The sequence below is a fragment of the Pseudactinotalea sp. Z1739 genome (assembly GCF_049725055.1).
Classification (GTDB): Bacteria; Actinomycetota; Actinomycetes; order Actinomycetales; family Beutenbergiaceae; genus CALKWS01.
Map to the genome: position 1 here is coordinate 228,327 of NZ_JBMPQA010000003.1, position 56,874 is coordinate 285,200.

Below are 56,874 nucleotides of genomic sequence, written 5' to 3' on the forward strand. Positions count from 1 at the left end.
CAGAGCCTGCCGTCGGGGCCGTGCTGTGGTCCTCGGCTACGGTGCTCATCGTTCCCCCTGCCGCCGGCGCCTCATCGATCACCTCACCGTCCGGGGTGACCACCAGCCGCCACCCCGTACCGTCCGGGTCCGTCAGTGCAACCTGTACCGGTCCACCGACGATCTGTGCCGCCAGCCCCGTGATGTAGTGCAGTGCCTGCGCCCGGGTATCGGTGAGGTCACGGCCGCTCAATTCGTATGTGCCGCCGTTGAACACCACCACCGCAGTGCGCTCGGAACGCAACTGCGCCAAGACCTCGGGAAGCACACTGTGCTCTCCGATCCCCATCGCTTACTCCTCAGTAGATCGGGTCACGTGCGGATTCCCAGCACTCTATCGACAACCGGCATCCGCACGCGCTTCGAAGGCGGCCGGCCGGACCCGTGCCGGCATCGAATCGGCCCGATGCCGGGCCCGCCGCCAGGGTGCGCAAGACCACACCGGGCTGTTTTGCCCTGCGGCAGTTGGGTACCGTATGCTTTCGGAGGTCTTGGGGCGCCGAAGTGCGTCACGGGCGTCCTGTAGGAACAGACCGGGCCCCCATCGTCTAGCGGCCTAGGACCCCGCCCTTTCACGGCGGTAGCACGGGTTCGAATCCCGTTGGGGGTGCGAATCGCAACAAGAGAATGTCCAGTATCATCAGTATCTGCAAGGCCCCGTAGCTCAGTTGGTTAGAGCGCCGCCCTGTCACGGCGGAGGCCGCCGGTTCAAGTCCGGTCGGGGTCGCGAGACACAAAATGCCCGGCTCACTCAGTGTGGTGGCCGGGCGTTCGTCTCGGGGCTCTGTAGCTCAGTTGGTAGAGCGTTCGACTGAAAATCGAAAGGTCACCGGATCGACGCCGGTCGGAGCCACCTCGCAAGACTGCGGCTTCACCCTCCGGGGTGGAGCCGCAGTTGCGTACCCGGGCCCACGTGCCGGGTCGGCCCCGTTCAGTAGCCCGCACCGGCCGGCGTTTCGTCCTGCTCGACGCCGAGGACCACGGGTGTGGACCGGTAGCCGATGCCCATCCTGTCGATTCCTGCGTCGATCAACCGCAAGAAGTGCCCGCGGTCCCGGATCGAACCCGAGCCCTTGACCTTGCAGCGGCCCGCCGCTACGGAGAGCATCGTGGCGATCATCGACTCCGACGCGCCGGTCTGCTCGTGCTGCGTCGTACCGGTGTAGAAGCCGGTGGAGGTCTTGATGAAATCGGCCCCGGCGGCAATCGCCGCCTCGGCCCCGGCCCGCACCTCGTCCACGGTGAGCGCGTCAGTCTCCAGGATGACCTTGAGTTCCACGCCGGCCTCATGGCACACCTCGGCGACAGCTCGCAGATCCTGCTCCACCCGATCGACCCTCCCGCTGCGCAACCAGCCATAGTTCGCGACGATGTCGACCTCCGTGACACCGGGGGCGAGGACGTCCCGGGTCTGCGCGAGCCGTGAGGAGGTACTGGACAGGCCGAACGGAAAGTCGACGACGACGCACAGCCCGGTCTCCGTCCCCTCACACAACGGCGCGGCGGTCTCGATGGCGGTGGGATTGATGCACACCGTGCGGCACCCGAAGTGGACGCCGTTGCTGACCTCACGCGCTATGTCCTGCACCGTGAACTCGGGCTTGAGCACCGAGTGGTCGATGTAAGCCGCCAGTTCAGCGACGGACATCTGCTCGGCGGGCTGATCGGGACTCATCGGAACTCCTGGGTCGTGACATCGATATGCCGGCTGCGGCTGGATCCCGGGCCAGGGAACGCTCCCGGTAGTTGTCTATACTTGCCGGGTTGAGCGGTTCAGTCAAGACGATGGTCACTGCGTAGCGGTGACCTTGGCCAGCCCGAAGGCGACGTCGGGATCACACCCGAGCGCCACGGCCATCCGTTCGGCGAGCATCTGGGCCCGGACCATGCCCGCGAGCAGCCCGGAGAGTTCATCCTGCGGCAATGCGATCGCACCTCCTGGTGCGACGAGCAGCGTCTCGGCGCCGCGCGCCTCGGCCCGCCCCAGCACGTCGCCCACGGTGCGTCGGGCCGCTGCGTCGACGGCGAAACCGACCACGCTGCGCCCGGGTGCCGCGATGGCGACCGGCCCGTGCGCCAGTTCCGCGGCGCTGGCGGCGAAGATGGGCAGACCCGAGGTCTCCATGACCTTGTGCGCCCATTCCGCCGCCAGACCCGACGTGACCCCCCTCCCTGTCCCGGCAACCGGTGGCGCTGACACGAGCCGCCCGACCGCCCTGTCGACCGGCTCGGTATCGGCCAGCGCCTCGGCGACCGCATCGACCAACGACTCAACCTCCACCTGCCTCCGCACGCCGTCACCGTCCCCGGGCCGCGACGCGGCCTCAATTCCCAGCAGCCACAGCAGTGCCACCTGGGCGAGCACCGTCTTGGTCGCCGGGATCGCGCGCTCGGCACCGATGCCCAGTTCCAGCACATGCGAAGCCTCCGAGGCCAGTGCGCCGCGCTCATTGACCAGAGCGACCACATGGCATCCGGCGGTGCGGAGCCGTCGCGCCGCCTCGACCACATCCGGTGTCCGTCCCGATTGGCTGATCGCGATCACGACGGACCCCGGAGGCGGCAGGGTCGCAGGCACCGATAGCACGGCGTCAACCCGCAGTGCGGGCACTGGGGCACCCGTCGCTCGGGCCAGCCACGGCGCCACCATGCTCGCCGCGTGCGCTGACGAGCCTCGAGCCAGTGTCCACAGCCCAGCCCCCGCGGGGCCGAGGGTCTGCGCCGGCAGGGCCTCAGCGACCTCGACCCGTCGATCGGCCAGACCACGCAGCCACCCGGGCTGACCAGCCATATCCGCGCGCATCCGCGCGCCGCTGCGTGCCACCATCGACTCCGCCTTCCTGTGTGTGAAGTCTGGTCTGACGCTACAGTCATGTCTATACTTTTGGTAGATAACTCGACGACGAGAGGTTCTCCCCGTGACTGCACATCGCATTGCCATGCTGGGCACCGGCCTGATCGGTGACTTCTACACCGCAACCCTGCATCGCGGACGCAACCGCGATCGGGTCGAACTCGTCTATTCCCGGAGCGAGGAACGCGGCGCCGCCTTCCGGGAACGCTGGGACGTGCCCCGCTCGACGACGTCGCTGGAGGCCGCCTGCTCCGATCCGGATATCGACACGGTCATCATCGGGCTCCCGAACGATATGCACGTCGAGGCGGTGCGGCTGGCCGCCGAGAACGGCAAACATGTCCTGTGCACCAAGCCTCTGGGGCGCACCGCGGCCGAGGCCAAGGAGATGCTCGACATCGTCGAGCACCACGGCGTCTTCGCCGGCTACCTGGAGGACCTGGTCTACACACCGAAGACCCTCGCGGCCGTGAAGTCGGTCCAGGAGGGCGCGCTCGGCGACATTCTCTGGGTCCGCTCCCGCGAGACCCACCCCGGCCCCCACAGCGCCTGGTTCTGGGACGAGAACCGGGCCGGCGGCGGCGCGATCGTGGACCTGGGCTGTCATTGCATCGAGATCTGCCGCAACTTCATCGGCAAGGACAACCGGCCGGTGGAGGTGTTCTGCTGGAAGGACACCCTGGTGCATCCGATCACCGCAGAGGACCACGCGGTGGCCCTGATCAAGTTCGAGTCCGGAGCGATCGGCCAGTTCGAGGTCTCCTGGGCGTTCCGGGGCGGCATGGACCTGCGCGATGAGGTGTCCGGAACCGAGGGCACCATCTGGCTCAACCACTTCCTGCGCACCGGGTTCGACATGTTCACCACCGGCGTGGGCGAGGGCTACGTCGCGGAGAAGGCCGAGAGTGACAGCGGCTGGCTCTTCCCGGTGGGCGATGAGATCAACGAGCTGGGCTACGTGGACATGTTCGTCGACATGTTCGACTCCATCGACAACGGCACCACCCCGCAGGAGACCTTCTACGACGGGTATGTGGTCAACGCGATCATGGACGCCTGCTTCGCCTCCTCCGACAGTGGTCGGTGGGAACCGGTCGAGTTGGTCGATTGGCGCGGGGGGTCGACGCCACGCATCTCCCGACAGGCCGAGTCGTTCGAGGGGCATCCGGTGATCAAGCGGGAGATCCTGCCCGACGGGCGCTCCAAGGTGCTCTACCAGCACAGCGAGAGCGGCGAGGTCATGGAGCAGGTCACCTCCTGATGCGCCGGTGCGGGGGCGGGTCGGTCCGCCCCCGCACCACTGCGCTGCCGCTCCGCGATCACCCGGGCGTCGCTACAGCAGCGGCACCAGCGGACGGATCACGTCCCGAGCCATGATGAAGCCCTTCTTCACCAGGCCGTCGCTACCTTCGAAGTCACGGTCCTCGTGCTCCACGCAGAGCACGCCGTCGTAACCCGCCCGGTACAACGCCGCGACGAACCTTGCCCAATCGACCTCACCCAGCCCGGGCAGCCGCGGCACCTGCCAACCGACGCCGGCGGACATGCTGCCGTTCTCGTACAACCCTTCGCGGTCGATCTCCAGGTCCTTGATGTGGACGTGGTAGATCCGATCGGCGAACTCGCGCACCACCCGTTGCGGATCGATCATGAGCCAGTGCAGGTGCGAGGGGTCGAGATTCAGGCCGAGGGTCCCGCCCTCGAAGTCCTCGAACATCCGGCGCCAGATGACGGGGTTGTAGGCCAGATTCTTCCCTGATGGCCACTCGTCTGCGGAGAAGATCATCGGGCAGTTCTCGATCGCGATGCGTACGTCGTGCTCGGCGGCATAGGCGACGATCTCGGGAAATACCTGGAGGGCGCGGGCGTAGTTCTCTTCCAGCGACCGGGTGTGATCGGCACCGATGAAGGTGCTGATCATTGGCACTCCCATCAGGCTCGCGGCGCGGATCACCGCCTTGGTGTGCTCATTGGCCGCGGTCCGCACACTCTCATCCGGGTGCAGGTTGTTCGGGTAGTAGCCCAGCGCCGAGATGCTGATCCCGAGGTCGGCGAGTTCGCCGACGATCTCCGTTCCGCGTTTGGCTGTCATGTCCTCGATGGGCAGATGCGCGGTACCGGCGTACCGCCGCGCTTCCGCCCCCGATTGGGGCCAGCAGGCGACCTCGAGCTGTTCGTAGCCGACCGAGGCGGCCCAGGCGGCGACCTCGGTCAACGGCGTGTTCTCGAAGGGGGCGGTCAACAGTCCGAGTTTCATCACGTGATCCTCTCCACATCGACCCATCGGTCCTGGGCCGCACTGATCCGAATCGCTTCCTCCACCGCCAAGGCCCGCACGCCGTCGGTGAAGGTGGGGTAGGCGGGCTCCGCGCCGGGGCTTCCGGCTGCGACATCCTGGTAGACCCGCTCGAACAGGCCGCGGAAGGTCTCCCCGAACCCCTCGACGTGCCCTCCGGGGTAGAAGGTGATCTCCGCGGCGGTTTCGCTCAACGTGACCGGATCGCGGTGCTGCACCTCATTGGGCCGGTCGCGGTGGCCGATCCACAACTCATCGGGATTCTGGGAAGCCCAGGAGAGCGCCGCCGTCGATCCATCGACCTCGAAGGACATCGAGTTCTTCCGTCCGGCCGAGACCTGCGACACGGTCATCGCCCCGCGCGCTCCCCCCGCATACCGCAACAGCACCTGGGCGGCGTCGTCGGTGTCGATCGGCACCGGCGTACCGGTGTGCCCGGCACCGGCAGAGAATGTCTCCCGTGAGCCCGACGGCTTGATCCGGGTGGGCACGAACGTGTGCAGTTGGGCGTAGACGGCCTCGATGGGTTCCCCGATCACCCATGAGGTCGCATCGAGCCAGTGGCTTCCGATGTCCGCTACCGCCCGGGTCTGCCCCGCCAGCGCCGTCTCCACCCGCCAGTTCCAGTCGGTTTCGTACAGCAACCAGTCCTGCAGGTAGCTTCCGGTGACAAGCCGGGGCGCTCCGATCGCGTCGGCGGCGACCATGCTGCGGGCGTGGTGGATGAGCGGATAGAAGCGCAGGTTGAAACACAGCGCATTGACGAGCCCACGCTCCTCGGCCAAGCCCCGCAGCCGGCGGGCGTCGGAGATGTTCGTGGTCAGGGGTTTCTCACAGACGACGTGCTTACCGGCCTCGAGGACGGCGGCAGCCTGCTCGGCGTGCAGGTGGTTCGGGGTGGCGACGTGCACGACGTCGACATCGGAATCGAGCAATTCGGTCATGTCCCGATAGGCCGGCACTCCCAGCAGGTCCGCCGGCGCCGCGGCGCGCTCCGGTGCCGAGCCCAGCACACCGGTCAGGTGGCCACCGGCTCGGCGCACTGCCTCTGCATGAACCGACCCGATGAATCCCGTGCCAATGACCGCTGCCTTGACCGGCTCACCGTCGTCCGCCATCGACCCTCTCCTTGTTCTGCTAGTCCGAGCGCTGGCGGGACACCGCCACGTACGCCCATGCCAACGCGAGCACGATGATCCCGTAGACCATCTGCTGCACCGCTTGGCCCGCGCCCAGCGTGAGCATCAGCCGGTTCAGCACGGTCAGCACCAACGCCCCCACGATGGTGCCTCCGTAGCCGCCGGACCCGCCCAGGATCGAGGTGCCGCCGATGACGGCGGCCGCGATGCTCGGCAGCAGCAGTGAGTTCGACTGGCTGGGACCGACCGATCCGGAGGTGCCCGAGATGATCATGCCCGCGATCGCGGCCAGAATTCCGACGAGGGCGTAGGTGACGATCAGGACCTGCCACACCTTGATCCCGGACAGGCGACAGGCGATGGCGTTGTCACCCACCGCATAGATGTTGCGGCCCAGGCCGGACCTGGCCAGCATCCAGATCAAGAACACCGAGATCCCCGCCCACACCACGGCGTTGAGCGGTATCGGGCCGATCAGAGTGCCCCCGCCGAGTTGCTGCAGGAGCCGTGGGACGACGGCGGAACCGGAGAGGAAGCCGCCGCTCGCCTGGCCCACGGAGACCACCCCGAGCAGAACGCTGGACATCCCGATCGTCATGATCAGCGGGTGCACCCTGAACACACCGACCCCGATGCCGTTGAGCAATCCGGCCCCGACTCCCACGGCGAGGCCCAGGGCCAAGGCGGTCGCAGTGCCCGCACCGCTCTGGGTCGCCACCACATACGCGGCGAAGTTCGCGATCATCGCCACCGACAGGTCGATTCCCCCGGTGAGGAAGGCGAGTGTCTGCCCGGCGGCGAACAAGGCCAGCGGACAGGCCAGCAGCAGGATCGAACGCAGGCCCCGGACGGTGAACAGGCTGGGATCCAAGGCTGCGGTGACGAGGTAGAACAGCACGAAGACCACGCTGAGCACGATGATCGGATGGTCGGTGAGGTAGTTGCGAGCGCGTTCGGTGCCCGTTGGTCCATCGCTTGCGGGGGCTGCCTGCGGGGTGGTGGCGGCGCTGGTCATAACTTCCTCCGCTTCATCTCAAGGAAGCCCCCGAGCATGACCACCACGATGATGATCAGGCCCTGGAGCAGCGTCGCGATGTTCGAGTTGACGCCCATGCTCAGCAGGATCGAGGGGATGAGGGTGAGGACGAAGGCCGCGAGCACCGGTCCCAGGAGTTGGCCGCGGCCACCGGCGAGCGCCACACCACCCAGCACGACGGCGGCCACCGAACTCAGCAGCGCCCCGAGGGCGACGGTGCCCTGGGGGCTTCCGCTACCGAGCAGGGCGGTGGTCACCAGTCCGGCGAAGCCGGCGAACACTCCGGAGATCAGGTAGGCCTTCACCCTGGCTCGCTTGACGATGACACCGGCCAGGAAAGCGGCTTGCCGGTCGCTGCCGATCGCATAGGTTGCGATCCCCGACCTGCTGTACCGGAACGGCAGCCAGATCAAGCAGAAGACCGCCGAAAGCCACAGCAACGAGGGCCAGGGGTTGGAGAATCCGCCGACGATCATGTTCGCGAAGTCCGGGTTGGCTCGCCCTCCGGGCCCGCCGAGGATGAACAGTGCCAGCCCCACGAACGTGAAGTGCAGCGCGAGGGTGACGACGATGTCGGGCATGCCCGAGACCGTGATGATCCAGCCCATCAGGCCCGACAGCAATGCTGTGCCGATGATGGTGAGGATCGCCACGACGATGCTCATCGCGAAGGAGGAGTCCTCCATCAGCAGCGCTGAGACGCAGTTCGCCAGCACCATCAGCGCACCGACCGCCAGGTTGATGCCTCCGGAGAGGACCACCACGCCCTGCGCCATCGCCAGGAAGGCGAGCATCAGGCCGCCGGCGGCCAGCGCGCGCACCTCGAATCCCCCGAAGTTCGCCACCTGGGTGGAGCGCAGGACGATCATGCCGACCAACAGGAGCGCCAACCCGACGACCCAGCCGTTGCGTTGCCGGAAGCGCGCGGCTGCACTGGAGGGTTTGGGCACTGTGGTCTGTGGCGCGACCTCGGTCATGTTCCCGCCTCCGATGCCTCGACGAAGCCGTGGGCAGCGCGCAGGAGTGCCTCTTCACCGGCGTCGGCCGGCAGTTCGGCGACGACGCGCCCGCGGTAGAGCACCAGGGCGCGATCGCAGACGAGTTCGATCTCGCGTAGTTCGCTGGTGTACATCACGATCGCCGCCCCTTCCTCGGCCAGTTCGCGAATGAGGTCATAGATCTGCCGCTTGGTCCCGATGTCGATACCCCGGGTGGGGTCGAACAGCAGCAGCGTTCGGAATCCCTCAGCAAGCCACCGACCGATGGTGAGTTTTTGTTGGTTCCCACCTGACAGGCGCCGGGCCTGGGATGCCGCCCGGGTATCGATGGACAGTCGGTCGATGGCTCCGTTGACGGCGCGGTTCTCCTTACGGCCGGAGATGGGTCCCCACCGCCAGAAGCGTGCCCGGGAGGGCAGCGCGATGTTCTCCCGGATGGAGCGCTTCGGCAGGATCGCCAGGGTCCGGTCGGCCGGGACGAGGGCGATCCCCCGACTGATCGCTGCGGCGGGGTGGCGCGCGTTGAGTTGTTGCCCGTCGACCACGATCTCCCCGGCGCGGGGGCGCCGGGCGCCGGCGAGTACGTCGAACAGCACTTCTTGGCCCTGACCCTCCAGCGCGGTGATGCCCACCACTTCACCGGGGCTGACGGAGAAGTTCACATCGTCCAGGATGTCGCCGGCGCTCAGACCGCGGACGACCAGGGCCGACTCGTCGATCTCGGGCCGTTCGGCTCGCGATCGCCGGCCCTGCTCCTGTTCGACGGCGGCGCCCTCTCCAAGCATCGAGTGGACGATGCGCTGCTCGCGTCCGTCCTTCGGGGCGAAGGACGCCACATCGCCACCGTCCCGGAAGACGGTGCACATGTCGCAGTGCTCAATCACCTCTTCCAGTCGGTGGGAGATGAACAACACCGAGCCCCCGGCGGCTGTATGACGGGCCATCACCTCGGTGACCTTCTCGCTGAGGTCGGAAGGCAGGGCCGCGGTGATCTCATCGAGGATAAGCAATCGCGGCTGGTGCGAGAGGGCCCGGGCCAGGTCGAGCATCCGCAGGAACGGCAACGGCACCTCGCTGACCCGTTCGGCCAGGTCCAGCCCTTGGATACCGAGTTGCTCGAGTTCGGCGATCACCGCGGCCGGGTCGGTACCGGTGAGTTTGAGGTTCGCCCTGACCGTCAGGTCCGGGATCATGGCGGGATCCTGGAAGACCGAGGCGATCCCCCGTTCGTAGCCCTCCGCCGGAGAGCGCAGCGCGACCGGCTGGCCTTCCATGGTGATACTCCCGGAATCCTTGTTGATGACACCGGTGAGAATCTTGACGAAGGTCGACTTCCCGGCGCCATTGGCTCCGAGCAGGGCATGCGCTTCACCCGGTCGAATCGTCAGGTCCGCCGACCGGAGCGCTCGCACCGCACCGTAGGACTTGGCCACGGCCTCGGCGTGCAGAAGCGGTTCGGCATCCATCATCGCGTGCGATCATCCTCCCCCGCGGGCGTGTGGGATCTCGCAGATGTGCCGGGAGCGAGGATGAACTCGTTCCCGGCACACCTCCGAGTCGGTGACTCGATCAGCCATCGCTGGGGCCGTCGCAGGCATACAGCTGCTCGCGCGTCATCTCCAAGGGGTAGTCGATGTCGATAGCGGCGCTGGTGTCCGGTCCACGGTCGGCGTCGAAGGCGCCTTCCATCTCCTCGGCGGCGTTCTCCATCGTCCAGAGCGCCGGGGTGAGGATGGTGGTCTGGTCGACGTCTTCGCCGTTGAGGATCCGTACCGCCACGTTGGTACCGACCGCACCGATGACCGCGGGGTTGGTCACTACGGCGCCCGGGGCGCCGTCGATGAGTTGGCCCACGAAGGCGCTGGAATCCTGTCCGGTCACGGGGACCAGGTCTTTACCGACCGACTCGATGCCGTTGACCACCGTGTAGTCCGCGCCGGTGGTCCACACGCCGTCGTAATCGCGGGCGCTGAATTCCTGGACTGCGATCTCTCCGGCCAGGGTGTAGTCCCAACTGGTCCACACGGTGTTGAGGTTGATGTCCGGGTAGTCGGCCAGCGCAGCCTCGACGCCTTCGTGGCGGTCGGTATCGGCCTGGACGCCCTCGATGCCCCGCATGTACAGGACGTCGCCCGAACCGCCGATCTCTTCAGCGAGCCACTCCATCCCGATCCGGCCCCACTCGACCTGGTCGTTGGTCACGATGTAGGCCTCCGGGGTGCTGACGGCCGAGTCCACTGCCACCACGACGATGCCCTGGCTGACGGCCTCTTCGATGATGCCGTTGAGTTGCTCGGGATCGGAGGGGTTGACCACAATGGCATCGACGCCCTCGGAGATCAGCGTCTGCAGGTGTTGCACCTGCTCGGTCGGTCCGGCGTTCTCGGAGAACACCACGACGTCGGAGACCTGCCCGCTGGCCAGGGACTCCGCCTGGATCGAGCAGATCATCTGCTCGCGCCAGCCGTTTCCGGCCAGGGTGTTACTCACTCCGATGACGTACTCGCCGCCACCGGCTTCGGCTCCCTCGTCGCCTTCGTCTGTTTCGGTGCTTTCGGGGGCCGGGTCGGTGTCACCGTTGCCGTCACCATTACCGTCGTCACCATCGCCGTTGCTACAGGCGGCCACGGTCAACGCGAGCGTCGCGGCAACCGCCGCGACCTTGATCCTTGCGGAACGCTTCATTGCGGATCCTCCCTTTCCCGGACCTTTCCGGGCAGTCGGGGTGGTTGGCTCCGGATCGCGGAACCGACCACCTTGATGTCTGACGTACTTGTCGAGAATGCTCAGTAACAGTGTAAGACCTGTATAGACATTCCGGACCTTAATCGCGCCCCAGGTGGCGGTCAAGGATCGAGACCCTTTCGTGATGTCGGGAGCGCTTGAGGGCGTCTGCAGGACCGGATCGACCGCCGTGGCCGGTGCCGGTGCACTGGCACTTTACCGGTTCAGGGCGCCGTGTCCGACGCCGCAACCGCAGCCCCCACCGCTCCGGCGAACGGGCCCAGTTCGGCCGGCAGCACCCGATAACTCTCCGGCGGCACGAGCGGGGAACTCGCTCGCAGTTGCTCGACCAAGGGCTTCATCAGCGGATCCCCGGCGAGCGCTACACCCCCACCGATGACCACCACCTCGGGCGTGAGCACGGTGACCAGGTTCGCCAGGCCGAGACCAATCCAGGCCCCTGCCTCCCGTAGCGCTGAGCGCGCCCGTTCGTCACCGTCCGCGGCTGCGGCAGCGGCGCCGGCGACCGTGGCGTGGCCGGCTGCGGCGGCGATGACATCCGCCCGCGCCAGCGCCTCCAGGCAGCCCCGGTTCCCACATCCGCACGGCGGTCCGTCGCGCACCAATACTTGATGACCGACTTCCCCGGCATTGCCCGACCTGCCGGTGAACAACCTCCCGCCGATGAGCACCCCGCCACCGACGCCGGTTCCCAGCACGATGCCCAGGACGTCATCGACGCCCCGGCCGGCACCGAGCCGGCTCTCCGCCAGTACGAATGCCCGGGCGTCGTTGATGATCGCGATCGGGCGTCCGGCTGCTGTCCGCAACGGTCCGGTCACTGGCACCCCGCGCCAATCCCCGGGGATGTTCGGAATCACCACGCCGAACCCAGTCTCGGGATCGATGTGTCCCGGAAGGGTCACACCCACCCCCCGCAGGGCGGGAATCCGCTCGACCCAGTCGCGGACCAGGTCCGCGCAGGCCGCGACCGTGCGCTCCGGCGCGGTCCTGTCGGTCGGGGCGCTCGCGCGATCGGTCACCGACCATTGCTCGTCGTCGACGACGGCGATCTTGGTCGTGGTGGCACCCACGTCCACACCGAGCCAGCGCGCCATTGCCAGATCCGATCGATCAGCGGTTGCGGTCGAGGTTCGACGGCGCTGCCGGATACCAACCCGGCTCGTCGACTGCCGCGGCCGCTCCCGGATCCAGTCCGACCTCGCCGGAGCGGTTCTCAGCAGCGGCGCTTCGTCGCGCGGCACCGGCGCCACCGATGGCGCGCGCGAGCCGTTGGGCATGCTGGTCATAGGCAGCGTCGAACAACTCAGCAGATCGCTCAGCGCCGATCACCGAGGCAGCGGTCAGAACCGGCGGGCGAATCCCGCGCTCGACGAGCAGTTCGGCCGTCTGCACCTTGAGTTCGTTCACGACGGCGACGGTCGCCGCAGTCGAGCCCGGACCGACCGGTTCGTCAAGCCCGGGGACGGACACCAGCGCATCTCCGGGAGGTGTGCCGATATCGATGACGAGGTCGGCGAAATGTGCCAGGTGGTCGGCGTCCGGGTCGGCCGGGGCCGCAGCCCCGGACGTGACCGCGATCGTTCGCAAGCCTCGTCTGCGCGCCCCTTGGGCCATCTCCACCGCGACCGCGGACGTGCCGGACACGCTGAAGACCACCATCACGTCCTGCTCACCGAAGGCGAAGTTGGACAGGATGACCTCGGCCAGGCCCGACGTCCGCTCGATATACATCGCTTGGCGTTGGCCGTTGGCGCCGACGACCTGGGTGTGGAAGGTGGTCGACAACTCGACGATGGGATGGAAACCGGGAAAGGAGCCGTAGCGCGGGAACATCTCCTCGACCGCGATCCGGGAGTGCCCACTGCCATACATATGCACCAGCCCACCGGCCGCGATGGCCTCACAACTCCACCGGGCCGCCGTCGCAATCGCGCCCGCCTGCGTCTGTTGGACATGGCGAATGAGTTCTATCGCACGCTCACTCCAACGCCCGGCAGTACCTGCGTGAGCATCCATACGTCCAGACCTTCCTTCATAGTTGTATAGCCAACCATGTGGGCGCTGAGCAGCCTATGATGTGGAGCATGAGTGGTCAAGCGGTGCGACGTCCGCGGCCTGCGGCCCGCTATACCGAGATCGAGAAGTGGCTGCGCGAGCGTGTTCTCAACGGGGCCCCGGGGGACCCCCTGCCCTCGGAGACCGAACTCGCCACGCAATTCAAGGTCAGCAGGATGACGGCGCGCCAAGCGGTGCAGAATCTCGCAATCGACGGGCTGGTGCGACGTCAGCGCGGCTCCGGTACTTTCATCGCTCCCCAGCCGATGCACCGCCACAGCGGTGCGCTGATGAACTTCTCCAGCGACATGCGCCGTCGTGGGAAGCGGGCATCCTCGCGGCTCCTGGAGGCAAAGCTCCGGGCGCCGACCGCCGCCGACGTCGAGGCACTGCGCCTGGAGGAGGGCAGCCGGGTGGTGAGCCTGTCCCGGCTCCGGCTCGCCGACGGGGTCCCGATGGCGATCGAGAACGTCGTGCTGCCGTCGAGCTGCGCACCCGTCCTGGCCGAGGATCTCGAGAACGGGTCGCTGCACGAGGCGCTGGTTGCCCTGGGCCGGGTTCCGACCACCGCGCAATGCTGGATCAGCGCACGCACCGCCACGGGCGCCCAAGCCCGCCTGCTCGACATTCCGCCGCGCTCGGCGCTGTTGGTGGAACGGCGCATCATCGTCGATGCTGATGACGTTCCCCTGGAGCATACCGAGAGCGCCTACGTCGCCGATCGGTACGTCATCGATGTCACCTTCTCGGTGGGTGACGTGCTACCCGGCGCCGCTGAGCCGGCGGTCGGTCCGTCAGGGACCTCGGGGTCATGACGTCGACGTCACCGACCAGCCGCCATCGACGGCGATGACCTGGCCCGTGACTGCGGCGGCCTCCAGAACCGAGCACATCACCGCCGCGACATCGTCGGGGGTGAGCATGCCGCCGGCGAGCGGCTGCTTGCGCCGTGCGAAAGCACCGATCTGCGGTGACTTCGCCGCGCGTCGGGACATCGGGGTGTGCACCAACCCCGGGGCGACCGCGTTGATCCGGATCCCGTCATTGGCGTAGGCAGCCGCAAGCGGAACGACCCAACCACTGATCGCAGCCTTCGCAGCGGCATAACCGTGCGTGGTGAAGTCCTCGGGCTGGGGCGAACTGGCCAACACGCTCGAGGTGAGCACGATCGACCCGCCCTCCCCACGCATCCGCCGGACCGCCTCACGGACGGTGAGGAACGTCGTCGTCAGGTTCAACTGCAACGCCGCCTCCCAGGACGCCAGCGACATCGCGTGCAACCAGCCGTCTCCCTGGCTGCGGGCGCTACCGCCGGCCACCGCGACCACCCTGCCGATGGTGCCCAGACCCCGCTGCGCCGCGGTGAAGGCGTCCTCGGCCTGGTCCTCGCTCTGCAGGTCCGCCACGGCGTATCCGACGCCGGCGGACCCGAGGCTGGTGGCAAGGTGCGCGCAGGAGTCCTCATCGCGTCCGATGATGAACACTGGACGCCCCTGACCTGCCAGCCGAGACGCCACTGCGGCCGCGATCCCCGAGGACCCGGTGATCACCACCCCTGGGAGAACGGGCATCGTCACCACCCTCTTTCATCTATGCACCTTGCTCCCTATAGTCTAGACAACCACCTAGTCCTGAGGCTAAGGAAGTGTGATCGCAGTGGCAGCAGACCTTTGGGCCCAGGTGCCCCAACTCGAGCGGGTCGATGTGGTCGTCGCCGGGGCCGGCTCGGCCGGTTCGACCGCAGCCATCGCGGCAGCCCGCCAAGGCGCCTCGGTACTGCTGCTGGATAAATTGCCGTTCCTGGGCGGGTCCAGCACCGCGGTGCTGGATACCTTCTACGGCTTCTACTCCCCCGGCTCCAGTCCGCGGCGGCTGGTCGGCTCCATTCCCGGCGAGGTGGTGGACCATCTACGCACCCTGGGTCCGGTGGTGGAAAGACCCAACACCTACGGCGCCGGTACCGGGGTGACGTATCACGCCGAGCATCTCAAAGTCACCTGGGAGACCATGACGACCGAGGCCGGCGTGCGCGTCCTCCTGCACACGATGGTCCAGGACGCGAAGGTCATCGACGGACGCCTCACCGAACTCCTGCTGGCCACGAAGGCCGGGCTGCGACGCGTCAGCGCCCACACCTTCGTGGATGCGTCCGGTGACGCCGATCTGTGCCACTTCGCCGGTTTCGGCTACGAGACGGCCGGAGCGGACTCACCCGCGCAGACCCTCACCACGACGTTCCGGATGATCAACGTTGATCACGAGCAACGCCGCTCGATCGACAAGGAGGGCCTGCGAGCGCTCATGCTCGAGGCAGCCGAGGACGGATACGAACTCCCGCGCCGGGACGGCAGTGACCACATCACCCCGGTTGCGGGCATGACCGCCACGGTGATGACCCGGCTCGACTCGGTGCAACGCGATGCCGATGGTCAACTGCGCTCCGTGCTGGAGCCCGAGCGGCTGAGTGCAGCGGAACTGGCCGGGCGCCGTCAGGCCCTGGAGTACGTGCGATTCCTCGTCGACCGCGTCCCCGGCTACGCCGATGCCGCCCTGGGCGCTCTGAGCACACAGGTGGGTATCCGCGAGAGCCGGCGCGTCTACGGCGACTACCGGGTCACTCGCGAGGACGTCCTGGGCGCCCGGCAGTTCGACGACCAAGTGGCCCTGTGCGGTGCCCCGATCGAGGACCATCACTCCGGCGATGGCACGGCATGGGCGTACCTCCCCGACGGCACTGCGGTGGGAGTGCCGCTGCGCAGCCTCATCGTCCGGGACGCGCCGAACGTGCTCGTGGCCGGACGCTGCTTCTCGGCGACCCACGATGCCCACGCGAGCATTCGTTCCATGGCCCAGTGCATGGCGATGGGACAGGCTGCGGGCACCGCGGCCGCGCTCGCGGCGACAACACCCGGACTCAGCGGGGATGTGCGAGAGGTTGCGCCGCAGCAGGTCCGCGCGGTGCTGCGCCGGGCAGGAGCCATTCTGGAACTCGACGAGGCCCGCGAGGTCATGCCATGAGCGCCGGACCGGGGCCGACCAGCCCGCAGTCCAGCCCGCCCGGCGCGGGAATGGTGCGCACCGTCACCGGCGACGTCCCCGCGACGGACCTGGGGCGCACCTACGCCCACGAGCACCTCGTCCTGCACAGCGCGCTCATCGCCGCGGGCTTCCCGCACATCCTGCTCGACGACGTGGACCTGGCCGTCGCCGAAGTCAGTTCCTGCGTGGCGGCCGGCGTCGCCACCATGGTCGACGCGATGCCCTGCGCATCGGGCCGGGACGTGCTGCGACTGGCTGAGATCGCGCGCCGAGCCGCCGTGCGAGTCATCGCCGTCACCGGGGCGCACCATCAGCGTTACTACGGTCCGCAGCACTGGACGGCTCGGCTGGACCCAGCCGAGCTCGGTGAACTCTTCACCGCCGACCTGCTCATCGGGATCGACGCGTTCGACTACACCGGTCCGATCGTTCGCCGCACATCACATCGCGCCGGCGCGATCAAGGTGGCCACAGGCGGGCCGGAACTCAGCATCCGCGATCGCACCCTGATCGCCGCGGCCGCCTACGCCCACCAGCGCACAGGTGCCCCGGTGCTGACGCACTGTGAGGGCGGCACCGGCGGGCTGGAGCAGATCGAGGCGTTCGCCGAGGTCGGTGTGCCGGCGGGCGCGCTGATGCTCTCCCATGTCGACAAGGTGACCGACCCGGGCTACCACGCCGAGTTGGCGAGTACCGGCGCCTGGCTGGTGTACGACCAGGGACTGCGCCAGCACCGTGACGAACTGCCGGCGACCGCCGGGCTGATCAGCCGTGCGACCGAGTCCGGCTACCTGGACCAGGTGCTGCTGGGCACCGACGGCGCCCGGAGGGACCTGTGGCGCGGCTACGGCGGCGAACCCGGTCTGGACTGGCTCGCCGGCCAGTTCCCGGCCCGCCTGCGCGCGATCGGGCTCGACCCGGAACAGATCGACTCCCTGTTCGTCAGCAACCCGGCCCGGGCTCTGGCGTGGCGTGCCGGCCCCGGCCATGGTCCGGGTTCGGGTGATCCCTGGAGCGGCGTGGTGCCCGTTGCCTCCCCGATCGATCCGTAGCAGCATCGAGCCGACGAACACCCATGGAAAGGGACCTCAAGATGCGAGTCGCGATCGGAGCACCGGGCAACGGGGCGGTGCTGAAGGACGAACTGAAGGCCCACCTGGAGGCGGACCCGCGCGTGAGCGACGTCATCGACCTTTCCACGGCGGAGATCACCCGCAGGTGTCCTTCCAGGCGGCCCGTGCCGTGCTCGACGGCACGGCCGAGCGCGCGATCCTGGTCTGCGGAACCGGGATCGGCACCGCGATCGCGGCGAGCAAGGTCAAGGGCGCCCGGGCGGCCACGGCGCACGACCTGGTCACCGTGCGCGGCTCGGTGGAGAACTACGACGCGCAGATCCTGTGCATGGGTCAGAACGTGATCGCCCCGGCGGCGGCGAAAGCGCTGGTCGACGTGTGGCTGGACCTGCGTCACGATCCGGCGAGCAGTTACGGGCCCCGGCTCACCGAAATCGATGACTACGAAGCGCGCTGACGCCTAACAGAGACGCCGGCCGGATGGGCCGGCGCGGGACGAGCGGTCGGCGCCGCTACGCGGGGAATCCGCCTCCTGAGTTGCCCCGAAGCCGCGGGAGCGGTTGGCTGAGTCAGCAGACTAGGGTGAGGGATAACGCAGGACGGAGACAAAACATGGTCCAGGACAGTCACACTACGAGGGTTCCCTCCGGCGAGACGCCCTCGGTCGGCGCACTGCTGGCCAAGGTCACCGAGAACATCTCCGCGCTGGTGCGCGATGAGATCGAACTCGTCCAGACCCAACTCGCCGAGAAGGGCAAGGCGATGGGCCTGGGTATCGGCCTGTTCGTCGGTGCGGGAGTTTTCGGGCTGTTCATGCTCGGTTGGCTGCTCACCGCCGGGATGTTCGGTCTCGCCACCGTGATGCCTTACTGGGCGGCCTCGCTCATCGTGGCCGGGGTGCTGCTCGTGGTCGTCGTGATCCTGGCCCTGCTCGGCAAGTCGGCGCTGTCCAAGGCGCCGTCGCCCCACACCGGTGAGAACATCAAGAAGGACGTCGAAGCCGTCAAGCAGGGAGTCAAGTCATGAGCACCGAGACCGGCAAGGGGCCCGGGGCAGCCGACCCCAAGGAGACCCGTAAGCGCACCGCCGACGAGATCGAGGCGGACCTGGCAGCCAAGCGTCTCGAACTGACCCGCAGCGTGGACGCCTTGGTCGACCGCGTCGACCCGCGCACCCAGGTCTCCGGTTTCGTCAACGACGTCAAGTCGGGCGAGCCCCGCGCGGTCTCCATCGTCGGGGGCGTTGCCGCCGCGATCATTGGTGTGATCGGTGTGACGATCCTGCGCCGTAGCCGCTGATCCCGGCGTTTTTCCACGGGCCCTGGGCAGCCTGCCGCAGGTAACCAGTTGGCCCATCGCCACCGCCTACATGTACGGTGGTAGCACGAACACATTGACCAAATCCCGGTGGTCACTACGTCCTCGGACGGTGTGGCCCCGGCAGTATCCGGTGGAGGGGGTCTCGCTCATGGGGCGCGGCCGTCAGAAGGCAAAGCAGACCAAAGTCGCTCGGAAGCTGAAGTACTACAGCCCCGAGACGGACTACGAGGCGCTCGAACGCGAACTCGCCAGTGGGACGCAGACCGATCTTGCCGATCGGTACGACATCCCGCCCGCGACCGACGAGGACGACGACTGGGACAGGCCCTCGAACTGAGGCCGTGACCGGGTGTGCCACAGGGGTCCGTGACCCCTGAACCACCTGGGTTGCTCAGCCGTGCCCGGAACGGGACGACGGCGGCGCCGTCACGCGGTGCGGTACGCGCCGTGCATCTGCACACCTCCGCCGTGCACACCCTTGGTGCCCCGCACCACCGGCGCCACGGATTCATCGATGCTGCCGGCCCGGTGCACCTGACCCAGCACCCAGGCGGGCACGTCGCGCTCGCCGAGCAGCCGCAGGGTCTCATCCACCCCGTCTGCCGGCACGATGGCGATCATCCCGACGCCCAGGTTCAACGTCGCCTCCAGATCCGGCCAGGGCACCTCGCCCAGGCCGCGCACCACGTCGAACACGGCCGGTACCTGCCAGGACGAGCGGTCCACGGTGGCCACCAGGTCGGCCGGCAGGACCCGGGCCAGGTTCGCCGCCAGCCCCCCGCCGGTGATGTGGCTGAAGGCGCGCACACGTGCCGGAGCGTGGGCGGCCAGGGCCAAGGCGTCACGGGCATACACCCGGGTCGGTTCGAGTAGTTCGGCGCCCAGGGTACGGGCGAACTCCGGGACCTGCCGGTCCAGTTCCCATCCGGAGCGGGCGATCACGGCGCGCACCAGCGAGTACCCGTTGGCGTGCAGACCGGAGGAGGCCATCGCGACCACCACGTCACCGGCACGGACTCGGTCCGGCCCCAGCACGTCGTCGGCCTCCACGACTCCGGTGGCTGCCCCGGCGACGTCGTACTCGTCCGGGGCGAGCAGGCCGGGATGCTCTGCGGTCTCCCCGCCCACCAGGGCCGTGCCGGCCAGCTGGCACGCCTGCGCGATCCCGCGCACGATGTCGGCGATGCGCTCGGGCACCACCGAGCCGGTCGCGATGTAGTCGGTCATGAACAGTGGCGTGGCGCCGACCACGACGATGTCGTCGACCACCATGCCCACCAGGTCGAAGCCGATGGTGTCGTGCACATCCATTTCCTGGGCGATGGCGACCTTGGTGCCCACCCCGTCGGTGGAGGTGGCCAGCAGCGGGCGGCGGTAGTCCTTCAGGGCCGAGGCGTCCACCATTCCGGCGAACCCACCCACGCCACCGATCACGGCGGGTGTGTGCGTGGCGCGCACAGCGTCCTTCATCATCTCCACGGCCTTGTCACCGGCCTCGGTATCCACTCCCGCGGAGGCGTAGGTGATCGGGCTCCCACCCGGGCCACCCGGTCCCCCGTCCGGGCCCGCTGCGCCCGGCGCCCCTGGTACGTCGGGGCCGTCCTCATCGTGGCTGGTCACGGCCGCAGCAGCGCTCCTTCACCGCCGGGGGCGGTCGAGAGGGCGTTCAACCCGTCCTGCGGATCGCCCAGCGGCAACTCCTCCTGGTCCAGCATCATCGCCTCATCAGCCGGTTCGGAGACCGGCAGCGGATAGTTCCCGGTGAAGCAGGCCGTGCAGAGCCGGGCGGCGTCCTGTTCAGTGGCCGCGATCATGGCCTCCACGGAGATGTAGCCCAGCGAGTCCGCACCCAGGCTGGCCCCCACCTCCTCGGCGTTGAGCCCGTTGGCGATCAACTCGGCCCGGGTGGGGAAGTCGATGCCGTAGAAACAGGGCCATTTCACCGGAGGAGCGCTGATCCGCACGTGCACCTCGGCGGCACCGGCCTCGCGCAGCATCCGGATCAGGGCGCGCTGGGTGTTGCCGCGCACGATCGAGTCGTCCACCACCACCAGCCGCTTGCCCCGGATCACCTCCCGCAGCGGGTTGAGTTTGAGGCGGATGCCGAGTTGTCGGATGGTCTGGGAGGGCTCGATGAAGGTGCGGCCCACGTAGGCGTTCTTGGTCAGCCCCTGGGCGAAGGGGATGCCGGACTCGGTGGCGTAGCCGATCGCGGCCGGGGTGCCGGACTCGGGCACCGGGATCACCAGGTCGGCCTCGGCGGGCCATTCCCTGGCCAGCGAGCGGCCCATCTGCACCCGCGCGGCGTTGACGGACCTGCCGGCGATGGTGGTGTCCGGGCGGGCCAGGTAGACGTACTCGAACACGCAGCCCTTCGGGGCGGCCTCGGCGAACCTGCGTGAGCGCAGCCCGTCGTCGTCGATCACGATCAGTTCCCCGGGTTCGACCTCGCGCACCACCGAGGCGCCGATGATGTCCAGGGCGGCGGTCTCGGAGGCGACCACCCAGCCCCGGGACAGGCGCCCCAGCACCAGTGGGCGGATCCCCTGGGGGTCGCGCGCGGCGTACAGGCCTCGTTCGTCGATGAAGGCCAGCGAGAAGGCGCCGCGCACCCGCGGCAGCACCTCCATCGCGGTGGTCTCCAGGTCATGGCCGGGGTCGCCGCTGAGCAGGGCGGTGAGCACGGTGGTGTCGGTGGCGCAGGAGTCCAACCGGTGCCGCACGGCGCTGCCGTAGCGCTCCTCGACCAGGCCGATGAGCTCGGAGGTGTTCGTCAGGTTCCCGTTGTGCCCCAGCGCGATCGTGCCCGAGGAGGTCGGCCCGAGGGTGGGTTGGGCGTTCTCCCAGACCGAGGCCCCGGTGGTGGCATAGCGCACGTGGCCCAGGGCGATGTGCCCGGTGAGCGGACGCAGCGCGGTGTCGTTGAACACCTGGGAGACCAGACCCATGTCCTTGTACACCAGGATCTGCTTACCGTTGGAGGTGGCGATCCCGGCCGACTCCTGGCCGCGATGCTGCAGGGCGTACAGGCCGAAGTAGGCCAGCTTGGCCACTTCCTCCCCCGGTGCCCAGAGCCCGAAGACGCCGCAAGCGTCCTGGGGACCCTTCTCCCCGGGGAGCAGTTCATGTGAGAGTCGACCATCTCCGCGCGCCACGGCACCATCGTCCCACATAACGCCAGGGCCGCGTATGGCGCCAGGGCGGGCTCGCCGGGTCAGGATCGACGACGACGGGCCCGGGCGTCCATGAGCAGCGCCACCGCGCAGGCGGCCAGGGCGAACACCGGAACCAGGAAGACCGAGAGGAACAGGAAGACGCCGGGCAGGGACAGGAACTCGGTGGGCCGGGCGAACACGGCCGTGACCACCGCGCAGACGATCAGGCCCACCAGCGCGCCGAGCGTCCCGATCCGGCGGAAGCGAGGCACCTTGCGCACCGTGGTCGGGTCCGCCATCGCCATCGCCTCGTCGCCGCTGACCACGTCAGCGGTCGACGGCGCAGCCTCCCGGGCGGTATCGGCGCCGGTTCCGGCGCGGGCATCCTGAGCGTCATCCACTCCTCCGACGCTAGCACCACCGATCACAGCGGCAACGGCAGCACCTCACCGAGGTCGGCGCGCAGCCCGGAGGCCTGCACGCGACCACTGGCCAGCGCCTCATCCCAGCCGAGCGTGCCGGTGGCCAGGGCCAGCCAGGTGTGCGCGTCCGTCTCGATCACGTTCGGTGGCGTACCGCGGGTGTGCCTGGGCCCGGCGATGGCCTGGGTGACCCCCGCCGGGGGGACCCGCACCTCCACCGCGTTGCCGGGGTGGTGCCGGGTGAGCACCTGCAGGGCGAACCGGACGGCGGTACGCACCTGCGCGCCGTCGGCCGCGCCGGTGCGCCACGCCTGCAGTGCCTGGACGCCCTCCTGGGGCGCTATCGCTCGAGCCACGCCTGGAGGTTACCGGTCGCCGCAGCCGTGGCACTCCCGAGGGAGCACGACCGGCCCTTCATCGGATCAGGCTGCGCGCGGCGGGGTCCGATAAGGGGTTGCCACGCCGGTACCTAGCGCTACTATGTACCAGTAGTGAGTGACACTGAGTAGTGAGGTGCGATGAGTAAACAGGTCACCGAGATGCTCAAGGGCACGCTGGAGGGTCTGGTGCTGGCCATCTTGGCCTCCCGGCCCGCCTACGGCTACGAGATCACCGCGTGGCTTCGCGATCAGGGCTTCACCGATATCGCGGAGGGCACCGTGTACGCCCTGCTGGTCCGCATCGAGAAGCGGCAACTGGTGGATGTGGAGAAGGTCCCCTCGGAGAAGGGTCCGCCGCGCAAGGTCTACACACTCAACGCCCAGGGACAGCAATACCTCGATGAGTTCTGGAGGAACTGGACGTTCCTCACCGAGCGAGTCGACCAACTCCGTCAGGAGGGGAAGTAGAGATGGCAGAGAAAAGGAAGTGGTTCGAGTGGCTGACCGGCTCGCTCGAGCAGAAGAAGCGGTACAAGCAGCAGCAGGAACGCGTGAAGCAACTGCCGGCCGGCTACCAACAGGCGCAGGAAGCCATCGAGCGCTATCTCATGCACCGAGGTGGGATCAGCGACGGTGAGGAGTTGCTGCAGATGCTCGACGACCTCACCGAACTCATGGAACGTGCCGCGGCCGACGGCACCGCCATCAACGACATCATCGGCGAGGATCCAGTGGACTTCGCCGACGAGTTCCTTGCTAACTACACCGACAGCCAGTGGATCAACAAGGAGAAGGCCCGGCTGAAGAGGTCCGTCGATGACGCGACCCGGAGGCAGGACGCGGAGGACACACCATGACCACGACGACGCTCACCAAGCCCGCCATTGAGGTCCGTAACCTGACCAAGACGTACAAGGACAACGAGGTCCTCACCGGCGTGGAGTTCGCGGTTGCACCGGGAAGCATCTTCGCGCTGCTGGGCTCCAACGGCGCCGGCAAGACCACGACCGTTCGGATCCTCTCCACCCTGCTGGAGGCCGACTCCGGGACCGCTCTCGTCAACGGTATCGACGTTGCCCGCGACCCCGGCAGGGTGCGCGAGTCGATCAGCCTGACCGGACAATTCACCGCCGTGGACGAGATGCTCACCGGCCGGGAGAGCCTGATGCTGGTCGCGCAATTGCGTCATCTTGAGAATCCCCGCGTCATCGCAGAGGAGTTGCTGGAGAAGTTCTCGCTCATCGAAGCCGGCGCACAGAGGGCCTCCACCTACTCCGGCGGCATGCGGCGGCGTCTCGACCTCGCCATGAGCCTGATCGGTGACCCGGAGGTCATCTTCCTCGATGAGCCCACCACCGGCCTGGACCCCAAGTCCCGGCTGGAAGTGTGGGACTCCATCCGGACACTGGCGCGCGGGGGCACCACGATCTTGCTCACCACCCAGTATCTCGATGAGGCCGAGCAACTCGCCGACCGGATCGCGATCCTGCATGAAGGACGCATCATCGCCAACGGGACCTTGTCCGAACTCAAGGAACTGCTGCCCCCGGCCGAGGTCGAGTACGTGGAGAAGAGGCCCAGCCTGGAGGACATCTTCCTGGCCATTACCAGCACTGACCCGGGCGCACGCGCCCCGGAGAAGAACCAATCATGAGTACGCACGCCTTCAGCGAGACCAGAACTCTGCTCGGACGGTCCCTGCGCCACATCGCCCGCAGCCCGGACACCATCATCACCACCGCGATCATGCCGATCGCGTTCCTGCTGCTGTTCGTCTACGTCTTCGGCGGCGCCATCGACGCCGGTACCGACGACTATGTGAACTACCTGCTGCCCGGGATTCTCCTGATCACCGTGGCATCCGGGATCGCCTACACCGCGTACCGGCTGTTCCTGGACATGCAGAGAGGCATCTTCGAACGGTTCAGTTCGTTGCCGATCTCCCGATCGGCCACCTTGTGGGCACACGTGCTGACCTCGCTGGTCGCCAATCTGATCTCACTGACCATCGTCATCGGCGTGGCTCTACTGATGGGATTTCGCTCCAGTGCCGGTGTGCTGGAATGGCTGGCGGTCGCAGGAATTCTGATCCTGTTCACCATGGCGCTGACCTGGCTGGCCGTCATCGCCGGCCTCTCCGCCAACAGCGTCGAAGGAGCCAGCGCATTCTCGTACCCGCTGATCTTCCTGCCGTTCCTCAGCTCGGCGTTCGTACCCACCGACTCGATGCCCGCTGCGGTGCGAGCCTTCGCTGAGAACCAGCCGGTCACCCCGATCGTGGAGGCACTGCGCAACCTGCTCACTGGTCAGGCGCTCGGCGAGTAGATCTGGGTCGCCTTGGCCTGGTGCGTCGGAGTACTGCTGGTGGCCGTCCTCATCGCGGTGAGGATCTACCGCCGCAAGATCTCGTAGACGACTCGCCTCACGGCGGCCCGCCCGGCACGGGGCAGGAACCGGCGGTCTGCCCCGGCACGTCTGCGGCACTCTCGACCGAGCCCGCCGGCGCCCGGCCGCCCGCTCCCTCAGAGCACCTCAAGGATCGCCACGGCCCGTTCGCGCAGATCGGCAGCGGCGTCTGGGGAGAGGGTGTCCGGGCGCCTCGGGTTGTCCAGGTGCCGGGTGAACCGGGTCAGCGCCTGCTCGGCGGGGTTGGCGCGTCCACCCTCCAGATGCCGCTGCGCCTGCGACAGCGCGTTCGTCAACTGGTGCCCGATCGGGCCGTCGACGTCACCGGAGGCCCGGTAGTCCTCCAGTACGTGCTGCAACGCGAGGACCGCCTCGAGCGGATCGGTCGGCGTGCCCGGATCGGCCGCTACCGTGACCGGCAGCGTCACCACGGTCCCGTTGGTCTCATCGGCGATCTCCAGGTCGTGCTCACCGCCGGTCAACCCCTCGGGCACGGTGAGGCGGATCTGGGCCCGCCCGGCCTCGTCGGTGTTATTGACCGGAGTCGGGTCCAGGTCGAACTCGCCGGTGCCCACCCCGCCCAGGGTGGTGTGCAGCACCTGGGGCACCGGCTCACCGGCGGTGAAGACGAACGAGGATACGTCCAGCGCGATCTCTTCCCCCGGCCCGAACACCGCGTCCGGGTCGCTGATCCAGCGCACGCCCACGGCCCGCTGGGTGAAGTCGGGTGTGATGGTGCCCTGGGCGGTGATGTAGTCCACCATCGCGTCCAGGTCGGACTGGCCGGTGTCGGCGATGTTGCGCCCCTGCGGCAGCGTGGTCATGCCTCCGCCGCCACCGGCCATGTGTGAGTTCACCACCACGGTGTAGAACTCCTGGGGTTCGACGACCTCACCGTCCAGGAGCATCCGGCCGATCCGCTCTCCGGCTGCGGCGTCGGGGTCGTAGAGGTAGCGGAAGTTGGCGGACTGGGCGAGTTTGGAGAACTCCCCGTTCGCGCGCCACTGATCCTCCAGCACCTGGGCCAACTGCTCCCCGCTGAGTTCGATACTGACCAGGGTGTTGGCGAAGGGCTGGACGTCCCCGGAGTCACGCACTGTCACCGGTCCCGCCGCGAGGTCCGCGCGCAGCCCACCGGAGTTGGTGAAGGCGATCTGTGCCTGTGGATGGGTCCGCTGGGCGGCCCACAGTTGCGCATCGGCGACCAGCGCACCGAGCACGGACTCCCCGCCCCGGTTCTCGCTACCGCCGGCGTTCCGGGCACGGTTGAAGTCGTGCGTGGCCTCGCCGATCACCACCTCGCCGAGTTCGGCCGCGTTCGCCCGCGCCTCGTCCACGATGCCCCGCACCCGCTGGCCCAGCGCGCACTCCTGGTTGCCGGCCGGGTCGATCGACTCGTTGCGCGCCTCCGAGTCCACCACCTCACCGGTGGCGGCCTCGATGGTCAGGTTCAGAACCCCCATCGCCTCGCCGTACTGGCCGGCCTGGGTCACCCACATCCCGTCGACGTCGTGAACGTAACGCCCGTGGGTGTGCCCGGAGATGATCGCGCTGATCGAATCGTGCGCCTCATCGATCAACTGCCCGAACGCGGTCCCCTCCGCACTGTCCAGGGAGGTGGTCGGCAGTCCTTCGTGCACGACGGCGATGACCACGTCGGCGGCGCCGGTGGCGGTGAGCTCGGCCGCCTGGGTGTTCACCGCCTCGCTCATCGAGGTGAACGTCAGTTCCTCGATACCGGACGGCGTCACGAGGTTCGGCATGTCCTCGGTGATAGCACCGACGAAGGCCACGTCCAGCCCACCGGACTCCACGATCACGTACGGGTCGTAGACCAACTCACCGGCGTCGTCGACGATGTTCGCCGCGATCCACGGGAAGTCGCTGTACGGGATCACCCGCTCATCGACGTCGGCCCGACCCTGGTCGAACTCGTGGTTGCCCAGCGCCACGGCATCCAGACCCAACTCGTTCAGCACGTCCAGGGTGGGGAAGTCCTGGTCGATGAAGGAGGTGAAGGTGGTCGCGCCGATGTTGTCCCCGGCGGAGACGAGCAGGGTGTTCGCGTTCTGGTCGCGGTAGTTCTGCGCGAAGCAGGCCATCGACGCGGCGACGGCCGGGTCCCCGACGTTGTCCGCGGAGGAGCCGATCCGCCCGTGCAGGTCGTTGAAGGACAGGATGCTCAGATCCACCAACTCGCCCGGCTCGTCATCGGGCACGTCGAGGCCGATGATGACCGGATCGTGGTCGGAGGAGCGGAACGGCACGCCCGGGTCGAAGTGGCTACTGGCGAAGTAGTTGTGCCGGGAGTACTCGGCCAGGACCGACTCGTTGGCGTTGATGCTCCAGACCTCGGTGCCGGTGTGCCGCTCCTGCGCCGTCTCGCTCATGAAGATGTGGTCAAGCGAACCCACCCGGCCGTCGAAGACGTAGGTGTTGTCGCCACTGAAGTCACCCTCGGACGGGTTCCAGGCCGGGTTGGCGTTGGCGTAGCCGGCGGCCTCGAACACCCGCACCGGGTCCTCGGCGGCGTAGGCGTTGAAGTCACCCACGAGGAGGGCGTCCTCGATACCGGCGTCCGCGGCGACCTCGTCAGCGAATGCGATCAGTGACTCCGCCTGCTCGATGCGGTCGGCGTTGTAGCAGGACTGCGGTGCATCCACGTCACCGTCGTACCCGCTGCAGCCCTTGGACTTGAAGTGGTTCACGACGGCGAGGAACTCGTAGTCGGTGCCAACCACGCCGAAGGGCTGGGCCAGTGGCTCGCGGGCGTTGGCGAAGGGCTGGCCGTCCTGGCTCTGTCCGGTCAGGATCGTGGCCTCACCGGCCGGTTCGACCGCTTCGGGCTGGTAGATGAAGGCGTTGCGGATGACGTCGTCGTGGGCCAGGTCCGGCACCTGCGCCGGGGATGGCGCAAACGCCCAGGTGTCCTCACCCGCACCCTCGTTGAGCGCATCGACCAGGATCTCCAGGGTCTCGTCCCGGTTGCCGTCAGAGGAGAAGTGCGCGGAGTTCTCGAGCTCCGACAGCCCCACCACGTCGGCGTCGAGCGCGTTGATCGCGGCGACGATCTTGTCCTGTTGCCAGGACAGCACCTCCGCGTCCCAGGCCCCGCGCGGTCCGGGGTCGGGATCGGTGCACCTGTTCACCGTGAGCGGTTTGCCCTCGCGGTCGTCGTAGGAGGTGCAGTCCGGCATATCGGCACCCAGGGTGGTGAAGTAGTTCAGCACGTTGAAGATCGCCACGGTGACGTCCCCGCCGACCTCGGCCGGCGCGGCGTTGGCCTCGCGCGTGTCCCCGCCGGCGAAGGTGAGGAGGTCACCGGCGTTTCCCGTGACCGGTTCGGTGGGCTGGAAGTTCCACTGGAACCTGTAGTCCACGATCACCGGCTCGTGGAAGGTCACGCCCACACCGGTGCGCACGTTCGGCTCCCCGGTCAGGTAGGGCACCTGCGCATCGAAGGGTGTCCGCGTGGACTGGCCGTCGTCCAGGGCGACGGCGCGGGCGGCGTTGTCGGCCACGACCGCCTCGTACCCGGGGTCCGCGGGGTTGGCGACGTCGGTCTCCTGCACCAGCGGACCGTCCAGGCCCAGACCGATTGACCCGAACCGGGTGTCGCCGAACCCGCCGAGCTGGTAGGTGTCGGAGACCACGTACCGGCTCGCGGGGTGGACCAGCATGTTCTGGAACACCAGTCGCTCGGCTTCGGTGTGCGGCAGCACGAAGTCGGCGATCGGCACGACGGGGTCGAACTCCTGGTCCAGCACCGCCACCTGGTGGCCGGGTGTGGAGGTGTCCACGCTGATCTGGTGCAGGCCGTTGTACTCCCCGCGCGTACCGGTGATCCGCACGTAGTCGCCCAGTCCGACGTCATCGACCGTGCTCGGGGAGTAGACGAACAGCGCGTCGGAGACCTCGCGCCCGTCCAGGTCGCCATCCCCGCCGCTGCCGGCGGTCTGCACGGTGTAGCCGTTGAACCCGCCGGTGGGGTAGTGACCGGTCACCACGCCGGTGGTCGTGACCGTGGTGCCGTTACTGGCGCCCCACACCTGCGCGATCGTGAGTTCCTCGGGGTCGCCCGGCTCCCCGGGGTCATCCTCACCGGCGTCGTTGGGTTCACCGCGGGTTGGGGCGGCGGCCACCCACTCGCCGTTGAGCCATTGGATGGATCGGGTCGGCGAACCGGTGACTCCGGTGGGGCTCGCCGTGGCCCCACGGATGGCTTCTGGCAGCCGCGCATCGTGGCCGGCGGTGGTGCCGAGACCACCGGGCCGCTCGCCGATGGTCCAGAACCCGGCGATCTCGCCGCCGGAGTCGAAGGACGTCACCACGAACGCGCTCGATCCGTATCCACCGGAGGTGCTGTTGGTGATCGGCACCGCGACGTCCAGCACCCCGGACTCGGGGACGGTGGTGTCCTCGGGGAGGGTGAGCACGTGGGCGTCGCTGTGGGGCGCGTCGCCGCGGGTGATCGAACCGACCACCCAGCCCGAGGCGTCGGTCCCGGCCGGGGCCGCCACCTCGATGAAGTCCTCGTCGTCGCTTCCGGCGTAGTGGATCTCGACGAGGTCGAGGCTCCCGACCTCGGCCGGCACCGGGCCTGGATCGCCCGCCGTGGTGGCGGCCACCGCGGCCTCATCCCCTGCGGTGGCGACCTCATCCCCGGCGGCGGCCCCGGGGGCGGCCTGCGCGGGAATGGCGAGGCCCGCACCGATCAGGCTGAGTCCGGCAAGCAACGCAAGCGGACGGGTGCTCGTGCGGACGTGACGGCGACTCGCCGGCATGCTCTCCCCCAGGTGGTCTCCGGTTGTGGCGCACGTCACGCTAGTGATGATCGCGCGCGCGGCCAAGCCCGTTCACCAACTGTTCCTCCGCCGGTGGCCGCGCGGCTACCGCGGGGTTCGCCTCCGGCTCGTCGGTACTGGCCCGGTACTCGACGCGGCCCGAGCCGCTGGTCCCGGCCCGGTAGGCCCGCACCGAGCGCAGCCGCGGCGATGCGCCCCGGAGTTCGATGCGCAGCCGCCGTACGGTGACCGGGCTGACGGCGTGGAGACGCTTGTGACCCACGCTCAGCCCGGCGGCGAGCACCCCGGCCCCGGCGGAATCCGTGCGGGCCGGGGCGGCGTCGTCATCGATCAGCACCCGATGGGCGCCGATGCGCTGGCCGTCGTTATAGTCCTCGGCCAGTTCGACGTGGTCGATCGTGACCGGCTCCTCGAAGGTGGCGGTCCAGACGTCGCCGGAGCCGCTCAGGTGTGCCCGGATGGGCCGAGCGAACCGCCGGTCGAGTTCGGTGCGCCACTGGCGCAGCCTGGCCGCGTCGTCATCCCCGATCAGCCCGCGGTCATCGGGCGGGACGTTGAGGAGCAGGTTCGTTCCCATCCCGACGGAGCGGTAATAGATCCCCAGCAGGTGCTCGGTGGACTTGGGCTCATCGTCACGAGCCCAGAACCAACCGCGGCGCAACGAGACGTCGCACTCCGGGGGCAGGTAGCGCGGTGCGTCGAGGGCTGCGGTGTCGGAGACGTAGTTGGACACCTCGGTGCTCTCGACCACGTAGTGCACCGGATCGGCGGCCAGGCCGTCCTCGTTGCCGATCCAGCGGATCGTGGGCCGTCCCATGTTGAAGACCATCGCCTGCGGCTGGAACTGGTCGATGACGGCCATGACGCCGTCCCAGTCATAGGCTCGTCCGTGGCTGCCGGCGCCGTCGAACCACAGTTCCACCAGCGGTCCGTAACCGGTGCACAACTCCCGTAGTTGCGCCTGGTAGAAGCGGTCATAGGCGTCCGGGTCGTCATAGCAGGCGGCATTGCGGTCCCATGGCGACAGGTACAACCCGAACGGCATGCCGGCCTCCCGGCAGGCGCGCGCCACCTCGGCCACCACGTCCCCCCGGCCGTCGCGCCACGGCGAGGACGCCACGGAGTAGTCGGTGGTGGCCGTGGGCCACAGGCAGAACCCGTCGTGGTGTTTGGCGGTGAGGATGAAGTAGCCCGCGCCGGCGTCCTGCGCCGTCCGTACCCACTGAGCCGCATCGAGGTCGCGCGGATTGAAACTCGCCGCCGGCAAGGTGCCGTCACTCCACTCCATGCCGTGAAAGGTGTTCACGCCGAAGTGGCAGAAGAAGCCCAGTTCCAGGTCTTGCCAGGCCCGTTGACCCGGGCTGGGCGGGATGAGTCGCATGGTCGGGGAGTTCGGCAGAGGCGGCATGGTCGGCGAGGCTACCGGCCGGCCGTCCTCTCCGCGATCACCACCACGTGGCGCGCCCGGGTGCCAGCGTCTCTGCGTAGAACGCGTGAGGACAGCCCTCAGGGGTGCGTGCCGGTCTCGGTGTGACTGTGGCTGGCCGGTTCGATCTGGATGGTGGAGTGCTGCACGTCGAAATGTCCGCGCATGCAGTCCTGCACCGCGTCGAGCACCCGGCAGAACTGCGTCGGATCCAGCACCTCATCGGTCACCACCACGTGCGCGCTCAGTACCGGGACTCCGGAGGTGATGGTCCAGGCGTGCAGGTCGTGCACGTCCAGCACGCCGTCCACGCTCCTCATGTGCTCACGCACCCGGGTCAGCTCCAGATCCTCCGGGGTGCCTTCCAGCAGCACCCGCCCCACGTCACGCAGCAGCAGGGCCGCGCGCGGGGCGATCATGAGTCCGATCGCCAACGAGGCCACCGCGTCGGCGGCGCTCCACCCGGTCAACGCGATCACCACCGCCGCGGCGATCACCGCAACCGAACCGAGCAGGTCGCCCAGCACCTCCAGGTAGGCCCCGCGCACGTTCAGGCTCTCGGACCTGCCGGCGGACAGCAGGCGGAGCGCGATGAGGTTGGCCACCAACCCGATCACACCGAAGACCAGCATCAGCGGGCCCTGCACCTCGGGAGGCTCGAGCAAACGCCGGATCCCTTCGATGATCACCACCACGGCGATCACCGCAAGCAGCACCCCGTTGATCAGGGCGGCGAACACCTCGGCTCGTTGGAACCCGAACGTCCACCGTCCGCTCGCGGGGCGCGCCGCCAGCCAGGTGGCGACCAGGGCGATAGCCAGCCCGGCGGAGTCGGTGAGCATGTGGCCGGCGTCGGCGAGGAGGGCGAGGGAACCGGTCAGCACGGCACCGATCACCTCGGCCACCATCACGGTTACGGTGATCACCAGCGCCAACGCGATCCGGGACCGGTACTTCTGACCGGCGGTCACCGGCACGTAGTGCTCGGTCATGGCCACGCTCCGGCCGGCAGCAGCGCCGGTGTGGTCTGCGAGTGGTCGTTGGCCCGGCCCCGGCCACGGGCACCCACCAAGCCGCAGGCGCGCATCGCCATAGGCCGATGCTATCAATCGCAGACGATGACCCGGCCTCCGAACCCGTCCTGGCTACCGCCGCGCACGCGAGCGTGCCTGCCGGGCCGCCTTGCTCCCCCGGCGCCACTGTCGGTTCTGTTCCGCGCCCAGCCGCGCGTCGGCACGCATCGCCTGGCGCTGCGCCTCCCGGCGGAGCGAGCGCCAGGAGTCCAGCCGGCGTTCGGCCAACTCCCCGGACTCCACCGCGGCCTGCACCGCGCAGCCCGGTTCACGGTCATGGACGCAGTCGGCGAACCGGCATCCGGCGGCGATCGACTCCACATCCTCGAACGTGGAGGCCACCGCGTCCTCGGTGGCCACCAGCCCGATCGAGCGCAGCCCCGGGGTGTCGATCAGCGCCTGTCCCGGCCCCAGCGGCACGAGTTCACGGTGGGTGGTGGTGTGCATTCCGCGCTGGTCCCCGCGCACCCGGCCGGTGCCCATCACCTCCGTACCCGCGAGGGTGTTCACGAGTGTGGACTTTCCCGCTCCCGAGGGCCCCACCAGGACCAGCGTTGAGGCGTCGTCCAGAACGGTTCGCAGGTGGTCGATGCCCGCACCCGTGGTGGCACTGAGGGCGAGCACCCTGGCTGTGGGCGCAACCGCGCGCACCTGCTCCACCCAGAAGTCGGCGTCGGCGACCATATCAGCCTTGGTCAGCACCACCACCGGCCGCGCACCGCAGCGGTGAGCGATGGTGAGCAGCCGTTCGATCCGCCCCAGCGCAGGCAGCGGCTCCAACGGCTCCGCGATCAACACGGTGTCCACATTCGCGGCGATGACCTGCTCGCGGGAGGTGGTATCCGCGCTGTCCCGGACCAACTCGCTGATGCGCGGTGCGATCCGGACAACCCCGTCGGCAACGTGCAGCCAGTCCCCCACCGCCGGCGCCAGGGGCTCACCGACCACCGCCGGCAGCGTGCCCTCGGGACCGGTACGCCAGGTGCGGCCGGCTGCTTGCGGCGCGGCGGCGTCGTCGTCGGGCATGCCATGCGCAGTTCCACCGTCGAAGGCAACCTGAATACCGTCGTCGGGGATCGCGCGGATGGCGCCCTTGTCCACCCGGGTCACACGCCATCGCGAGGGCGACAGCGCGCCCGGAGCACCGGAGGCGGCTTGCTGCTGGTTCATCACCGTTCACAGTACGAACGCCCGCAACGCAATTTGCGGCCATGTCCGGCGATCAGCCGCCCACATCACCAGGACATCCTCCGTACTGCGCACCACGGCGAGACCTACGGGAACGAGAGCACCGGCGCTTCGAAACATTTCGTGGGCATTCCGGTGCGCCAGCCGATGCCACACCGTATGCGGGCTTGTTCCTGGGGCAGGGAGCCACTCAAATCGCCAGAACTAAGGGGTTGAGCCGGTCCAGGTGGCGTGCTGGTCGGTCAGAACTTTAACGAAAGTTCCCGAAAGTCATTGACGAGGCACGCTCTCCGCCATACCTTCTATTGCACAACGAGGCCCTCCTCGCAGTGGAGTGAGGCGGCCTCGGCTGATCACACAGCACCGTGCGTGCCCGAAGGGCCCGATCGCTGCAGAGGGAGTCATCTGTGTCTGCTCAACGACGAAGTGGCAAGACAACCGCGACCACACGGTCGAGTGACCGCACGAGCCGCTCGACCCGTGCTGGTCTTGCTGCGGCTTTAGCGGCGCTGTTGACCGGCACCTCCCTGGTGGGGCTGGCCAACGCGGCGCCGGAGGACGAGTTGCCACCCGCCGAGCAGACCTTCGAGCACTACCCGGCGATGAAGGATGTCTACGAGGACTACTTCCACGTCGGCATCTTCGGCCGGGGTAACGACATGGACGCGTTGGTCTACAACTACGCGTCGTACACACCCGGCAACGAGATGAAGCCGGAGAACACCCAGCGGGAGAAGGGTGTCTTCACCTTCGATGCGGCCGACGCGGCGATGGCCGAGCATGCGGCGCACAATCCCGACATGCTCTTCTACGGTCATACCCTGACCTGGCACTCACAAACGCCCACCTGGATGTGGGACGCCCCTCCCGCCAGGTACGACCAGCCGGGAGAGTTCGACGCCGACGTCGCGCTCGAGAACATGAACAGCCACATCGAGAACGTCCTCGGATACTACGGCGCGGACCTGCAGGCCATCGACGTGGTCAACGAGGCCGTCGGGACCGCCGATACCGATGACTGGCGCGCCTCCCTGGCGAAGGGCGAGGGCTGGTACATGGCGCTCGGCTCGGACTGGGTCGAGTTGGCCTTCCAGAAGGCCGCGGAGGTCGTCGACGAGAACGGGTGGGACATCAAGCTCGTCTACAACGACTTCGGGCTCAACGACCCGGCCAAGGCCCAGGTGGTCTACGAGATGGTCAAGGAGATCAACGAGCGCAACGTAGGCGTCCGGCCGGACGGGCGACAATTGATCGAGGTGATCGGCATGCAGGGGCACTACGGCCTGAACACCGACATCAGCAACGTCGAGGCGAACATCGAGCTCTTCGCGACGCTCCCCGGCATCGAGATCAACATCACCGAGATGGACGTCGGCGTGCCCCCGGGGGAACTCGACGCGTGGAAGGAGAACAACCAGGGCATGCAGTACGCCCAACTGTTCCAGACATTCCGCAAGTTCGCCGCTGGCCCTGCCAACACGACCGGCAACCCTCGCGTGATCACCGCGGTGAAACTCGCCGGGGTCCGGGACGTCGAGACCGGCTGGCGGGGCGGCGAGTTCGCGATGCCCTACGACTACGACGGCCTGGCAAAGCAGGCGCTGCTCGGCATCCTGTGGCCGGAGGAGTTCCTCGCCGCCCACGAGTGGATGGAGCCGGACTTCGAAGACGGTTTTGAGCCGGTTGACGGAGTGCACGTCTACGACGTCGGACGGGGCGACGCCTACACCGGCGCCAACATCATCCTGGGCAACGACTCCTCGCAATGGCCGTGGTCGACGGCCGGTGAGGACGGTCTCGTGGCCTTCACACCCGAGCCCGGCGCGAGGTACCGCCTGAGCGTGAACACCACAATCCTGGGAACCAACTCCGTCCGGATTCGCTGGGTCAAAGACAACAGCAACGGCGGGTACACCGAGGCGGACGGCGTGGTGGTCAATGACCACCAGTACGGAGGCGGAGATGTGGCGGAGCACATCCCGGCCTACTTCACCGGACTGATCAACATGGGCACCTACACCTTGGTCACCGAGATCATGCTGGACGGCGACCAGCCTGAGGAGGGCTTGATCGGCAACATCGCCGTTCGGGGTGGCGGAGGCGGCAGTGCCTACACCATCAACTGGCTCACCGTGGAACGCATCGGGGGCGACGGTGAGGAGGACGAACTCCTCGTGGACTGGCCCGCTGCAGCAGCGGAGGACCCGGTCGATGCGGTGATCGCGCTCGCGGGTGCGCTGGAGGAGCACACGCATGCCGGCGCGGTCGATGGCCCGATCTCGCACAGGTTGACGAACGCACTGGAGCAGGCGCAGCGGCACCTGGAGGGCGGGCGCACCGACCCGGCCGCGCAGGCCATGGACAGGTTCATCCGGAACCTGGACAGTCCGCAGCGGCCGGACGCTCTCACCGACGAGGCCCGCACCGACCTGCGTGAGCAGGCCGAGCGGATCCTCGCGATGCTCTGAGGACCCTGGCCCCTGACGGCACACCGGCACCCCGCACCCCGCACCCCGCCACCCCCGCACCCCGCACCCCGCACCCCGCCGAAGGCGAGAGTTATGGCCGAAGACGAGCGGTCTAGCACTCGCCCTCGGCGCTCGGGCTCGCCCTCGACCGCTGTGGGGCGGGTCGGCAGGCCGGGCGGCGCCTGCCAAAGCCGGCCCGCGGCGCACGGGGTCGCTAGCGTGCCGACAACCCCTGGTGGTCCCGCTGACCCTGCATCGTGTGCAGTCGCCTACTCGGCATCGGGGCCGATTGGTCGGCACTGTCCGGGCCGGCTGGCAGTTTGCTTGAGCACTGGCAACGTGCTTGAGCAAGTGGAGTGTCAGGAGCCGCCGCGGGCGATGAAGTTCGCCTCCACGTGGCTCACCATCGCATCGCAGGTGCGCAGGAGCAGCCACACCAGGATCGGGCTGACCAGCAACAACACCACATCGAAGGTGAAGTAGACGATGCCCGCAGCCACCACCAGCATGGCCAGCAGGCCCAGGGCCACGAGCGGGGTCCTGGCCATGTAGTACACGGCCAGCCGGGCCACGTCGCGGGTGCGCAACGCGAAGAAGGACGTGATCACCAGCCCGTTCAGGGCCCACACCGAGAACAGCACCGCGAGCACCACCAGCACCACCCCGTAGCCGCCCGGTACGCCCGCGTACTCCAGGTTGGCCAGGGTGATGCCGATGATGGTGAGCACGGCGAGCCCGGGGACCCATAGTTTGAGGACCTCGACCACGTTGAGCCGGTAGCCGCGCAGGAATGAGGCCATCGGCGTCAGCGACTCGGCCCGGTACCGGTCCCGCATGGCGAAGAGCCCGGCAGACAGCGCCGGACCGGCCGGAACCAGGCAGAGCGCGACCAGCGGGATGTTGCTCGTCGAGCGATCCAGCAGCATCAGCGGCAATGTGCCCGGAAGGGTGGTCAGGACGAGTAACAAGCCCACGACGAGGAACCAGTAGATCGAGCCGGTGCCGCGGCCGAGGACGCCATCGCCGGGGTCGCGGGCCGCTGAACGGTCAGAGGTCATGGTCATACCTGCCAGGTCGGGGGTTCGTCTTGGACGCATTCTGCCCCGATGCGAACGGGGCCGGTGGCGATGTGCTGCCACCGGCCCCGTCGTCACCGGGACACGGAACCTTCTCAAGTACGGCCGAGTGGTCTTACTCGTCGTCCTCGAAGGCGTCCTCGTCCACGTCGCGCTCGACGGCCTCATTGGCAACCTGGACGTAGTTCTCCATCCCGAGGCCCTCGAGTTCGGCCACGTAACTGTCCCACTCGTCGAGTGAGCGCTGGCCGATGATGAAGGCAGCGGTGTTCTGCTGCACGGCGTCACCGAGGGTGTTGGAGGTCAGGGACTGCGTCTCCTGCTCGGCCTCGTCGTAGGGGTAGGGAGGCCCGGGCGGGATCACTTCCTTCTCTCCCATGATGGACAGGAACTCGACCATCTCATCACCGAGCATCGACTGGACCAGGTCCTCGGTCGAACCCTGTGCGGGCATCCAGACACCGTTGTGGAAGCCGTAGTCCACATTCAGTGACTCATCGGCGTCGGGGTTGATGCCGTGGATGTCGATGTTCTCGTCGAGGATGCGGGTGTCGCCGTCACGCTCGAAGGTCTCACCCTCCACACCCCACTTGGCGAACTCCTGGCCTTCGTCGGAGAAGTACAGCCAGTCGACCAGTTGCAGGGTCGCGACGAGCGTCTCCTTGTCCGCCAGATCGGCGGAGAACATCAGGCCGGATTCCGTTCGACCTTCGGTGGTGACATTGCCCGCCGGGCCGGCCGGCACCGGGATCATCCGCAGTTCCACATCCGGGTCATCGAAGCCGTCCCGGTAGTTGAGGATCTCCTGGTTGTTGCCCGCGATCGCCGCGGCCTGGCCATTGGTGAACTTCGCGATGGCGGTGTCATCGTCCTGGCTGACCGACTCGGGGTCCAGGACCCCGCGCTCCACCAGGTCGTTGAGGTACGTCAGCAGGTCCCGGTAACCGTCCTGGGCACCGGCGTAGACGTACTGGCCGGCGTCGTGGTCGTAGTTCAGACCATCACCGAAGCCCCAGCCGGCGGAGGTGCCGAAGGAATCGGCCATGAAACTCACGGTGGCCTCCATCGGGCCGCCACCGCTCCACCGCTCCGTCCAGCCGTAGTCGAGGTCATGGTCGTTCATGACCGTCTCGAGCTGGTCGGCGAGTTCGTCGAAGGTCTCGGGGTCCTCGGTGAACCCGGAGTCCTCGAACAGATCCTTACGGACCACCAGCGAGTACTGCGGGAAGGGGTTCTCGTGCAGGCCCGGGATCATGTAGTAACGCCCGTCGACTTGACGCTGCTGCTCGATCTCCTCCCACAGGTCCCACTCGTCAGCCTTCTGGGTGAAGTGCGGCATCAGGTCCAGGTAGTCCGAGATCGGCAGGATCGTGCCCGAGCCGACGAACTGAGCCTCGTCCCCGGCGTAGGTGACCGGGATGACGTCCGGGGCATTACCACCGGCGATCGCCAGCGAGCGGCCCTCGGCCCAGTCCGACAGCGGCACCACCTGGTTGTTGAAGACGACGTTGTGGCGTTCCTCCATCACGTCGAAGAACATCCAGTCCTCATCGAGCGGGTAGTTCGGATGATCGCGGTACATCACCGAGATCTCCAGCGGCTCATCGGTGGTGGCCACGAACGTGTCACCGACGGAGAAGTCCTCCATCGCGCCCACGTTCTGGGACTCGTCCTCGAGGAGTTCCTCGGCGTCGACGTCGTCGCCGCCACCATCGCCGCAGGCCGCCAGCACCAGGGCCGTGGCAGTCGCGGTCGAGATACCTGCGAGCACCCTTCTTCGTGTATTCCTCATCTTTCCTCCAATGGTGAACGTCGTCGTTCGCGACGATCGAATTCGGGACTGGCAGTGGGCAGCGACGCTCACTGCTTGACGGCTCCGAGCATCACGCCGGAGACGAAGTACTTCTGGATGAACGGGTACAGGCACAGGATCGGCAGCATCGTCAGCAACATCGCCACGGCCTGGATGTTGGAGTTGATCTGCGCGCTCTCGGTGCCCAGACCCTCGGTGGACAGCGCGCCGGCCATCAGGTTGCGCAGGTACATGGTGACCGGGTACAGATTCGCGTCATCGAGGTAGATGAACGCGAAGAACCACTGGTTCCAGAACGCCACGGCGTAGAACAGGATCATGGTCGCGATCACCGCCTTGGACAGCGGTAACACGATGCGCCACAGAACCCCGTAGGTGTGCAGGCCGTCGATCCGGGCCGCCTCCTCGAGATCGGCTGGGAAGTTCTCGAAGAAGGACTTCATGATCAGCAGGTTGAACGCGCTGATCGCGTTCGGGATCACGATCGCCCACATCGTGTTACGCATCCCCAGGTTGTCCACGAGCACGTAGTTCGGGATCAGGCCGCCGTTGAAGACCATCGTGAACAGCGCGATCGCGATGAAGACGTTGCGGCCTTTGAGGTGTTTCTTGCTGATCGCGTAGGCGAACGTGGTGGTCAGCACCATCGAGATCGCGGTGGCGGTGACGGTGTAGACCACGGTGTTGCGGTAGTTGGTCCAGAACCGGCTGTCGCCCATCACCGCCTCGAAGGTGGTGACGTTGAATCCGCGCGGGAACAGGTTCACCTGGCCGCGGGTGATGTAGATCTCGGCGGAGAACGCCTGCGCGATCACGTTGACGAACGGGTACAGCGTGAGGAGGCACACCAGGATCAGGAAGAACGCGTTGAACCACCGGAACACGGTGTAGCCGCGACTGTCCTTGATCTTGGTCGCCTGTTCGTTGACGCCCAGGATCTCATTTGCCCGGCCCTTGGCCTTGACATCGACTGACGTGCTCACCAGAGACTCTCCCCCACCAGACGGCGCGATATCAGGTTCGCGCCCACGATCAAGATGGCGCCGATGATGGCTTCGAAGAAGCCGATGGCCGCGGCGTAGGAGAAGTTCGCTCCCTGCAGCCCCACGCGGTACAGATACGTGGCGATGACATCAGCGGTCGGATACAGCAACGGGTTGTAGAGCAGCAGCACCTTCTCGAAACTGACCGAGAGGAAGTTGCCCATATTCAGGATCAGCAACACCACCATGGTGGGCCGGATCCCCGGCAGGGTTACGTGCCACGTCTGTCGCCACTTACTGGCCCCATCAACCCGGGAGGCCTCGTAGAGCTGTGGATCGATCGTGGTCAGTGCGGCGAGGTACAGGATGGTGCCCCAGCCGACGGTCTGCCAGATCTCCGAGGTGATGAAGATGGTCCGGAACCACTCGGACTGCTGCATGAAGGAGATCGGACCGGCCCCGAACACGTCGAGGATCTGGTTGATTGTGCCGCGTATCGAGACGATCTGGAGCACCATCGCCGCGACCACCACGATGGACATGAAGTGCGGCAGGTAGGAAATGGTCTGCACGGTGCGCTTGAACACCCGCGAACGCAACTCGTTGAGCATCAGCGCCAGGATGATCGGCAGCGGGAAGACGATGGCCAGGCTCAACCCGCCCAGGATGAGGGTGTTCTCGAAGGCGTTCCAGAAGCTGGCATCGCCCAGGATCATCCGGAAGTACCGCAGGCCCACGAACTCGTCACCGAAGATGCTCCCGCCGGGACGGTACCGGCGCACCGCGATCACGTTTCCCGCCATCGGGATGTAGCGGAAGATCAGGAACCAGATCACCGGAAGCACCAGCAGGGAGTACAGCCGCCAGTCCTTCTTCAGCGCGATCCGCCACTCGTGCCCGTGCCGGCCCAGCCACGACCGCGGCCTTTCCTTGCGCGGCCCGCCGCTGGGGCCGTCGTCGCCGACTCCGACCCCCACGGCGACGCCGGGCCCCGGGATCTCGCGGCCCGGGGGGATGCCTGCTCCGGGCATGGGCTGAGGTGCGGTCACGATGACACCCCCGCAGTAGTTTCGCCGGGATCGACGACGACGACGGGAGCCAGTTCGCGGTCGTGGCCCACCGTGCGTAGGGCGCCGGTCAGGCTCAGGTCCACCTTGGCGAGGGTCTGGGTGACCGAGCGCCCGATATGCAGGCTGACCTGCCCGGGTTCGACGATTCGCTCGCCGGCGAGTCCGGTGAAGGAGGTGAGGTCGGCCGACAGCGTGAAGCGCACCCCAGCGGAGGCTCCGGCATCGAGCGGCACCCGGGCGAAGGCGATCAGGCGGCGCACCGGCTGCGTCACCTGCGCCACGTGGTCCTCCAGATAGACCTGGACGACCTCGGTGCCGCGCCGGTCCCCGGTGTTGGTGACGGTCAACTCCACCGTGACCTGCCCGGCCGTGTCCCACTCGGTTCCACCGCCGGCCACTGTCGCCTCACTCCACTCGAAGGAGGTGTAGGTCAGTCCGTGGCCGAAGGGGAAGAGTGCACTGGGGTCGAGGTTGGAGACCGTGGAGGCCTGGCCGAGCGGGGCGGCGAGGTAGGTGCCGGGCTGACCACCGCGGTCCCGGGGAATACCCACCGGCAGCCGGCCGGAGGGGTTGATCGTGCCGGTGAGCACCTCGGCGATGGCCCGACCGCCGTGCTGGCCGGGGAAGAAGCCCTGCACGATGGCCGCGACCCGGTCGGCATAATGTCCCAGCGCGTACGGGCGACCGGTCAGTAGCACCAGCACCACCGGGGTGCCGGTGGCCAGCATCTCCTCGATCAGTTCGCCCTGGATCCCCGGCAGGGCCAGATCCGCGGCGTCGCACCCCTCTCCGGAGGTGCCCCGCCCGAAGAGCCCGGCCCGGTCGCCGACGACCACGACGCATGCATCCGCCGCGTGGGCCGCCTCGGCGGCCTCGGCCAGCCCGGCGCGGTCGGTGTCGGTGACGTCGCAGCCTCGGGCGTACCGGACGCTGCCGAGTTCGGCCTCGAGACCGGCCCGCACCGTGGTGATGTCGATGCCGATCTCGTGGTCGGGATGCTGGGCTCCAACGTGCGCCGGGAAGGAGTAGCACCCGAGCATGCTGTAGGGGTCATCCGCCAAGGGGCCGACCACCGTGATCGAGGCGCCTGGTGCCAGCGGCAGGGCGTCGTCGTTGGCCACCAGCACCACCGACTCCCGCGCCATCTCCAGGGCCACCTCGCGGGCCGGCTCCGGGTCGAGGGCCAGCGACTCGGGATCGGCCTGCTCCGGGGTGTAGTCGGCGTCGAGCAGACCGAGTTCGATCTTCTGGATCAGGACCCGCCGCACCGCCCGATCCAGGATGGTCTCGGCGACCCGGCCCTCTGCGAGGGCACGGGCGAGCGGATCGCCGTAGGCGTCGATGGTGGGCAGTTCCACGTCCACGCCCGCGGTCAGGGCAAGAGCGGCAGCGTGCGATCCGTCGGCCGCCACCCGGTGCAACCGCTCGAGGAAGCGGACGCCGAAGTAGTCGGCCACCACGGTGCCCTCGAAGCCGAGGGTGTCCCGGAGCAGGTCGGTCAGCAACCAGGTGTCCGCCGCCGAGGGCACGCCGTCGATGTCCGTGTAGGAGTGCATGACCGAACGGGCCCCGCCCAGGCGCAACGCCGCCTCGAACGGGGGAAGAAGGACGTCGGCGAACTCGCGGGTGCCGATCGAGACGGGGGCCAGGTTCCGCCCGGCCCGCGACGCCGAATAGCCCACGAAGTGCTTCAGGGTGGCCACGATGCCGGTCGACTCCAGGCCGCGGACGTAGGCGGCACCCACCATCCCCACCAGGAAGGGGTCCTCGCTGATCGTCTCCTCGGTGCGTCCCCACCGGTAGTCCCGGGTGACGTCGAGCACGGGCGAGAGGCCTTGGTGCACGCCGGCGGCCCGCATGCTCTGCCCGATCAGGGTGGCCATCTGCTCCACCCGCTCGGGATTGAACGAAGCGCCCCAGGACAGCGGGATCGGGAAGGCGGTGGCCTGCCACGCGGCGAAGCCGGCCAGGCACTCCTCGTGCACCTGTGCCGGGAGGCCGAATCGGTTGGCCGCCATCACCTCACGCTGGGAGTGCGCCAGCGAGCGTGCTCCCAGCGCCGGTTCCACCGGGGCAGTCCCGTAGGGCCGGCTGAGCTGGCCCAGGCCGTCGGCGATCACGGCTTCCCACTCCAGGCCCTGGGGCATGTCCGACTGGTTCGGGGCCACTCCGGCTCCCGAGGCGTCCGCGCCGACCCACAACCCCACGATCTGACCGAGCTTCTCCGCCTGGGTCATCTCGGCGAGAAGACCATCGGCGCGCTCCGCCGGTGTGCGGGTGCGGTCACGCCAAGGCGGCACCTGCGACTCAGCGGTGCGTTCGGCGCTTATGTCCGTCGTCATCGGCTCCGGTCCACTTCGTTGTGCCTACACTCTGATCGAAACTTTCGTGAAAGCAGCGAAAGTTGCTTGGTGCGACCTTAAGTGGATGTGCCCGAACTCGTCAAACAACGTTTCGGTAACGGCATGGTCATGGTGATACCCTGAAGCCGAAACTTTCGCATCGGAGCAATAGGGGAACGATGAGCAACGAGGCCATGGCGGCCCAGAAGCCCAGGGCAACGATCGCCTCGATCGCGGCGGAGATCGGTGTCTCGGTGCCAACCGTGTCCAAGGTGCTGAACGGCCGTCCCGACGTCGCCAGCCAGACCCGCGCGAAGGTCGAGGAAGCGCTTGAGCGCCACCAGTACCGGCGACGCCGCTCCGGCCACCGAACCAGCTCGGCCCTACTGGACCTGGTGTTCCACGAGCTCGACTCGGCCTGGTCGGTGGAGATCATTCGCGGGGTGGAGGCCGTGGCCGCCGCGCGCCAGATTGGGGTGGTGCTCTCTGAACTGGGTGGTGAGCACCGGCCCAAGCAGGAATGGCTCGATGCCGTCCTGGCACGACGCCCGGCCGGGGTGCTCTTCGTGCTCTCCGGCGTGGAGGCCGCGCAGCGATATCAGTTGGAGTCCCGATCGATCCCGTTCCTGGTGCTGGATACCGATGGCGAGCCACCGGTCGGCATCCCCACGGTCGGGTCGAACAACTGGAGCGGTGGACTGTCCGCCTCCCGGCACCTGCTCGGCCTGGGGCACCGTAGCCTGGCGGTGATCTCCGGACCCAAGGACGTCTTGTGCAGCAGGGCCCGGGTGGACGGGTTCCGCAGCGCTCACGACGAGGTCGGCGTGAGCGTGAACCCGGAGTTCATCCGGCACGGGCTGTTCCACGTCTCGACCGGCTACCAGCACGGCCGGGACCTGCTGGACCGGCCGGACCGGCCCACCGCCATCTTCGCCGGCTCCGACATGCAAGCCCTCGGCGTACTCCGCGCGGCCCATGAACTGGGCCTGCGGGTGCCCGAGGATCTGTCGATCGTGGGATACGACGACGTCGCGGTGAGCCAGTGGATCGAGCCGGCGCTGACCACGGTGCACCAGCCACTCCGGGAGATGGCGGCAACCGCCACCCGGATGCTGCTGCAGTTGGCCGACGGGCAGACCCTGGCCCACCAGCGCATCGAACTTGCCACTGAACTCGTCGTGCGCCGCTCGACCGCTCCACCGCCCTCCTGAACCGGCGACGCCGCCGCCCTGATCTGGCGACACCGCACCGCAGCCTGCCCGTACGATCTTTCATTCTCGATCTGTACAAGTCGGAACACCCCGCCGGATGAACGTGTACGGCTGCTAGCACTACGGCAGAATGGACCGTGCCCCGCCACTGCGGGGCGATGGTGCCCCTGCGGGTGGCGAGACCGCGTGGTGGCGAGTTCCGGTGAAGGTGGATGTCGATGAGTGCTCCCAGTGTCAGTTACTCCATAACGGTGCGGCTGGACCTGCCCGCCATACCCACGGCGGTGAGCCTGTTGACCACCGCGGTGGAGAAGGCCGGCGGTGTGGTGACCGCGGTGGACGTGTCGGCCTCCGGACCCGATCGCCTGCAGGTCGACCTGACCTGTGCGACCGGCGGCGAGAGCGACGCCCGCAAGGTCGTGGACACCCTCGGCGAGGTCGAGGGTGTGCGGATCGGCCGGGTCTCGGACCGTACGTTCCTCGCCCACCTGGGTGGGAAGATCCAGATCGAACCGAAGATGCAGATCCGGCACCGCGATGACCTCTCCCTCGTGTACACCCCCGGCGTGGGGCGGGTGAGCCAGCAGATCGCTGCACATCCCGAGGACGCCTCCCGCCTGACGATCAAGCGCAACACCGTCGCCGTGGTCTCCGACGGCTCGGCGATCCTGGGGTTGGGCAACCTCGGACCGCTGGCCGCGTTGCCGGTGATGGAGGGCAAGGCCGCCCTGTTCAAGCAGTTCGGGGGCATTGACGCCTTCCCGCTGTGCCTGGACACCCAGGACGTCGACGAGATCGTCCGGACCGTCAAGGCGGTCGCCCCGGTCTTCGCCGGGATCAATCTGGAGGACATCTCCGCGCCCCGGTGCTTCGAGATCGAGGACCGGTTGCGCAAGGAACTGGACATCCCCGTCTTCCATGATGACCAGCACGGCACCGCGATCGTTGCTCTGGGCGCCCTGACCAATGCGTTGAAGGTGGTCGGGAAGAAGCTCGAGGACGTCCGGATCGTCCAGGCCGGTGCCGGCGCCGCCGGATCGGCGATCCTGCGGCTGCTGCTTGCCGCCGGCGCCACCGATGTGGTGGTCGCCGACGTGGGCGGCATCGTGCACGCCGACCGGGACAACCTCGATCCCTCGCTGGAGTGGGTCGCCGAGGCGACCAACAAGCGGGATCTGAAGGGCACGCTGTCAGAAGCACTGGTCGATGCCGATGTGTTCATCGGGGTCTCGGCACCGGACCTGGTCTCCGAGGATGACGTGAGATCGATGGCGGAGGGGGCGATCGTGTTCGCGATGGCCAACCCGATGCCGGAGATCGACCCGGTGATCGCCACCCGACACGCCGCCGTGGTGGCGACCGGCCGCAGCGATTTCGCCAACCAGATCAACAACGTCCTGGCATTCCCGGGGGTCTTCCGCGGACTGATCGACGCCCGTTCCACGCGGATCACCGACGAGATGCTCATCGCCGCCGCCCACGCGGTGGCCGATGTGGTCACCGCCGACGAACTCAACGCCACCTACATCGTGCCCAGTGTGTTTCACAGCGATCTGCACACCACGGTGGCAAAGGCGGTTCAGGCGGTCGCCGAGCGGGACGCCGCGAGCCTCTCCTCACAGGATGAGCACCCCAACCCCATCGAACTGGAGTTCAAGAAGGACTGAGTCCATCCGGCCCCAGCTGGTCGGCCGGTAGGCAGGGCGGCGCGTCAGACCTGCGGGGTCAGGCCAGGACGGGCGGTGTCACCACGTCCACCCACGACCACACAGTTCGAGTTCGCGCCGGGCCCGTTCGGCATCGGCCTTCGGACCGGCGGGAACCGACCGGACCGACAGACCGGCGAGTGCGCAGGCATCGGCGAGCATGGAGTCGTAGGCCCAGAGCGTCGTTCGCCAGTGGTGCTGCCGCGCGAACATGTCCGGGTCGGAATCGATCCGCCGCAGGATCGCCGTCAGTGTGGTCAGCCGCATCTGCATCTCCAGCACCCGGAACACCTCGCGCGCTTCGGCCTCCTCGGCTCGCCGACGAGCCCACGGCCACCAGGTCTCGATCCACTCCCGCAGGTCGCGCCGGCCGGACGCGTACTCGACGGCAGCCCGGGGACGCCGGGGCCGGATCATCATCGGGGCCCCGCTCAGCGAATCCAACAGCCACTTCATTGAGCGCCTCACCCTCAGGGCCTATTCTCCCAGGAATCTCGCCGTTCTGCCAGGTGGATAAGCGCGCAACGGCCACAGCCGGTGGGCGGCGACCGACCTCTGTCCGCTGGTTCCGCCGTGCCGGCTGGGATGTGCCGGTGCCAGACTGGACGCCATGTACCCAGCAGCGATGATCAACCCCGACTCCGACCGCCGCGAGGGAGTCAGTTGCGCCGGCGTGTACACCGCCGCCGATCGCGAGCGCGTCGTGGAGGTGCTGGCGTCGCTGGGATTCAGTGGCTGGATCGGCCCGTCCCAGGACCGGTGGGTGCTGGTGGTCGCAGAGAACCCATTGGGCAAGGTGGCTGCTGGCAAACGGACGATCGACGAGGTGGGGCGGGACCTGGCCGCGACCACCGGCGCCCTTGCGCTCGTTGCTCAGGTGCGGCGGGACGAGGCCCTTCGGTTGTGGCTCTACGACGGTGACCAGCGGGTCGCGACGGTTGACACCAACCCGCCCGAGCCCGAGTTCGGTGCGGGGCCCGGGCACGACGAGTTCGGCGGGGCCGTGACGCTGGACGAGTTCGGCGAGCCGATGCCGGACGAGTTCGGTGAACCGGTCGGGATGGCGATGTTCGAAGACGACTCGGACGGGCTCACCTACGCCCCCCTCGCACAGGCGCTGGACGTGCCGGAGGTCTCCGAGGAACTCACCGAGTTGCTGGAGGACGAGCTCAGCGAGGACGAGAGCGAGTCCGAACGGCTCACCGCCATGGCTCGGCTCCTGGGGCTGCCCACCTGGCTGGTCTCGGCGACGTCGCTGCCCAAGGACATCTGGGGCGGCCCTCGCCGGGAGGAGATGATCCGCCTCCAGGTCGGGCGGCAGGGTGCCGCCGGGGCGCTGCACGGCTTCGTGACGCGCCGCACCACCCGCCGCCCGCCTGCGCGCCCGGAGCGGCGTTAGCACCGGCCGCCAGCACCCCGAAGCCGAGCCCACCCCTCCCAGCACTCCGAAGACGAGCCCCGGCGTCGAAAGCGAGCCCAACAAGTATCGCCCTGGGCGGCCACGATCGCCCTGGGCGGCCCCGGCGGCCTGGGCGGCCCCGGCGGCCTGGGCGGCCACGGCGGCCACAGCGGCCACGGCGGCCTGGGCGGCCCCGGCGCCCCTGGCAGGCGGTGCACCTTGGGCAGCCGCCCGGCCTATGCCGTCGCGGGGCTCGGAGAGGTTCTCCACAGCCGCTCCTGGCTATCCACACAGTCGCACCCGGCGCCCACTCCACAGCGTGGTCTCCGGACACCATGTCGCGATGGTTGCCAACACCCCCCGGATCCGGTTCACCTCCGATTACCCGCCCGGTGCGGTCGACCGGCTCCGCCGTCAAGGCGTACTGGTCAGGGTGCGACGCGGTGCGTACGCCGAGGCCGGTGCGTACGAGGACGGTCGCGTGAGCGAACTGCTGGCGCGGTGCCGGGCCGTCCACCGCGCCCTCCGGACCGCCTTCGCCTTCAGCCACGAGACAGCCGCCGCGCTGCACGGGATCCCGACGTGGTTGGAGCGTACGGACACGGTGCATATCCTGCAGACGTCCCACGCCGCCGGGAACCGTGCCCGGGACGTCATCCGGCACCGGGTTGTGGAGATGCCGGAGGCGGACCTCGAGCGGACGCTGGGCCTACCGGTGACCGGGCTGGACCGCACCTGCGTGGACTGCGCGCGTACCCAGCGACCCGGTCCCGCGCTCACCACAGCGGATGCGATCCTTCGCCGCATCGCGGGGACCACCCGGTTCGACTGGCCGGCATCGTCCGCCCGTGAAGCGCAGATCCGGGCCGCTTGGCTGAACAGGGTGGCGGACTCGGGGCCGGTCCGGGGAGTGGTACGGGCCCGCGCCGTGCTCAGCCATGCCGACGGCCGTTCCGAATCGGCGGCCGAGTCGCTGGTTCGCTGGATCGTGCTGTCCGCAGGGTTCACCGCACCCGACCTTCAGGTAGCGGTCGCCACGGAGTTGGGCACGTTCTATCCGGACCTGTTGTGGTCCGGTGCCGACGTTCATAGCGAGTGGCAGATGGTGGGACTGGAGTACGACGGGGTCGCCAAGTACACCCAAGGCAGCGACGTCTACGACGAGAAGCGCCGCGAGGACGCCCTGCGGTCGGTCGGATGCCTCATCGTGCGCGCCACTCGCGCCGACCTGAGTGATTCCCGTCGCCTGATCACCGATCTGCGCCGCCACGTGCGCACCTGCACGAGCCTGCCGCCCGAACGGCGCGGCCTACGCGAAGCGGCCTAAGCCCGGCCGATCACCGAGGACGAGCCTCGGCCCCGAGAGCGAGCCCCACAGCTATCGCCCTGGGTGGCAACGATCGCCCTCAGCGCCCGGGGCTGCGCACCGGCCGGAGGGGGGGATCGGGCGGGTCAACCGAAGATGGCCGGCAGTGTGGCGTGGTGGGCCTGCTCCAACTCGGCAATGGACAGACTGAACTGTCCGGCCAGATCCAGCCCCACGCCGTCGTCGCTCACACCCAGGCGCAGCACCGGCACGCCGTGCTGGGCGGCCAGGTCGATCACCGCATCGGCCTCGGTGGTGGCCACCAGCGCCCGGGCGGTGGACTCGGAGAACAGTGCCGTGGCCGCATCCACGCCGTCGCGCTCCAGCAGCGGCGCCAGGTCGAGCCGTGCCCCGACCCCGAAGCGAAGCACCGACTCGGTCAGCGACTGGATCAGCCCGCCCTGGGACAGGTCGTGGCTGGCGCTGACCAGACCCCGGCCCACACCGGCGATCAACACCCGGGCCAGCGCCTGCTCGGCGTCCAGGTTCACCGCCGGCGGCAGCCCGCCCAGGTGGGAGTGCACCACATCGGCCCACACCGACCCGGACAACTCGGTCGCGGTGGTGCCCAGCAGCAGGATCTCCTGCCCGGCCTCGGACCAGCCCGAGGGGACCACCGCGCCCACGTCGTCCAGGAGCCCGAGCACCCCGACCACCGGCGTGGGATGGATCGAAGCGTCGATGTGCCCCGGTGGCAGATCGGCGGACTTGGTGGAGTTGTACAGCGAGACGTTGCCACCGGTCACCGGGATGCCCAGGGTCAGGCACGCATCGGCAAGCCCGGTGATGGAGCGCACCAGTTGCCACATCGCGTCGGAGTCCTCCGGCGAGCCGAAGTTCAGGCAGTCGGTCACCGCCAGCGGCTGCGCGCCCACGGTGGCCACGTTCCGGTAGGCCTCGGCCAGGGCATGTTGGGCGCCCACGTAGGGATCGAGTTTGCTGAACCGCCCGTTGGCGTCGGTGGCCAGGGCCACCCCGAGCCCACTGGACTCGTCCACGCGCACCACACCCGCGTCGTCGGGCTGGGCCAGGGCGGTGTTGCCCTGCACGTACCGGTCGTACTGGTCGGTGACCCAGGACTTGCTCGCCAGGTTCGCGCTGGAGAGCACCGCCAGCACCTGCCCGCGCAGTTCGTTCGCGGCGGCCGGCCGGACCAGCGCCTCGGCGGCGTCGGCGTTCAGCCCCGCCTGCCACGTCGGTTCGGCGTAGGGACGGTCGTACACCGGGCCGTCATGGGCCACGGTGCGCGGGTCCACGTCCACGATCCGCTCACCGTCGTGGTCGATGGTGAGGCGTCCGGTGCCGGTGACCTCCCCGATCACGGCGGCCTCGACGTCCCAGCGCTCGGTGATGGCCAGGAACTGCTCCAGTTTCTCCGGAGCCACCACCGCCATCATCCGCTCCTGGGACTCGCTCATCAGGATCTCACCGGCGGTCAGGGTCGGGTCACGCAGCAGCACGTTCTCCAGGTCCACGTGCATGCCGCCGTCCCCGTTGGAGGCCAGTTCGGAGGTGGCGCAGGAGATCCCGGCGGCTCCCAGGTCCTGGATACCCTCGACCACCCGGGCGGCGAAGAGTTCCAGGCAGCACTCGATCAGGACCTTCTCCATGAAGGGGTCACCCACCTGCACGCTCGGGCGCTTGGCGGGCTTGTCCGCATCGAAGGTGGCGCTGGACAGGATCGAGGCGCCCCCGATCCCGTCGCCGCCGGTGCGGGCCCCGAACAGCACCACCTTGTTGCCCACGCCCTCGGCGTTGGCCAGGTGGATGTCCTCGTGCCGCAGCACCCCCACGGCCAGTGCGTTGACGAGCGGGTTGCGCTGGTAGGCGGCGTCGAACACCGTCTCGCCGCCGATGTTGGGCAGTCCCAGGGAGTTGCCGTAACCGCCGATGCCGGAGACCACGCCGTGCACCATCCGCTGGGTGTCGGGGTGGTCGGGCGCACCGAAGCGGAGTTGGTCCATCACCGCGACCGGCCGTGCGCCCATGGAGATGATGTCGCGCACGATGCCGCCCACACCGGTGGCCGCGCCCTGGTATGGCTCGACGTAACTGGGGCTGTTGTGCGACTCCACCTTGAACGTCACCGCCCAGCCCTCGCCGATGTCGACCACGCCGGCGTTCTGCCCGATCCCGACGAGCAGCCGCGCTCGCATCTCCTCGCTGGTTTTGGCACCGAACTGCGACAGGTGCTTCTTGGAGGACTTGTAGGAGCAGTGCTCGGACCACATCACCGAGTACATCGCCAGTTCCGCGGCGGTGGGCCGCCGGCCGAGGAGTGCGCGGATCTCGGCGTACTCCTCGGTGTTCAAGCCGAGTTCGGCATAGGGCTGGGTTGCCTCAGGGGTGGCCTCGGCATGGGCGACGGTGTCGGCGGTGTGCGTCAACGAAGGGTCCTCTACGTGGCTCGGGGCAACGCAACGTAATCTACCCTCGTCCGCCTGCGGGAACGCACGACGGCGGCGCCCGGCTCGCCGAACGGCGGCGGACGACGGCGGAGCCCGGGCTGGCAGAACGGCGGCGGACGACGGCGGAGCCCGGCCAAGCGGACGGGCCGGCGGACGACGGGGGTGCTCAGCCAAGCGGACCGGCCCGCGGCCGCCCAATCGGCTGGATCGGTGTACACCGGGCACCTCGCGGGTGAGGATGGAGGTATGCGCCTCGTCAGCATCGCCCTGGATCTGTTAGTGGTGCTTGCGTTCGCGGTCGCCGGGCGGGCCAGCCACTACGCCACGGTCACACTCACCGGTGTGCTGCAGACAGCCTGGCCCTTCGCCGTCGGGGTGCTGGTTGCCTGGGTGATCGCCGGGCGCACCCGGTGGGCGCTGCGCAGTCTGCGTTCGGGCCTGCTGATCTGGCCGATCACGTTGGCCCTCGGCATGGGGCTACGGTTGATGAGTGGCGAGGGTACGGCACTGGCGTTCGTCCTGGTCGCCACCGGTGTGCTGGGACTGGGGCTGCTCGGGTGGCGCGTCGTTGCGGCACTCCTGGTCCCGCGGGCACCGGGGGCGCGTCACGTATCGGAATCGGACTCCACTGGAGGAATCACATGAGCGAGCAGGAATCACGCGATCACGTTGAGCGGGGTCAATCCCTCGGGGATGCGAACCTTCCCGTTGAGGCCGCCCGCGACACCCAGAAGGTGCGCCGCGCCTTCGGTGAGGCGTACCAGGCCGATGGTGCCACGATCATCCCGGTGGCCAAGGTGATGGGTGGCGGTGGCATGGGCTTCGGCTCCGGGGGCGGCGACACCACCCACGCCCAGCACGCCGAGGGCTCCGGAGGCGGCGGCGGCTTCGGCACCCGCGTCAAGCCGTTGGGGGTCTATTCGGTTCGGGACGGGCAGGTCAAGTGGGAGCCGGCCATCGACGTCAACCGCGCGATCATCGGCGGACAGGCCCTGGTCACGGTGCTGATCGTGGCGTGGGCGTGCGTGCGGCGCGCGCGGCACAAGGCCCGCCGCTGGGACTACCTCTCGGCACGCGCGGCCGCCCGCGGCTGAGCACCACTCAGTCTCCGCGGGTCAGTTCGCCGGTGCACGGCGTGCAGACCACCGGCCGGGGGAGGTGGCTGAGGTCGGTGGCCGGCCCACCGGTTCGGGCGCCCCGACCCGCCCGGCGCACCGGGTCGGGCGCCGCCCTCGCCCTAGGGTGCCGCGGCGGTGAGAGCGCCGAGAACCGGCGCCAAGCGCTGGGCCATCAACTCATAACCCTCACCGTCGGGGTGCAGACCGTCGGGCAACAGGTGTGCCTCGTGCAAGCCCAGGATCTGCAAGCCGTCGACCAGGTGGACCTCGTCGTCGTCGGTTTGCAGCACCTGCACCACCTCGGTGATCTCGGCGCGCATCTGCTCCAGCGTCATCCCGGCGTGGTTGGGCGTGGCCTCCCGCTCCGGGCTGGCGATCGGGGTGATCACCGCGATCGGTGCGTTCGGGTGGGCGTCGCGGACCTGTTCGATGAAACCGGACACGTGCGGGGCGAAGGAGCGTTCGTTGAACGTCGAACCGCCGTAGATGTTGATGCCCAGGCACAGCGCGATCAGGTCGGCCGGGACCGCGGCGATGGTGCGGGCGGCGATCGGGTCCAGGTGGCACTGGCCCGAATATCCCAGGCAGGTCAGATCCCAGCCGTGGGACTGCGCCACCAGCGCCGGCCAGGTGCGGCTGGGTCCGTAGGCGGCCGAGCACAGCGTGATCGAACTGCCGTAGGTGGTCAGGCGCCGCCCGGGTTCGATCCGCTCCACCACCTCCGCATCATGGAGTTCCAACTCCCCGATGCGGGTCGGTCCGGCCTGCGGGAGCCACACCTGCACCTCATGGGCGCCCGGGGGCAGTGAGACCCGGACGTCGCTCACACCCACCGGAAGGTCCATCCGGGCGTGCAGTTCGCCGTCGACCACCACGTCCAGCAGCGCCGCGCGCTCGGTGGAGGAATACTCGATCGGCAGCCGCAACGCGCGGGCGTCGGTGCGGAACTCCGCCCGCACCCCGGTGGGCATCCGGGCGACCTCCAGCAGGGTGGGCGCATGGGCCCGCGCGGTCCGCTCCGGCAGCACCCGCCAGGGCTGCCACCACTGCGCTTCCGGCACCCAGCCCACCGCCCCGCGCCAGAACGGACTGTCGACGGAGGGACGCAGGATGCCGGCTTCGGTGCTCACGACCGGTCATCCTAGCCAGGCCGGGCGCGCGGGTGAGACCAGATCCGTCCCGTGCTGTCGGGGCTAGGACCCGGTGCCGGGCAGCACCAACTGGCCGATCGGTCCGGGGTTCACCGCGATCTCCCAGCGGTATCCGTCGGGATCGGCGAAGTAGCCGGAGTAACCGCCCCATTCCCGTCGCACCGCGTCCTGGATCGGGTCGGCGCCCAGTCCACGAGCGCGCGCGAGGATGGCGTCGACCTCCTCGGGGGTGGCCACGTTGTGCGCCAGCGTGATCGGCGGGGCACCCGCACCCCGGGCGATCGGACCGACCTCGGCCTCGAACGCACCGGCATCCCACAGGCTCAGCACCAGGTGCCGGCCGGTCCGGATCATCAGGACCTCACCGGGCACGTCCACTTCCGCCCGCCAGCCGAGCCCGTCCAGGTAGAAGGCTCGGGTGGCATCGAGGTCACGCACCGCCAGGGTGATGAAGCTGATCCGTTGGTCCATGACGGACACGATGCCACGGACCACCGACAACACCCCGGGAGCGGCGGCGCGCCGAGCGCAACCGCCGCGCCCCCGGGCTCACCGGTTCTGGAAGCGCTCGATCCTGCGGACCGCCGCGGTCAGTTCCTCCGGTTCGCCCGCGAAGGACAGCCGCACGAACTGGTCGCCGTTCTCACGGTCGAAGTCCACACCCGGGGTGATCGCCACCCCATCGGTCTCCAGCAACTGCGCGCACCAGTCCACCGACGAGGTGTAGCGCCCCATCCCCTCGGCCAGCCCGGCCCAGAGGTAGAAGGCCCCGTCCGCCGGGGCCACCGGTCCCCACCCGAGCCTGGGCAGTTCGGACAGCAGGGCCTCCCGGCTGCGGCTCATCTTGGCCACCCGGGCCTCGGCCTCGGCGTAGGCCGCATCGCTGAACGCTCCGAACGCGGCAGCCTGCGCCGGTGCGGGCGGGCAGAGGGCGACGTTGCCGGCCAGGCCCGCTACGGCGTCGAGCAGGTCCGGAGGCACCAGGGCCCAGCCCAGCCGCCACCCGGTCATCCCCCAGTACTTGGAGAAGGACGAGATCACCACCGACGTGGGCTGCGGGCTCACGTCCCAGGCGCACACGCCGTGAGCGTCGGGACCCCCGGCCCCGGAGTAGGTGATGCCGTGGTAGATCTCATCGCTGATCAGGCGCACGTCGTTGGTGCTGCACCAGGCATCCAGCGCGGTCAGCCGCTCCCGGTCGATCATGGTGCCGGTGGGGTTGGCCGGGGAGGCAAGCATCAGCCCGTCGATCCTGCCGTGGGCGGCCAGCACGTCGTCGAGCATCTGTGTGGTGGGCTGGAAGCCAACCTCCGGCCCACAGTCCAGGTCCACCACGTCGCAGCCCAGCACCCTCAGGATGTTCCCGTAGGCGGGGTAGCCGGGCCGCACCAGCACGACGACGTCACCTGGGTCGAACGCGGCCAGGAACGTCAGCATGAACGCACCGGAGGAGCCGGTGGTGACCACCACCTGCTCGGCATCGACCTCCATGCCGTACCAGCGCCGGTAGTGCCCGGCGATGGCCCGGCGCAGCTCCTGCAATCCCATCGGGGAGGTGTAACCGAAGTCCTGGGGGCTGACGGCGGCGTGCTCGCGCACCGCCTGCAGGGCGCCTCCGGAGGGTTCCCCGGCGCACAGGTTGATCACGTCCCGGCCCTGAGCGCGCAACCTGGCCACCTGGTCCAGCAGCATCATGACCTGGAAGGAGGGAACGGCTGATCGGGTAGAGGCTCGCATGCTCACACGGTACCCACGCATCGGCCGTGGGGCCCCCGCTCCGAGGGGCGCGAGGCCCGCGCTCGGGGTCTGTCGCCGCGTACCCGTGACGACGGGGGCCGGCTGTGCCAGGCTGGGCCGCATCAGGGAGGAAGGAGGGGGAGGTGGCCTCCGTCCGGTCCGCGCCGTCCCATCGCCAGGGACACCGCCACGAGATGCAGGCGACCTACCGGTACCTGCGCCTGGCCATCATCCTGCTCACCGCGCTGTTGCTGCTGAGTGTGGCCCTGCAGATCGGGGCGGACGACGGCGAGGTCCTCGCCTCGGTCAGTGCCTACTACTACACCCCCGCCCGGGACGTCTTCGTGGCCAGCCTGTGCGCGATCGGCACCTGCCTGATCATCCACCGCGGTCGAAGCGACACCGAGGACGTGCTGTTGAACTTCGCCGGTTACCTCAGCTTCATCGTCGCGTTCGTGCCGACCAGCCCGGCCCACGCCGTGGGCGCGGGCGGCTCCCGCCTGCCCGATGACCTCACCCAGGCCCTGACGCAGAACACCTGGGCCGTGCTGGCGGTGGTCCTGGTGGCCTTCATCCTGGAGCTCGTGGTGGTGCCGCAGCGGGAGCGTCACCTGCACAGCCGGGGCGGCCGCATCGTGCTGATCGCCGGCCTGCTGGCGTACCTGGGCCTGGCGGGGGTGTTCCTGTTCGCCCGCGACACCTTCCTGGCCTACGGTCACGGTGCCGCCGCGATCATCCTGTTCATCTGCGTGGTGGCCCTGGTGGGGATCAACGCCACGGCGTTGTCCCGTGCGCGCGCGGCCAACGGGATCGGGCGCCGCCGCCGGTGGGCGAACTGGTACTCCTTCGGCTTCGTGCTGATGATCGTGACCGTGGGAATGGTGCTCGGCCCGGTGCGGGTGGTGCTGCCGCAGTGGGTGTTCGTGCTCGAGGCCGCCTTGATCCTGCAGTTCATGGCCTTCTGGGTGACCCAGACCGTCGAGCGCTGGCACGCCCCGACCCGCCGCGCAGACTCCCTGGTGCCGGGCTGATCCTCACGGGTCCAGCACCAGGAACATCCCACCCATCAGCGGCCCCAGCGTGAACAGCGACAGAATCGCGGTAATGAGACCGATCGCGCGCTGGCGCCCGACGCTCAGATCCTGGGCGCCGACTTCGTGCAGCCGCCCGTCCCGCCGGTAGAGCTCGAAATCGTGGTGCAACTCCCCCAGCCGGCTTCCCTTGCCCGGTATCGCGTCCAGCACCAGCGGGGCCAGGGACATCGCTCCCACTCCGAGCACCATCAACCGCACGTGCGCCCCCACCCCACGATCGGTCATCTGCACCAGTACCACCGCAACGATCACGGCGAACGCGAACACCGTGCCGTACACCAGGAGGGCACGCTTGGGCGTTCGCACCATCCTGAGCAACCAGGGCACGTACGTCGGCCCCAACGCCCATCGCGCACCGATCCCCCAGGCCGTCCAGACGATCAAGTAGATGAAGAGCATGCCTGGTGTGACGCGTATAGACCGGCACTGGCGTCAGCGTCCCGATCCTGCCCGGTCACATCTCCTCGTGGGTGTTCGGGTC

General features: G+C 68.4%; 51 protein-coding genes, 3 tRNA genes and 1 pseudogene (2 of these 55 running past the window's edge). 23 read left to right on the top strand and 32 right to left on the bottom strand.

The window, feature by feature from the left end; all coding sequences use genetic code 11:
- Positions 1-328, bottom strand: partial view of an AAA family ATPase gene (locus tag ACO0LV_RS05480; protein WP_424786860.1) — the beginning only. Its footprint begins 1,415 nt before the window's first position; the window shows 328 of its 1,743 coding nt (coding positions 1-328); its start codon is at positions 326-328; its stop codon lies off the left edge, out of view.
- Positions 329-576: 248 nt separating this feature from the next.
- Between ACO0LV_RS05480 and ACO0LV_RS05485 the strand changes: the two genes are divergently transcribed.
- The 3 genes from ACO0LV_RS05485 to ACO0LV_RS05495 all read left to right on the top strand — a co-directional run bounded on the left by ACO0LV_RS05485 (position 577) and on the right by ACO0LV_RS05495 (position 892).
- Positions 577-649, top strand: a tRNA-Glu gene (locus ACO0LV_RS05485).
- A gap of 43 nt (positions 650-692) precedes the next feature.
- Positions 693-766 (top strand) — tRNA-Asp (locus tag ACO0LV_RS05490).
- A 53-nt stretch (positions 767-819) separates the two neighbouring features.
- Positions 820-892 (top strand) — tRNA-Phe (locus ACO0LV_RS05495).
- A gap of 78 nt (positions 893-970) precedes the next feature.
- On the opposite strand, the gene deoC is transcribed toward ACO0LV_RS05495, so the two are convergent.
- Together deoC and ACO0LV_RS05505 are read right to left on the bottom strand one after the other, a co-directional pair.
- Complete coding sequence (gene deoC / locus ACO0LV_RS05500) at positions 971-1,714, bottom strand: deoxyribose-phosphate aldolase (RefSeq protein WP_424786861.1); 744 nt, start codon at positions 1,712-1,714, stop codon at positions 971-973.
- Positions 1,715-1,828: 114 nt separating this feature from the next.
- Positions 1,829-2,866 carry an SIS domain-containing protein gene (locus ACO0LV_RS05505; RefSeq protein WP_424786862.1) on the bottom strand — a complete coding sequence of 346 codons (1,038 nt, stop codon included), beginning with the start codon at positions 2,864-2,866 and terminating at the stop codon, positions 1,829-1,831.
- A 91-nt stretch (positions 2,867-2,957) separates the two neighbouring features.
- On the opposite strand from ACO0LV_RS05505, the gene ACO0LV_RS05510 reads away from it, so the two are divergent.
- Positions 2,958-4,154, top strand: coding sequence for a Gfo/Idh/MocA family protein (locus ACO0LV_RS05510; RefSeq protein WP_424786863.1), 1,197 nt, complete (start codon positions 2,958-2,960; stop codon positions 4,152-4,154).
- A gap of 72 nt (positions 4,155-4,226) precedes the next feature.
- Here ACO0LV_RS05510 and ACO0LV_RS05515 read toward each other — a convergent pair whose 3' ends face one another.
- From ACO0LV_RS05515 to ACO0LV_RS05550, 8 genes are all read right to left on the bottom strand, one after another.
- Positions 4,227-5,150 (bottom strand): sugar phosphate isomerase/epimerase family protein, encoded by a 924-nt coding sequence (locus ACO0LV_RS05515; protein WP_424786864.1) that lies wholly within the window; start codon positions 5,148-5,150, stop codon positions 4,227-4,229.
- The gene (locus ACO0LV_RS05520; protein WP_424786865.1) at positions 5,150-6,307 is read right to left on the bottom strand and encodes a Gfo/Idh/MocA family protein; all 1,158 of its coding nucleotides are present in this window, start codon (positions 6,305-6,307) and stop codon (positions 5,150-5,152) included. The genes ACO0LV_RS05515 and ACO0LV_RS05520 overlap by 1 nt, the downstream gene beginning before the upstream one ends.
- A gap of 19 nt (positions 6,308-6,326) precedes the next feature.
- Positions 6,327-7,343, bottom strand: a complete 1,017-nt coding sequence (locus ACO0LV_RS05525; protein WP_424786866.1) for an ABC transporter permease — start codon at positions 7,341-7,343, stop codon at positions 6,327-6,329.
- The gene (locus ACO0LV_RS05530; RefSeq protein ID WP_424786867.1) at positions 7,340-8,341 is read right to left on the bottom strand and encodes an ABC transporter permease; all 1,002 of its coding nucleotides are present in this window, start codon (positions 8,339-8,341) and stop codon (positions 7,340-7,342) included. The genes ACO0LV_RS05525 and ACO0LV_RS05530 overlap by 4 nt, the downstream gene beginning before the upstream one ends.
- Complete coding sequence (locus tag ACO0LV_RS05535) at positions 8,338-9,831, bottom strand: sugar ABC transporter ATP-binding protein (RefSeq protein ID WP_424786868.1); 1,494 nt, start codon at positions 9,829-9,831, stop codon at positions 8,338-8,340. The genes ACO0LV_RS05530 and ACO0LV_RS05535 overlap by 4 nt, the downstream gene beginning before the upstream one ends.
- A 100-nt stretch (positions 9,832-9,931) precedes the next feature.
- Positions 9,932-11,047, bottom strand: coding sequence for a substrate-binding domain-containing protein (locus ACO0LV_RS05540; protein WP_424786869.1), 1,116 nt, complete (start codon positions 11,045-11,047; stop codon positions 9,932-9,934).
- 263 nt (positions 11,048-11,310) lie between these two features.
- Complete coding sequence (locus tag ACO0LV_RS05545; RefSeq protein WP_424786870.1) at positions 11,311-12,204, bottom strand: ROK family protein; 894 nt, start codon at positions 12,202-12,204, stop codon at positions 11,311-11,313.
- A gap of 16 nt (positions 12,205-12,220) precedes the next feature.
- Entirely contained in the window at positions 12,221-13,126 is a 906-nt protein-coding gene (locus ACO0LV_RS05550) for a sugar isomerase domain-containing protein (RefSeq protein WP_424786871.1), read from the bottom strand.
- 68 nt (positions 13,127-13,194) lie between these two features.
- Here ACO0LV_RS05550 and ACO0LV_RS05555 point away from each other — a divergent pair, with 68 nt between their 5' ends.
- Positions 13,195-13,980, top strand: coding sequence for a GntR family transcriptional regulator (locus ACO0LV_RS05555; protein ID WP_424786872.1), 786 nt, complete (start codon positions 13,195-13,197; stop codon positions 13,978-13,980).
- Here the strand turns inward: ACO0LV_RS05555 and ACO0LV_RS05560 are convergent.
- Entirely contained in the window at positions 13,975-14,736 is a 762-nt protein-coding gene (locus ACO0LV_RS05560; RefSeq protein ID WP_424786873.1) for an SDR family NAD(P)-dependent oxidoreductase, read from the bottom strand. The two genes, ACO0LV_RS05555 and ACO0LV_RS05560, sit on opposite strands and share 6 nt — an antisense overlap.
- 85 nt (positions 14,737-14,821) lie before the next feature.
- On the opposite strand from ACO0LV_RS05560, the gene ACO0LV_RS05565 reads away from it, so the two are divergent.
- The 6 genes from ACO0LV_RS05565 (at position 14,822) to ACO0LV_RS05590 (ending at position 18,933) form a co-directional block, all read left to right on the top strand.
- Positions 14,822-16,183 (top strand): FAD-dependent oxidoreductase, encoded by a 1,362-nt coding sequence (locus ACO0LV_RS05565; RefSeq protein ID WP_424786874.1) that lies wholly within the window; start codon positions 14,822-14,824, stop codon positions 16,181-16,183.
- Positions 16,180-17,256, top strand: a complete 1,077-nt coding sequence (locus ACO0LV_RS05570; protein WP_424786875.1) for a phosphotriesterase family protein — start codon at positions 16,180-16,182, stop codon at positions 17,254-17,256. Before ACO0LV_RS05565 ends, ACO0LV_RS05570 begins: the two co-directional genes overlap by 4 nt.
- A gap of 166 nt (positions 17,257-17,422) precedes the next feature.
- Positions 17,423-17,734, top strand: coding sequence for an RpiB/LacA/LacB family sugar-phosphate isomerase (locus ACO0LV_RS05575; protein ID WP_424786876.1), 312 nt, complete (start codon positions 17,423-17,425; stop codon positions 17,732-17,734).
- A gap of 155 nt (positions 17,735-17,889) precedes the next feature.
- Complete coding sequence (locus ACO0LV_RS05580; RefSeq protein ID WP_424786877.1) at positions 17,890-18,303, top strand: phage holin family protein; 414 nt, start codon at positions 17,890-17,892, stop codon at positions 18,301-18,303.
- Positions 18,300-18,575, top strand: coding sequence for a DUF3618 domain-containing protein (locus ACO0LV_RS05585; protein ID WP_424786878.1), 276 nt, complete (start codon positions 18,300-18,302; stop codon positions 18,573-18,575). Before ACO0LV_RS05580 ends, ACO0LV_RS05585 begins: the two co-directional genes overlap by 4 nt.
- A 169-nt stretch (positions 18,576-18,744) precedes the next feature.
- Positions 18,745-18,933: a DUF3073 domain-containing protein gene (locus tag ACO0LV_RS05590; protein WP_424786999.1), complete on the top strand. Its 189-nt coding sequence runs from the start codon at positions 18,745-18,747 to the stop codon at positions 18,931-18,933.
- Positions 18,934-19,022: 89 nt separating this feature from the next.
- Here the strand turns inward: ACO0LV_RS05590 and purM are convergent, their stop codons facing one another.
- The 4 genes from purM to ACO0LV_RS05610 form a co-directional block, all read right to left on the bottom strand.
- Positions 19,023-20,123, bottom strand: a complete 1,101-nt coding sequence (gene purM, locus ACO0LV_RS05595) for a phosphoribosylformylglycinamidine cyclo-ligase (RefSeq protein WP_424787000.1) — start codon at positions 20,121-20,123, stop codon at positions 19,023-19,025.
- Positions 20,124-20,212: 89 nt separating this feature from the next.
- Positions 20,213-21,751 carry an amidophosphoribosyltransferase gene (gene purF / locus ACO0LV_RS05600; RefSeq protein WP_424786879.1) on the bottom strand — a complete coding sequence of 513 codons (1,539 nt, stop codon included), beginning with the start codon at positions 21,749-21,751 and terminating at the stop codon, positions 20,213-20,215.
- 59 nt (positions 21,752-21,810) lie between these two features.
- Positions 21,811-22,152, bottom strand: a complete 342-nt coding sequence (locus ACO0LV_RS05605) for a hypothetical protein (RefSeq protein ID WP_424786880.1) — start codon at positions 22,150-22,152, stop codon at positions 21,811-21,813.
- A 23-nt stretch (positions 22,153-22,175) separates the two neighbouring features.
- Positions 22,176-22,529 (bottom strand): sterol carrier family protein, encoded by a 354-nt coding sequence (locus ACO0LV_RS05610; protein WP_424786881.1) that lies wholly within the window; start codon positions 22,527-22,529, stop codon positions 22,176-22,178.
- Between the two features lie 162 nt (positions 22,530-22,691).
- On the opposite strand from ACO0LV_RS05610, the gene ACO0LV_RS05615 reads away from it, so the two are divergent.
- The 4 genes and pseudogenes from ACO0LV_RS05615 to ACO0LV_RS05630 all read left to right on the top strand — a co-directional run bounded on the left by ACO0LV_RS05615 (position 22,692) and on the right by ACO0LV_RS05630 (position 24,965).
- The gene (locus ACO0LV_RS05615) at positions 22,692-23,021 is read left to right on the top strand and encodes a PadR family transcriptional regulator (protein WP_424786882.1); all 330 of its coding nucleotides are present in this window, start codon (positions 22,692-22,694) and stop codon (positions 23,019-23,021) included.
- Between the two features lie 2 nt (positions 23,022-23,023).
- Positions 23,024-23,410 carry a DUF1048 domain-containing protein gene (locus tag ACO0LV_RS05620; RefSeq protein ID WP_424786883.1) on the top strand — a complete coding sequence of 129 codons (387 nt, stop codon included), beginning with the start codon at positions 23,024-23,026 and terminating at the stop codon, positions 23,408-23,410.
- Entirely contained in the window at positions 23,407-24,207 is an 801-nt protein-coding gene (locus ACO0LV_RS05625; protein WP_424786884.1) for an ABC transporter ATP-binding protein, read from the top strand. The genes ACO0LV_RS05620 and ACO0LV_RS05625 overlap by 4 nt, the downstream gene beginning before the upstream one ends.
- A pseudogene (locus ACO0LV_RS05630) lies at positions 24,204-24,965 on the top strand (ABC transporter permease). Before ACO0LV_RS05625 ends, ACO0LV_RS05630 begins: the two are co-directional and overlap by 4 nt.
- Before the next feature lie 110 nt (positions 24,966-25,075).
- Here the strand turns inward: ACO0LV_RS05630 and ACO0LV_RS05635 are convergent.
- From ACO0LV_RS05635 to rsgA, 4 genes are all read right to left on the bottom strand, one after another.
- The gene (locus tag ACO0LV_RS05635; RefSeq protein ID WP_424786885.1) at positions 25,076-29,782 is read right to left on the bottom strand and encodes an ExeM/NucH family extracellular endonuclease; all 4,707 of its coding nucleotides are present in this window, start codon (positions 29,780-29,782) and stop codon (positions 25,076-25,078) included.
- Between the two features lies 1 nt (position 29,783).
- Positions 29,784-31,172 (bottom strand): alpha-L-fucosidase, encoded by a 1,389-nt coding sequence (locus ACO0LV_RS05640; RefSeq protein ID WP_424786886.1) that lies wholly within the window; start codon positions 31,170-31,172, stop codon positions 29,784-29,786.
- Positions 31,173-31,270: 98 nt separating this feature from the next.
- Entirely contained in the window at positions 31,271-32,182 is a 912-nt protein-coding gene (locus ACO0LV_RS05645) for a cation diffusion facilitator family transporter (protein ID WP_424786887.1), read from the bottom strand.
- Positions 32,183-32,335: 153 nt separating this feature from the next.
- Positions 32,336-33,433 carry a ribosome small subunit-dependent GTPase A gene (gene rsgA / locus ACO0LV_RS05650; RefSeq protein WP_424786888.1) on the bottom strand — a complete coding sequence of 366 codons (1,098 nt, stop codon included), beginning with the start codon at positions 33,431-33,433 and terminating at the stop codon, positions 32,336-32,338.
- Positions 33,434-33,963: 530 nt separating this feature from the next.
- Here rsgA and ACO0LV_RS05655 point away from each other — a divergent pair.
- Positions 33,964-35,919 (top strand): endo-1,4-beta-xylanase, encoded by a 1,956-nt coding sequence (locus tag ACO0LV_RS05655; RefSeq protein WP_424786889.1) that lies wholly within the window; start codon positions 33,964-33,966, stop codon positions 35,917-35,919.
- Between the two features lie 359 nt (positions 35,920-36,278).
- On the opposite strand, the gene ACO0LV_RS05660 is transcribed toward ACO0LV_RS05655, so the two are convergent.
- From ACO0LV_RS05660 to ACO0LV_RS05680, 5 genes are all read right to left on the bottom strand, one after another.
- Positions 36,279-36,977 (bottom strand): glycosyltransferase, encoded by a 699-nt coding sequence (locus tag ACO0LV_RS05660; protein WP_424786890.1) that lies wholly within the window; start codon positions 36,975-36,977, stop codon positions 36,279-36,281.
- Positions 36,978-37,110: 133 nt separating this feature from the next.
- On the bottom strand, positions 37,111-38,787 hold the full coding sequence (locus ACO0LV_RS05665; protein WP_424786891.1) for an extracellular solute-binding protein: 1,677 nt from the start codon (positions 38,785-38,787) through the stop codon (positions 37,111-37,113).
- A 68-nt stretch (positions 38,788-38,855) separates the two neighbouring features.
- Positions 38,856-39,746, bottom strand: a complete 891-nt coding sequence (locus tag ACO0LV_RS05670) for a carbohydrate ABC transporter permease (RefSeq protein ID WP_424787001.1) — start codon at positions 39,744-39,746, stop codon at positions 38,856-38,858.
- Positions 39,747-39,787: 41 nt separating this feature from the next.
- Positions 39,788-40,822 carry an ABC transporter permease gene (locus ACO0LV_RS05675; RefSeq protein WP_424787002.1) on the bottom strand — a complete coding sequence of 345 codons (1,035 nt, stop codon included), beginning with the start codon at positions 40,820-40,822 and terminating at the stop codon, positions 39,788-39,790.
- 14 nt (positions 40,823-40,836) lie between these two features.
- Complete coding sequence (locus ACO0LV_RS05680) at positions 40,837-43,203, bottom strand: glycoside hydrolase family 3 N-terminal domain-containing protein (protein WP_424786892.1); 2,367 nt, start codon at positions 43,201-43,203, stop codon at positions 40,837-40,839.
- Between the two features lie 179 nt (positions 43,204-43,382).
- On the opposite strand from ACO0LV_RS05680, the gene ACO0LV_RS05685 reads away from it, so the two are divergent.
- Together ACO0LV_RS05685 and ACO0LV_RS05690 are read left to right on the top strand one after the other, a co-directional pair.
- Positions 43,383-44,414 (top strand): LacI family DNA-binding transcriptional regulator, encoded by a 1,032-nt coding sequence (locus ACO0LV_RS05685; protein ID WP_424786893.1) that lies wholly within the window; start codon positions 43,383-43,385, stop codon positions 44,412-44,414.
- 218 nt (positions 44,415-44,632) lie between these two features.
- Complete coding sequence (locus ACO0LV_RS05690; RefSeq protein ID WP_424786894.1) at positions 44,633-46,081, top strand: NAD-dependent malic enzyme; 1,449 nt, start codon at positions 44,633-44,635, stop codon at positions 46,079-46,081.
- A gap of 78 nt (positions 46,082-46,159) precedes the next feature.
- Here the strand turns inward: ACO0LV_RS05690 and ACO0LV_RS05695 are convergent, their stop codons facing one another.
- The gene (locus ACO0LV_RS05695; protein WP_424786895.1) at positions 46,160-46,576 is read right to left on the bottom strand and encodes a hypothetical protein; all 417 of its coding nucleotides are present in this window, start codon (positions 46,574-46,576) and stop codon (positions 46,160-46,162) included.
- A 154-nt stretch (positions 46,577-46,730) separates the two neighbouring features.
- On the opposite strand from ACO0LV_RS05695, the gene ACO0LV_RS05700 reads away from it, so the two are divergent.
- Both ACO0LV_RS05700 and ACO0LV_RS05705 read left to right on the top strand, forming a co-directional pair.
- Entirely contained in the window at positions 46,731-47,519 is a 789-nt protein-coding gene (locus tag ACO0LV_RS05700) for a hypothetical protein (RefSeq protein ID WP_424786896.1), read from the top strand.
- Between the two features lie 343 nt (positions 47,520-47,862).
- Complete coding sequence (locus ACO0LV_RS05705) at positions 47,863-48,846, top strand: type IV toxin-antitoxin system AbiEi family antitoxin domain-containing protein (protein WP_424786897.1); 984 nt, start codon at positions 47,863-47,865, stop codon at positions 48,844-48,846.
- A gap of 125 nt (positions 48,847-48,971) precedes the next feature.
- Here ACO0LV_RS05705 and purL read toward each other — a convergent pair whose 3' ends face one another.
- On the bottom strand, positions 48,972-51,272 hold the full coding sequence (gene purL / locus ACO0LV_RS05710) for a phosphoribosylformylglycinamidine synthase subunit PurL (RefSeq protein ID WP_424786898.1): 2,301 nt from the start codon (positions 51,270-51,272) through the stop codon (positions 48,972-48,974).
- Positions 51,273-51,539: 267 nt separating this feature from the next.
- Here purL and ACO0LV_RS05715 point away from each other — a divergent pair, with 267 nt between their 5' ends.
- Together ACO0LV_RS05715 and ACO0LV_RS05720 are read left to right on the top strand one after the other, a co-directional pair.
- Positions 51,540-51,938 (top strand): DUF3054 domain-containing protein, encoded by a 399-nt coding sequence (locus tag ACO0LV_RS05715; protein WP_424786899.1) that lies wholly within the window; start codon positions 51,540-51,542, stop codon positions 51,936-51,938.
- On the top strand, positions 51,935-52,387 hold the full coding sequence (locus ACO0LV_RS05720; RefSeq protein WP_424786900.1) for a spore germination protein GerW family protein: 453 nt from the start codon (positions 51,935-51,937) through the stop codon (positions 52,385-52,387). Before ACO0LV_RS05715 ends, ACO0LV_RS05720 begins: the two co-directional genes overlap by 4 nt.
- 143 nt (positions 52,388-52,530) lie before the next feature.
- Here the strand turns inward: ACO0LV_RS05720 and ACO0LV_RS05725 are convergent, their stop codons facing one another.
- The 3 genes from ACO0LV_RS05725 to ACO0LV_RS05735 form a co-directional block, all read right to left on the bottom strand.
- Positions 52,531-53,541, bottom strand: coding sequence for a GDSL-type esterase/lipase family protein (locus ACO0LV_RS05725; RefSeq protein WP_424786901.1), 1,011 nt, complete (start codon positions 53,539-53,541; stop codon positions 52,531-52,533).
- A gap of 63 nt (positions 53,542-53,604) precedes the next feature.
- A complete protein-coding gene (locus tag ACO0LV_RS05730) occupies positions 53,605-54,033 on the bottom strand; it encodes a VOC family protein (protein WP_424786902.1) in 429 nt (142 codons plus the stop codon).
- A gap of 78 nt (positions 54,034-54,111) precedes the next feature.
- Positions 54,112-55,299: a pyridoxal phosphate-dependent aminotransferase gene (locus tag ACO0LV_RS05735; RefSeq protein ID WP_424786903.1), complete on the bottom strand. Its 1,188-nt coding sequence runs from the start codon at positions 55,297-55,299 to the stop codon at positions 54,112-54,114.
- 143 nt (positions 55,300-55,442) lie between these two features.
- On the opposite strand from ACO0LV_RS05735, the gene ACO0LV_RS05740 reads away from it, so the two are divergent.
- Complete coding sequence (locus ACO0LV_RS05740) at positions 55,443-56,330, top strand: hypothetical protein (RefSeq protein ID WP_424786904.1); 888 nt, start codon at positions 55,443-55,445, stop codon at positions 56,328-56,330.
- A 3-nt stretch (positions 56,331-56,333) separates the two neighbouring features.
- Here ACO0LV_RS05740 and ACO0LV_RS05745 read toward each other — a convergent pair whose 3' ends face one another.
- Positions 56,334-56,792 (bottom strand): hypothetical protein, encoded by a 459-nt coding sequence (locus ACO0LV_RS05745; protein WP_424786905.1) that lies wholly within the window; start codon positions 56,790-56,792, stop codon positions 56,334-56,336.
- A 55-nt stretch (positions 56,793-56,847) separates the two neighbouring features.
- Positions 56,848-56,874: the end of an aldo/keto reductase gene (locus ACO0LV_RS05750; protein ID WP_424786906.1), read on the bottom strand. 819 nt of this gene lie beyond the right edge of the window; only the last 27 of its 846 coding nucleotides appear in the window; its start codon lies off the right edge, out of view; its stop codon occupies positions 56,848-56,850.

Bases quoted from the DNA above. Each gene is read 5' to 3' on its own strand.
- deoC (WP_424786861.1), bottom strand. From the start codon at position 1,714: ATGAGTCCCGATCAGCCCGCCGAGCAGATGTCCGTCGCTGAACTGGCG.
- ACO0LV_RS05735 (WP_424786903.1), bottom strand. From the start codon at position 55,299: ATGCGAGCCTCTACCCGATCAGCCGTTCCCTCCTTCCAGGTCATGATG.
- ACO0LV_RS05545 (WP_424786870.1), bottom strand. From the start codon at position 12,204: ATGGCGCGCTGGCTCGGTGTGGACGTGGGTGCCACCACGACCAAGATC.
- ACO0LV_RS05640 (WP_424786886.1), bottom strand. From the start codon at position 31,172: ATGCCGCCTCTGCCGAACTCCCCGACCATGCGACTCATCCCGCCCAGC.
- ACO0LV_RS05685 (WP_424786893.1), top strand. From the start codon at position 43,383: ATGAGCAACGAGGCCATGGCGGCCCAGAAGCCCAGGGCAACGATCGCC.
- ACO0LV_RS05715 (WP_424786899.1), top strand. From the start codon at position 51,540: ATGCGCCTCGTCAGCATCGCCCTGGATCTGTTAGTGGTGCTTGCGTTC.
- ACO0LV_RS05535 (WP_424786868.1), bottom strand. From the start codon at position 9,831: ATGATGGATGCCGAACCGCTTCTGCACGCCGAGGCCGTGGCCAAGTCC.
- ACO0LV_RS05515 (WP_424786864.1), bottom strand. From the start codon at position 5,150: ATGAAACTCGGACTGTTGACCGCCCCCTTCGAGAACACGCCGTTGACC.
- ACO0LV_RS05530 (WP_424786867.1), bottom strand. From the start codon at position 8,341: ATGACCGAGGTCGCGCCACAGACCACAGTGCCCAAACCCTCCAGTGCA.
- ACO0LV_RS05570 (WP_424786875.1), top strand. From the start codon at position 16,180: ATGAGCGCCGGACCGGGGCCGACCAGCCCGCAGTCCAGCCCGCCCGGC.
- ACO0LV_RS05700 (WP_424786896.1), top strand. From the start codon at position 46,731: ATGTACCCAGCAGCGATGATCAACCCCGACTCCGACCGCCGCGAGGGA.
- ACO0LV_RS05615 (WP_424786882.1), top strand. From the start codon at position 22,692: ATGAGTAAACAGGTCACCGAGATGCTCAAGGGCACGCTGGAGGGTCTG.
- ACO0LV_RS05665 (WP_424786891.1), bottom strand. From the start codon at position 38,787: ATGAGGAATACACGAAGAAGGGTGCTCGCAGGTATCTCGACCGCGACT.
- ACO0LV_RS05540 (WP_424786869.1), bottom strand. From the start codon at position 11,047: ATGAAGCGTTCCGCAAGGATCAAGGTCGCGGCGGTTGCCGCGACGCTC.
- ACO0LV_RS05695 (WP_424786895.1), bottom strand. From the start codon at position 46,576: ATGAAGTGGCTGTTGGATTCGCTGAGCGGGGCCCCGATGATGATCCGG.
- ACO0LV_RS05745 (WP_424786905.1), bottom strand. From the start codon at position 56,792: ATGCTCTTCATCTACTTGATCGTCTGGACGGCCTGGGGGATCGGTGCG.
- ACO0LV_RS05690 (WP_424786894.1), top strand. From the start codon at position 44,633: ATGAGTGCTCCCAGTGTCAGTTACTCCATAACGGTGCGGCTGGACCTG.
- ACO0LV_RS05520 (WP_424786865.1), bottom strand. From the start codon at position 6,307: ATGGCGGACGACGGTGAGCCGGTCAAGGCAGCGGTCATTGGCACGGGA.
- ACO0LV_RS05560 (WP_424786873.1), bottom strand. From the start codon at position 14,736: ATGCCCGTTCTCCCAGGGGTGGTGATCACCGGGTCCTCGGGGATCGCG.
- ACO0LV_RS05680 (WP_424786892.1), bottom strand. From the start codon at position 43,203: ATGACGACGGACATAAGCGCCGAACGCACCGCTGAGTCGCAGGTGCCG.
- ACO0LV_RS05730 (WP_424786902.1), bottom strand. From the start codon at position 54,033: ATGGACCAACGGATCAGCTTCATCACCCTGGCGGTGCGTGACCTCGAT.
- ACO0LV_RS05620 (WP_424786883.1), top strand. From the start codon at position 23,024: ATGGCAGAGAAAAGGAAGTGGTTCGAGTGGCTGACCGGCTCGCTCGAG.
- ACO0LV_RS05505 (WP_424786862.1), bottom strand. From the start codon at position 2,866: ATGGTGGCACGCAGCGGCGCGCGGATGCGCGCGGATATGGCTGGTCAG.
- ACO0LV_RS05660 (WP_424786890.1), bottom strand. From the start codon at position 36,977: ATGACCTCTGACCGTTCAGCGGCCCGCGACCCCGGCGATGGCGTCCTC.
- ACO0LV_RS05555 (WP_424786872.1), top strand. From the start codon at position 13,195: ATGAGTGGTCAAGCGGTGCGACGTCCGCGGCCTGCGGCCCGCTATACC.
- ACO0LV_RS05625 (WP_424786884.1), top strand. From the start codon at position 23,407: ATGACCACGACGACGCTCACCAAGCCCGCCATTGAGGTCCGTAACCTG.
- ACO0LV_RS05720 (WP_424786900.1), top strand. From the start codon at position 51,935: ATGAGCGAGCAGGAATCACGCGATCACGTTGAGCGGGGTCAATCCCTC.
- ACO0LV_RS05550 (WP_424786871.1), bottom strand. From the start codon at position 13,126: ATGGATGCTCACGCAGGTACTGCCGGGCGTTGGAGTGAGCGTGCGATA.
- ACO0LV_RS05675 (WP_424787002.1), bottom strand. From the start codon at position 40,822: ATGCCCGGAGCAGGCATCCCCCCGGGCCGCGAGATCCCGGGGCCCGGC.
- ACO0LV_RS05585 (WP_424786878.1), top strand. From the start codon at position 18,300: ATGAGCACCGAGACCGGCAAGGGGCCCGGGGCAGCCGACCCCAAGGAG.
- ACO0LV_RS05705 (WP_424786897.1), top strand. From the start codon at position 47,863: ATGGTTGCCAACACCCCCCGGATCCGGTTCACCTCCGATTACCCGCCC.
- ACO0LV_RS05645 (WP_424786887.1), bottom strand. From the start codon at position 32,182: ATGACCGAGCACTACGTGCCGGTGACCGCCGGTCAGAAGTACCGGTCC.
- ACO0LV_RS05590 (WP_424786999.1), top strand. From the start codon at position 18,745: ATGGGGCGCGGCCGTCAGAAGGCAAAGCAGACCAAAGTCGCTCGGAAG.
- ACO0LV_RS05580 (WP_424786877.1), top strand. From the start codon at position 17,890: ATGGTCCAGGACAGTCACACTACGAGGGTTCCCTCCGGCGAGACGCCC.
- ACO0LV_RS05525 (WP_424786866.1), bottom strand. From the start codon at position 7,343: ATGACCAGCGCCGCCACCACCCCGCAGGCAGCCCCCGCAAGCGATGGA.
- rsgA (WP_424786888.1), bottom strand. From the start codon at position 33,433: ATGAACCAGCAGCAAGCCGCCTCCGGTGCTCCGGGCGCGCTGTCGCCC.